Genomic DNA, 57,671 nt, shown 5'->3' with positions numbered 1-57,671 from the left:
TAGAGACGTTCATCGGCCAGCTTCAGTACGCTCTCGGGCATCGGGGTGTCCGCATTCCGGCAAGCCACGCCGATGGACATCGTCAGCCTTCCCACCTGCGGCACCTCGGTCTGCGCGATGTGCTCGCGTATCCGTTCGGCAATGACCCTGGCGGTATCCAGCGGCGTATCCGGAAGGATCAGCGCAAACTCTTCACCACCGGCGCGGCAGGCGAGGTCGCCGGTCCGGGAGTTCTGCTTGAGTATGTCAGCGACTGATTTCAGGGCCACATCACCGGCGTCATGCCCGAAGGTGTCGTTGACCTTTTTGAAGTGATCGATATCCAGCGCCAGCACCGAATAGGCTTGCCCGGTTTTTGCCAGCAGATCCAGTACGCCGCCCATGGCCCTTCGATTGGCCAGGCCGGTCAGGGGATCGCTTTGTGCTTCGTGGCTGAGCTGGCCAAGCTTTTGCTGAAGCAACTGCACACCGGTCAGCATGGCCTGGCGAATGGCCGATGCGTCGCGGTACCAGGCATGGACTTGCCGCAGTTGCTCGGTCGTTTGCGGGGCGGCCAACTGGTCGGCGGCTGCCGATAACTGGCGCAACGGGCGGGCGATCAGTGTGGTCCCGAGCAAAATCAGCCCCAGACCCAACAGCCCGGCAGGGATCATGTCCAGGACCATGTCGCGCATGAGTTGCCCAAGCGGCGCCAGGCTGAGGTCCCGGGGTTGTTGGGCGACAACCGCCCAGTTGGCGTCCGGCACCTGGGCAAAACCGGCGAGCATGGGCACACCCTTGTAGTTCGGGCCTTCCAGGGAGCCACGTTCGCCGCGCAAGGCCGCATCGACCGTCAGGCTCCAGCCCAGGACCTCACCGATGCGCTTCTGGTCCGGGTGATACAGCAGCCGCCGATTACCGTCAGCGATGAACGCAAAGGTCCCTTCGTGATGGAAGTGACGGCTGATGATCGTATGAAAGGTGCTTTGCTTGAGCAGGTAGACTGAGCCGCCGACGACGCCGAGGAACTCCCCTGACGGGTTGAAAACCGGTTGTGAAATGAACACCACCAGGTTGCCCGCCGCGGAAACGTAAGCGGCGCTGACCGATGGACGACGTTCCTTGAGCGCCTGCTGGATGCCCTCCGACGTCAACGTGGCGCCGACAATCTGCGAGGTATCCGGATAGGCCTGCAGGACTTTGCCTGTCGCATCCACAATGGCAATGGAGTTGAAGTCGGCATCCTGGGCTTGCAGGCGGATGGCTTCTTTGCGCAGCACTTCGGGGTCGTTCCAGTGCTGGCCGAGGGTCGTGGCACTGTAGTTCAAGCGACTGTGCGCCGAGTTCAGGAACTCACCGATGCTGGAAGCGACTTTTGCGGCATAGGCTGCGTTGGCCTCAAGCGTCGTATGGATCAGGGACTGACGCTGCACCCGGTAAGCGACGTAGAGGCTGTTGCACAGCGTCGCGAGGACCGACAGCAGGACGAAGAAAAGAATCAGCCCGCGCAGGTCGATGGGCAGGGGCCTGGACAGCTTCGCGCGGCTACCTTGTTCGTTGATGGCGCTGTTGGGGTCATCCGCTGGCGTCGCCATTTTCGATCCATGAATGGTGTGTTGTGAGGGGGGCAAAGACTGCCTTGCAGGATAGGCAGAGAGCGCCGAGTTGTCACATGCACACCACAGAAAACAGAACCGGGCAAGGCTTTGGCCGCTGCAACTTCTGTGGGAGCGAGCTTGCTCGCGATAGCGCAATGTCAGTCAACGATGATGTTGACTGTGCAATCGTCATCGCGAGCAAGCTCGCTCCCACAGGTTCTGCGCCTCGGCTGACAGGCAATAGCTGCCGGCAATCAGTACTGCGCGCGCAGGCTCAGGGTCACGGTGCGCGGGTCGCCGTAGAAGTTGGTGCCCCAGGAGGCATCGACGCGGTCGTAGTACTTGCGGTCGAACAGGTTGTTGGCGGTCAGTGTTGACGACAGGTTTTCGTTGAACTTGTAGCCGACCTGCGCCGTGGTGATGGCATAGCCGCCTTGCTGGAACTTCACGTCACGCTGGTAGTAAGTGTCGCTGACCGCCCGCACGCCACCGCCGACGCTGAAATCCTTGAGCGGACCGTCGGTGAACTCGTACTTGGTCCACAGGTTGAAGTTGTGTTTGGGCGTGATGGTGCTGAAGGTCTTGCCTTTGTTGGTCGCGTCGCCATCCAGGAACTTGGTGGAGGTGTAGGCGTAACCGGTGACGATGCTCCAGTTTTCGGTCAGGTTGCCGCTCAGCTCGGTTTCCCAACCTTCGCTGCGTGCCTTGCCTTCGGTCATGTAGGCACCGGAGCTGTTGTCGTATTCGGCGCGGTTTTCATCGTAGATGCGAAAGGCCGCGAGGCTGGCGTTCAGGCGACCGTCGTAGAACTCGCGCTTGAGGCCGATCTCGTACTGCTTGCCTTCGCGCGGGCCGACCGGCTGGCCGTCCGTGCCGATTTCGCTCTGCGGTTTGAACACGCCGGTGTAGCTGAAGTAGGTCGACAGTTCCGGGGTAATCTTGCCGATGATGGCACCGTACGGCACGACCTTGCGATTGATGCTGGTGTGGGCTTCGCCGAAGTTGTTGAAGAAGGCGTTGGCGTTCTTCGCGTCGGCTTCGTACCAGGTCACACGGCTGCCGCCGATGACGTCGAGCCAGTCGGTGACGTTGAACTTCGCACGGGTATAGACACCGTACTGGTCGGACTTGGACCAGTTGCCGTTGACGTGCGCATAGTCGTTGCGGGGAATGTCGATGCTGCCCGGATCCCACACGTTGATCGGGAAGTACTCGCCGCCGCCGTAGGTGAAGTCCTTGTCCAGGTGCTGGTACTCGGCGCCCAGGGTGAACTCGTGGCGGCGATCGGCGAACTCGAAGGGCGTGGTGACGAAACTGTCGACGCCGATGGTCTTGATGTGGGTGTAGTAGTCGTAGGCCACGGCCCAGCTGTCACCGGTGGCAGGGTCGACCGCGCCGTCGGCCCAGGTGAAGTTACGCTCCGGGGTTTCGGCATCGCGATAGGTCAGGGTGGTCTTGAACTGACCGCCGTTGTCCAGTGCGTGATCAACTTCGGCAAAGGATTCCCAGACCTTCTCGTTCAGGGTGTTCCACTTGGCGTCGACGAAGGTCGAGCGCGGAACGTCCAGCAACGTGCCGTCGGCATAGGCCGGCAAGCCGAACGCCGGGGTGGAGTTGTTCTTCTGGTAAGCGCCGCCGACAGACAATGTGGTGGACGGGTCGAGGTCGAATTCCAGGCGACCGTAGACCATCGGGCGTTCGTTCTGCGCGTAGTCGACGAAGGACTGGTTGTTCTCGTAGGCGGTGATGAAACGACCGCGCACGGTGCCCTGGTCGTTCAGCGGGCCGGTGACATCGACCATGGAACGGTAGTGATCGTAGGAGCCAGCGGCCAGTTCGCCACCGAGGGCGAATTTGCCCAGGGCGCGCTTGCGCACCACGTTGATCGTACCGCCGGGTTCGCCTGCGCCCTGGTACAGGCCCGACGGACCACGCAGCACTTCGACGCGGTCGTACATCGCCAGGTCGAAACTGGTGGCCATGTCGCCCTGGCCGGTGGGTTGCGAGACGCCGTCGACCTGCACCTGGTCGACGAGGAAGCCGCGCATGTAGACGTCGTTGAGGCTGGAGCCGGAGTTGTAGGTCTTGATGGTCACGCCGGTGACCTGGCGCATGGCGTCCTGCAGGCTGTTCATGTTCTGGTCGTCCATGCGCTGGCGCGTGACGACGGACACCGACTGCGGGATGTCCTTGACCTTGATGTTGCCTTTGCCGATGGTCACTTCATCGCTGGTGTAGGAATGCGTGCCTTCGGTGGTCGGGCCCAACGCCACGCCGGTGATGGACGTCGCACCCAGCTGCAATGCACTGGAGTCACCGACCGCTGGCACCAGCGACACGGTGTTGCCATTCAACTGAAAATTGATGCCGCTCCCCAGCAGCAAGGTTTTCAGTGCCTGTTCCGGTTCCATGTTGCCAGACACCGCCGTGGACTTGATGCCGTTGACCATGTCCTGGCTGTAGAGAATCTGCAGGTTGGTCTGCTGGCCCAGTTCGCGCAATGCACTGGCCAGCGATTGGGCCGGCACATTGACGTTCACCGGGGCCGCCTCGACCTGGGAAGTGCCCAGCAGCAACAGGGTCAACAGCGCACCCGGCACGACCGTTCGGAATTTCTTTTGCCGATCGATGGCTAATGCCAAGGGTGCGCGGGACAGAGTAAGGCTTTGCATTGCTCGAATCGCTCCAGAAGGGTGTGTGCAGTTTTTTAGTTAATGATAATTATTATTAGACGGGCCACTTTGCCTAAACCGGAAAACAAACTTCAAAAAAACAACAACCTGCGTGCAACCACCGTTGTCAGGCGGTCGCGCGCTCGGTGATGACCCGGCCCGACTCCATGCGCACCAGTTGATCGGCCATGTCGAAATAGCGGTCGTCGTGAGAGATGACGATGATGGTCTTGCCCAGGCGCTTGAGGTCCGGCAGCAGCTCGGTGTAGAAGATGCGGCGGAAGGTCGGGTCCTGGTCGGCGGCCCATTCGTCGAACACCAGCACCGGGCGTTCTTCCAGCCAGGCATTGACCAGCGCCAGGCGCTTGCGCTGGCCGGTGGACAGGTCGGTGGTGGTGAAACTGCCGTCCCTGACACTGACCTTGTGGGCAATTTCCAGGCGTTGCAGGTAGGCATTGGCATCTTCGGGGATGTGCTGGTCACCCTGCACCACGTCATCGAACAGGTAGTAGTCGGCAAAGATCGTGGTGAACAACTGGCGGTAGTCGTCTCGATTGTGTGCGTCGATGCCTTGGCCGTTGAGCAGGATTTCGCCGTGTTGCGGGGCGTAGAGGCCCAGCAGCAACTTGATCAGCGTGGTCTTGCCGCAGCCGTTTTCGCCGACGATGAAAATGATGTCGCCTTGCGCGATGCTCAGGTTCACCGGGCCCAGGCGAAACGCGTCGCTGCCCGGTGCGGCGGGGAAGGCGTAGCTGACATTGTTCAGTTGCAGGCTGTTGACCACAGCCGGCGGGGTGCCTTGGTCGTTGAGCAGCAGGTGCGGTTCCGGCGAGGAAAACCGGCTCGACAGTTCGGCGATGCGGCGGAAGGCGATGCGCGCCCGGCTCACGATCGGCAAGGTGCTGACCAGGTGCTCGATCGGGCCTTTCATGTACAGCAGCACCAGCACGAATCCGCTCATCACCGCTTTGTCGGCGCTGGGCCAGAAGGATTGCAGGGCCAATGCCAGGCCGATGACCACGAAGAACAGCATCGAGCCGAGGGTCTTGGCGATCACGAAGGTGTTGATCGAACGTACCTGGGTGTCGCAGATGAAATCGGCGGTGCCCTGGATGCCCTTGACGAACATGCGCTGGCGGCGCGGACGGTGGATGCGCAATTCCTTGGCGCCGCCGGCAATGGCGTTGTAGTGCTTCTGCAATTCGTCTTCGGCGTCGCGGGCGGCCATGAAACCTTGGATACCCTTGCCCTGCGCATAGAACTGGATGCCGGTGCCGATGACAATCGCCAGCACCATCATCAGGAACATCGGCCACGACAGCATCGCCAGGTAACCCATGCAGCCGAGGGTCACGGTCAGGGAAATGGCGAGCGGCGCGAAGGCGAAGGCGAAGTCGCTGATGGTGTCGACGTCGTGGGTCAGCACCGGGATCAGCCGGTGGCTGCGGTAGCGCTCGATCTGCTCGATGGGCGCCGACAGCACTTTTTCCCCCAGCTCTTTGCGCAGTTTGGCAATGATGTGCTGGCCGACGTAGTTGGTGCCGATGTCCGAACAGATCGAACTGCCCAGGGCCAGCAGGCACAGGCCGCCGAACAGCGCGACCACGCCTTGGGTCAGGCCGTCCGGCGAATGCAGCGCGTTGTTGATGGTGGCCAGCAGCACCGTCACGCTCAGGCCGCCGACCATGCCCAGGAGGATCGACAGACTGACGACGAGCCGGAACGGTTTCAGGAGGCTGAACAATTCATGAATTGCACCGCGCGTTGGCTGAGTCATGAGCAGAGGGTTCCTTGGGTCTTGAGGCAGATACCCAGTAGAACGTCTGATGGAGGGCTTAATTTAAAGGCGGGGCGACTGGTGGCTGGGGAGTTACATAAACCCCTGTGGGAGCGAGCTTGCTCGCGAAAGCGGCGGGTCAGAAAATTTTATGTTGGCTGACACGACGCCTTCGCGAGCAAGCTCGCTCCCACAGGGGGTGTGGAAGGGCTCAGAGGTTGGGCGTCAGGTCGCGTACCACGCGGAATCCAATCCAGTCGCCACGGGTCTGCGGGTCGATGTCGTTGCGGTTGCCCGAACGGGAAAACACCGGTGCTTCGCCCCAGTCGTTGCCACGGATGCGCAGGGTGTCGCAGTCGGGCTCGGTCCAGGCGCTGCCGTCGGTGGGCGCGCCGACGTAGTCCGGGTGGTAGCAGTCGGCGATCCACTCGTAGACGTTGCCGTGCATGTCATATAGGCCAAAGGCATTCGCTGGGTAGCTGCCGACCGGCGAGCTGTAGCTATAGCCGTCGGTCGGGCCGTAGGTGTTGGCGTGGGTGGCGATGCTGTACTCGGTGCCGGGGTCGAACGGGAAGGGGAACGCGCCCGTCGATCCGCCACGGGCCGCGTACTCGCGCTGGGCTTCGCTGACGATGTGGTAGTGCTGGCCGGTTTTCATCGACAGCCAGGCGACGTAGGCACTGACCTCGGCGAAGTTCATGCACACCGCCGGCTGGCGCGGGCCCTGGGGGTAGCTCGGCTTGCCGTTGCTGCACGCGCGGCCGGGGCGGGGGTCGCCATCGGGCAGGGTAATGCCGGTTTCCTTCATGTATTGGTTCCATTCGCCGGCGGTGATCTGGTAGCGGCTCATGGCGAAGGGTTTGTCGAACGTCACCTCATGCATCGGGCCTTCATCTGGCTCGCGGCCGACTTCGTTGTCCGGGGTGCCCATGGTGAAGGTGCCGGCGGGCAACACGACCATTTCCGGGCAGTCACGACAATCCTTGAACACTTTGCCCGGTAATGGCGCCGTATAGGCCTGGGCCAAGCCTGGCACGGTACTGCCGAGCAATCCCAGCAGGATCAGGGCGCCGAGGTTTTTGAGGGGGCTTTTCATACGAGTTCTCGCTGCTTGAAAGCGGTGGGTCAGAGCCGGCTGGCCATCAGTTCCATCAACCTGTCGATGTGCGCTTCGGTATTGAGCAACCCCGGCGACACTCGAATGATCGGCCCGACATCACGGTCCACGGCATCGCACACCACGCGCTGATCCATCAGGTAATTGGCGACTTCTTCGCAGTCGCGGTTCTTGATGCGGAAGAAGGTGAAACCGGCGGAATATTCCGGTGACAGTGGCGTCACCAGCTCCACCGACGGATGCTGCTGCAAGCGTTTTTTCAGGTAGCTGTTGATGTCGTGGATGCGTGCCGCGACCTCGGCCTTGCCCAGGTCCAGGTGCAACTTGAAGGCTTCGGTCAATGCCCAGCGGTGTTCGAACGAGTGATAGCCGCCGTAGGTCATCACCGTGGAAAATTGCGTGGCTTCGGAGAAGGTCGGGATGGTCGGCGTCACGTCCTTGAGCTCGTCGGAACGGGCGCAGATGATCCCGGTGCCCCGTGGGCCGAACATCCATTTGTGGGTGCCGGCGATGAAGAAATCGCAGTGCATGTCCGGGAAGTCGACGTTCTCCACGCCGAAGCCGTGGACGCCATCGATGACGTAGAGGATGCGGTCCTTGTCCTTGCGGCCACGGTTTTTCTCTTCCACCAGTTTGCCGATCTCGCCGATGGGCAGCTTCACGCCGCTGCCGGAGTGCACCCAGGTCATGCCCAGTACGCGGGTCTCGGGGCGGATGTTGCGTTCAATCGCGGCCAGCACTTCGGCGGTCGAGACCTTGTACGGGTCCTCGAACAATTTGATCTTGCGAACCTGGGTGCCGTCCTTCTGGGTGCGGTATTCGAACACGCTGTTGGCGGCGTAGTGCTCGTGATCGCTGGTGAGGATTTCCTGGTCCGGGCGCACGTGGATGCCGGCGTAGATCATCGCCAGGCCTTCGGTGGTGCTGCCGGTCAGGGCGATCTGCGACGGTTTGGCTTTCAGATAGCGCCCGGCCCAGACGCGCACCTCTTCTTCGCGGCGTTCGGTTTCGCCGCGATGCCAGTCCATGGCCAGGCCGGGGTTGCGATCGAGGTTGGCGCGGTGCATCTCGATGGCTTCACGCACCGGACGCGGGTGCGAGGTCACCAGGAAATTGGCGAAGTGCAGGTAGTTCGGGTCCTGTGTGAACAGCTGACGCAACTGGTCCCATTTGTCCTTGGGCAAGGGCGCCGGGGCAGCGGCCAGTGCCGGCAGGTTCACGGCCGAGGCCAGGGGAATGCCGGCCGCCAGAATGCCGGCCTGCTTGAGGAATGAACGACGGTTGGTCATGGGTTCGGTTCGCTATGGCAAAAAGGAAAAATCAGTTCTGGACCACGGGCCGGGAGGACTTTTGCACCTGGTCCCAGACCCGCAGGAAATTGCCGCCCCAGAGCTTGGCGATGTCGGCCTCGCTGTAGCCGCGGCTGATCAGTTCGGCGGTCACGTTGCGGGCTTCACTGACGTCTTTCCAGCCGTCGAGACCGCCGCCATCGTTGAAGTCGGAACTGATGCCGACGTGGTCGATGCCGATTTTTTTCACGGCGTAATCGATCGCGTCGCCGTAATCCTTGAGGCTGGCCTTGGGTTCCTCGTCGAGGATCGAATAGAGCTGGCTGGCGTATTCGCCGAAACGCTGCTCGGGCCAGACGGTGATCACCGGGTCACCCGGCATCAGCGCCATCTCCAGGCCTTGCAGCGGTTGCAGGTCGAAGCGCGCGCGCAGGTCGTTGAGCTTGTCCTGGGTGGCCTGGCTCAGCGGGCGGATGTAGGTCGGGAAACCGACAATCTGCACCACGCCGCCGCTGTTCTTGATCAACTGCATTTCCGCATCGCTGAGGTTGCGCGGGATGTCCACCAGGGCCCGCGGCGCCGAGTGCGAGGCGACCATCGGCGTGCGGCTCAGGTGCGCGACCTGCTCCAGGGCCTTGGTCGACATCTGCGACACATCGATGATCACGCCCAGGTCATTGAGACGCTGCACCGCTTGCTTGCCGATGTCCGACAGCCCGCCGAGGGCGTCCCGCGAATCATTGAAGAACGGCAGGGGCCGCGACGAGTCGGCCCAGGCGTTGTTGCCCACGTAGCTGAAGCCGAACATGCGCATGCCGCGCGCCGCCCACTTGTCCAGGGCGTTGAGGTCATTGCCCAGCGGGTAGGCGTTGAGCATGCTGATGAAAATCGCGAACTTGCCTTCGCCGTGCAGGCGACGGAAGTCGTCGGGGGTGTAGGCGATGGCGACTTGATGGGGGAAGTCGCGCACCATCGCGCTGATGATCTTGTAGCGGGTTTCCTGCTCGTGTCGGGCCTCGTCGACGAAACCGGCGGTCGGGCGATGGGGCGCGTTGGGGCCGTTCCAGATTTCCGGCCAGCCGAAAATCGTCAGCGCCGCCCCGGACAGGCGCCCGCGTCCGGTCTTGACCAGGTCGAACTGGCCTTCGCCGTCCTTGTCGACTTCGTTGCCGGCGGTGCCGAAGTCCATCGGTACGGTGATGTGGCTGTCGAACGAGAGGATACGCTCCTGCAGCTGATCGGCCTGTTTCATCACCTTCACCGGGTAGCCGGGATTGTCCCTGAGCCAGTAGTCCCAAGCCCCGAAGCCTGCCCCCGCGCTGATCGCCAGGGCCAGCGGCAAGCCGATGAAAAGAGCCTTTTTCGAACGTGGTTTTGTCATTGCCGTCTCAGTCAGGTTCGCCGTCGGGGATCAGGCGCGGGGGCCTTTGCTATCTGGGGGGAACGAGTGGCTGGCCATGGAATTTAGGTTGATCCAAAAAGATCGCAGCCTTCGGCAGCTCCTACAGGTGGGGCCCATGTAGGAGCTGCCGAAGGCTGCGATCTTTTGGGGGCGCCATAAATTTCCGGATGCAACAATCGTTCTAGCTTGGATAAAGCCTGCTCCATGGCTGACACAGGTAGGGCAATGACGATTTCTCGACGATGGTTCCTCGCGGGTCTGGCGCTGACCGGTGCCGCCGTGCCTGCGGCGTACTACGGGCATCGCGAACTGACCAAACCGGACCCGACGATCACCCCGGACGAAGCCTCGTTCGACGTGGCGGACGTGGCCGGCCAGCGGTTGGCGGACGCCTTGCGCGGGGTCTGGCAGATTCGGTTCGAAGGGCGTGACGCCGGTATCGAAGGCTTGCCCTTGGAGGGGCTGGAGGTCTTTCTCGACATCGGTCACAAAGGTCGTGGCGTCGTCGGTTTCTTCGACACCGCCGAGCGTTTGCGCTCCGCCGAGGAGCCCCGTTACCGGGTGCTCGGCGATCTGTCCGAGGCCAACCCGAAGCAGCTCGGTTGGCGACTGCTGGGCGCCAGCGGCTGTTGCGAGTACGAGTTCGACATGACCCTGGATGAGGTCTGGGCCGGTTTCGGTAACGCCGGCAGCGGCAGTCTCAGTGGGCGCGTGCTGGACCTCAAGCGCCCGCTGATGCTGACGGCCCAGGACAATCGTTTCATTGCCGTCAAACAGGTGTTCCCTGAAGCGCGCGAACGCACCGGCCTCAATCCGGCCCTGCTGGCCTGGCTGGTATCGCCGGAGCACCGTCTGTTTCACCAGCTCTGGCATGCCTCCCGGGACAAGTGGCACAAGCTGTCCGAAGACCAGCGCGGCGCCCTGCGCGGGCTCGGTTGGCAACCCGGTCCGCGAGACAGGGAGCGCGATGGCCGAGGTGCGCGCAAGGATCGCAACGGTTCGGGCGTGGACTTTTTCTTCATGCACCGGCACATGCTCGGCACGGCGCGTTCGATGCAGGACTTGCCGTCCTGGACGCACTTCCCGTTGCCGCAACCGGAGCTGGCGCGGGACCGGCCCGGCTTCGCCCGGTACTTCGACAACCACGACGGCACCGCACTGCCGCCAACCTGGGTGGCCGAGGACGATGACGAGTACACGCAATGGGTCAGTGACATCAAGACCGGCGATACGTATCACAGCAATTTCCAGGTCTGGGAATCGCGCTACCGTGATCCGCGTTACCTGTCGACGCTGACCCTCGGCCAGTTCGGCTCGGAGGTTGAACTGGGCCTGCACGACTGGCTGCACATGCGCTGGGCTTCGGTGCCGCGTGATCCATCGAACGGTCAGCCGGTGCCCTTTGCCCGTGATCCGGCAGATTTTTCCGCGCGCTGGTTCGCTGCGGAAAACGACTTCTTGGGCGACCCGTTTTCCTCCCATGTGAACCCGGTGTTCTGGCATTTCCACGGCTGGATCGACGATCGTCTGGAGGACTGGTTCCGCGCCCATGAACGCTTCCACCCAGGGCAGGTCAGTCGGCTGCAGGTCAATGGAGTGCCCTGGTTTGCGCCGGGGCGCTGGGTCGAAATCGATGACCCGTGGCTCGGCCCGGTCACCCATGGCTGCAGCACCACACCGGGGTTGCAGGCGGGCAAGTCAGTGGAAATGGACCCGGAAACCATGAAGCTGGCGTTGCGCATCACCTTTGGCGAGGACGAGAAGAAGCTGAAGGATTTGTTCCGCAAGGTGCCGCAGCGGCCGTGGTATGCGCGAAATCTGAAGGCTAAGCAGAACCAGGCTTGATACCGCGTTATCGTTCTTCGCGAGCAGGCTCGCTCCCACACTAGATCTTGGTCGTACACAAATTCTGTGCTCACTGAAGATCCATTGTGGGAGCGAGCCTGCTCGCGAAGGCGTACTCACTGACGACAAAAACTACAGAACCTGCCACCCCCCACCCAATGCCTTGTACAACGCAATGCTCGCCTGCATCCGCGACAAGCGCAGTTGCACATTCAAATCCTGCGCCGCATACAGCGTGCGTTGGGTTTCCAGGACCGTCAGCAAATCCTCGGCCCCGGCCTGGTAACGGCTTTGCGCGATGTTGAACGCGGTCTGTGCCTGGCTCAGTTCTTCACTCTGCCACCCGCGCTGTTCATCGAGCCCGCGAATGCTGTTGAGGGCTTTTTCGACGTCGGCGAAGCCGTTGATGATCGCGCCGCGATAGGTCTCCAGCAGTTCTTGCTGGCGCGCCGTGGCCTTGTCGCGCTGGGCACCGAGGCGGCCGTTGTTGAACACCGGCGCAAGCAGCCCGGCGGTGAGGTTGTAGAAGGGGCTGCGCAGAATATCGTCGGCCCGGTCGGCACCGGAGCCGATTTCGGTGGTGAGGGTCACGGTGGGCAGCATCGCGGCCCGGGCGACGGTGACGTCGGCCTGGGCGGCAGCCAGTTGCGCCTCGGCCCGGGCAATGTCCGGACGGCGGCTGAGCAACTGGCTGGGCACCCCGGCGTCGATAGCGGGCCAGGTTAGTTGATCGAAGCGTTCCTGACCCAGCGACAGTGCCTGCACCGGACGGCCGAGCAGGGCGGCGAGGCTGATTCGCGCCTCCTCGGCCTGTTGCCGCACTAGCGGCAGCTGGCGTTGCTGCGCCGCCACCAGGCTTTTTTGCTGCGCGAGTTCAAGGGCCGTGGCCGAGCCCGAATCGAAGCGGGTCTGCACCAGTTTCAGCACGTTTTGCGCATTGGCCAGGTTCAACTCGGCGATGCGGCTCTGTTCCTGCAGCGACAAGGCTTGCGCGTAACTGTTGGCCACGCCGCTGAGCAAGGTCAACTCCACGGTGGCCTGATCGAACTCGCTGGCGTTCAGACTGAATTGCGCACTGTCGCGGCTGGCTCGCTGGCCGCCCCAGAAATCGATTTCGTAGCTGGCCACCAGGTTCGCATTGAAGTAGTCGACGGCGTTGTTATCGCTGTCGGCATCGAGCTGACTGTAGCCGTTGCCCCGCATCAGCTTCTGGCGATTGGCATTGGCCGCGGCCTTGACCTCCGGCAGTTGCGAGCCGCCGGCGATGACCGTGTCGGCCTGGGCCTGGTGCACTCTGGCAATGGCGGCGGCCAAATCGTAACTGCCGAGCCGCGCCTGTTCGATCAGGCGACCCAGTTGCGGGCTGCCGAAGCGGTTCCACCATCGCTGGTTGTCATGGACAGCGCCTGCGGTATGTGGCGATTGCCAGGTGGCCGGCGGCTGGATGCCGCTGTCGGGGCGCTGGGCCGGGGTGCCGCAGGCACTGAGCAACAGGCACAGGGTTAACACACTGAGTGGCGGCTTCATCAATCGATCATTCACTGGTAAGGGCTGTGACCGGGTCGAGTCGGGCAGCTTTGCGGGCCGGCATAAAGCCGAAAACAACACCGGTGACCAGGGCGCAGCCGAAGGCACCCAGCACCGCTATCAGGGAGAATGCGACAGCCACTTCGCTGAAAATCAGCACGCCACCGACGATCAGCGCCAGGGCGATGCCGGTGAGGCCGCCCACCACCGACAGCATCACCGCCTCGGTGAGGAACTGGCGCAGAATGTCGCGCTGGCGTGCGCCGGTGGCCATGCGGATGCCGATTTCGCGGGTACGTTCGCGCACAGTCATGAGCATGATGTTCATCACGCCGATCCCGCCCACCAGCAGCGAAATGGCGGCAATCGAACCGAGCATCAGCGACAGGGTGTTTTGCGTGCGAGCCTCGGCCTGGATCATCGCGGCATTGTTGGTCAGTTCGAAGTCGTGCTTGCCGTCGTGCAGGCGCAGCATCAATTGCTCGATGGCCTTTTCGGTTTCCTTGACCTTGCGCGCGTCGTCGGCGGCGATGGCGATGTACTCGGGATTGTGCGTGCCGAACAGGCGCACACTGGCGGCGGAGTAGGGGATGGCAATGCGGTCGTCGCTGTCGGAGTCGCCGGAGCTGGCGCCTTTTTCGGCGAGTACGCCGACCACCTGGAAGGGTACGTTTTCGATCAGGATGTACTGGCCGATGGGGTTGGCCACGTCCTTGAGCAACTTGGTCCGCACCTTGTGCCCGATCACCGCGACCGCCGCGGCGTTCTGTTCATCGGCGTGGGTGAAGTAGCTGCCTTCGACCACCGGCCAGTTGAAGATCGCCGGGAAGTTGGTGTCGTTGCCACCGACATAGCTCATGTGATCAAGGTTGCCGAAACGCACTCCGGCCTCCTGGCCGTTGACCGGCATGATCCGCATCACCTGGGGCAAGCTGGCGATCGCCGCGACCTCGTCGAGGGTGATGATGCCCATCGGCGTGCGCGGATTGGGCGCCGAGCCGCTGAGGTAAATGATGTTGGAACCGAACGCGCCCATCTGCGCCATCACCTGGCGCTTGCTGCCTTCACCCACGGCCAGCATGACCACCACCGAGGCGACGCCGATGATGATCCCGAGCAGGGTCAGCGCGGTGCGGAACTTGTTGATCCACATTACCCGCCACGCCGCGTGCACGGCATCGACCAATTCGCCTTTCCAGGCGCCGGTGGCTTCAGCGCCTTCACTCAAGCGCTTGCGCAGGTCGACGGCTTGTAGCGCACCCGGGTTGGCCGAGTTTTGCGCGGTCGGGTTTTCAGCGGCGCTGTCACTGATGATCAGGCCGTCGCGGATCTCGATGATGCGTTTGGCCCGGGCCGCCACTTCGCGGTCGTGGGTGATGAGGATCACCACGTGGCCCTGGCTCGCCAGCTCGTCGAGCAGGCTCATGACCTCGGCGCCGCTGTGGCTGTCGAGGGCGCCGGTGGGTTCGTCGGCAAGGATGATGTGACCGCCGTTCATCAGCGCACGGGCGATCGACACCCGTTGCTGCTGGCCGCCGGAGAGCTGATGGGGGCGGTTGCCGGTGCGCGAAGCCAGGCCGAGGCGGTCGAGCAGGGCGGCGGCGCGGGCGTGGCGTTCGGCGGCCGGGGTGCCTGCGTAGATCGCCGGCATCTCGACGTTTTCCTGGGCCGAGCCGGATGGAATCAGGTGGTAGCCCTGGAACACAAACCCGAAGGCTTCGCGCCGCAGCCAGGCCAGTTCGTCGCTGTCGAGGGCGGCGACGTTTTCCCCGGCGAAACGGTACTCGCCTGAGGTCGGACGGTCTAGGCAGCCGAGGATGTTCATCAGCGTCGACTTGCCGGAACCGGAGGCGCCGACAATCGCCACGAACTCGCCGGCATGGATCGACAGATCGATGCCGCGCAATACGTGAACTTCAGGCGCGTCGCCACCGCCGTAGGCTTTGCGGATGTCCGAAAGTTCGATCAGGGGCGTCTGCATTCAGCCGCCACTCCCGTCGACCGGGCCGATCAACAGGTGATCGCCTTCTTGCAGGCCGTCGAGGATCTGCACCCGCAGGCGGTCACTGATGCCGGTGCGCACGTTGCGCTGTTCGATGCTGCCGTTTTTGGCGACCACTTGCGCGGTCTGCAGGTCTGGCTGCGCGCCGGCTTGCAGGGCGGCGATGGGTGCGGTGAGGACGTTCTGCGCCTGGTTGGCGACGAAGAACACCTGGGTGGTCATTTCCGCCATCAGCGCGTTGTCGGCGTTGTCGACGTCCAGCAGCACGGTGTACAGCACCACGCGGGCACTCCCGCTTTTGCTGGTGCTGGCGGGGCTGCCACCGCCCTGGCTGGTCTGGTCCAGGGGCTTGGGCGGCACGGGGAGGATTTGCCGCACGGTGCTGGTCCAGCGCCGGGTGCCGCCGCTCAGGGTGGTGAACCAGGCGTGCATGCCGGGTTTGACGTGGCCGATGTCGGCCTCCGAGACCTCGGCCCACACGGTCATCGGCGACAGCTTGGCGATGCGCAGGATCAGCGGTGTCTGCTGCTGGGCGTTGAGGGTCTGGCCCTCGCGGGCATCCAGCGCGACCACTGTGCCGGCCATCGGTGCATAAATCCGCGTGTAGCCGAGCTCCGCCTGATCGCTGCGCAGGCTGGCTTCGGCCTGGCGGATCTGCGCCTGGAACATGTCGATGCGCGCCTGGGTCACGCGCAGTTCGGCCTGGGCGGTCTGCACGTCTTCTTCGCGGGTGGCGCCGCCAGCGGCGAGGTTCTGCTGGCGCTGGTATTTCTGCCGGGCCAGTTCGTGTTGCGCCCGCTGCTCCTGCAGCTGCGCCTTGAGGTTTTCGATGGAGAAGCGTCCGGCATCGAGTTTGGCCTGTTGCGTGGACGGGTCGATTTCCACCAGCAACTGGCCTTCCTTGACCCGGTCGCCGACTTCCACGTGGATCTTGTGGATTTGCCCGGAGGCCTGGGCGCCGACGTCGACATAGCGTCGCGGTTGCAGGGTGCCCAGGGCGGTGACGCTGCTTTCAATGTCGGCACGGCTGACCTGGACGGTGGTGAACTGGTCGCGGCCCGGTGGGATGAACTGCCAGGCGGCGACGGCCACCACGGGGATCAGACAAAGTGCTGCAAGCAGGGCGCGTCGGGTCTGTCGGGGGCGTTTCATGCAGGGTTCCGGCCTTGGGAAATCGGCCCGTCCGGGCAGAGACGGGGAGCTGTCCTTAGGACGATGAAAGCCCCCGGGAATTTAGCCCCAGACACACGACGTAACACCTACGGGGGGGACTATTTATCGGGCGAGGTGAAGCAATACTTTAAATCTATATGAGAATTACTATAAATTACACCTCTCAAACTGCCACTATCGTGCCACTGCGTGTTCCAGCGGTCGCCGAGACGGCTCAAGGACAGCAACCGCACCCCCGTGCGGACGGGAGTCATGTTGGAAAACTACTATCGCGAGCTGGTGTGTTTCCTGAACGCCAGGCTGGGCAACCGTCAGGTGGCTGAAGATGTGGTGCATGACGCTTACCTGCGGGTCCTGGAGCGTTCCAGCGATACACCGATCGAGCAGCCCCGGGCATTCCTTTATCGCACCGCCCTCAACCTGGTCGTCGATGACCATCGGCGCAACGCCTTGCGTCGCACCGAGCCGCTGGACGTACTCGACAGCGAAGAAAGCTGCTTCACGCCTTCACCGCACAAGGTCCTCGATCACGGCGAGCGCCTGGATATGCTCCAGCGTGCCCTGGCGGAACTGCCACGGCTGTGCCGCGAGAGTTTTCTGTTGCGCAAGATCGATGGCCTGTCCCATCTGGAAATCGCCGGGCAACTGGGCATTTCCCGTGCGCTGGTGGAAAAGCACATCGTCAACGCCATGAAGCATTGCCGTGCGCGGATGCGTCAGTGGGAAGGCCACTGATCCCCCCGGGATTCATCCAGCCCCGCTAAATTTTGTTCCATTGTCCTCGTTCCTACTCAACAGACGACCTGTTGTGCGGCCCAAGGCCTGTCAGGTCACTTAGGTTCAATGCCCCGCTGTTGCGGGGAACATCCAGAGGACACTGGAAATGACACAGGCAATTGCATCGCCCCTCGTTCACGACCTGATCGGCGTCGGTTTCGGCCCGTCGAACCTGGCACTGGCCATCGCGCTGCAAGAGCGCGGGGCGAGCCAGGGCAACCTGGATGTGCTGTTTCTCGACAAGCAGGCCGACTACCGCTGGCACGGCAACACCCTGGTGACCCAGAGCGAGTTGCAGATTTCCTTCCTCAAGGACCTGGTGACCCTGCGCAACCCGACCAGTCCTTATTCGTTCGTCAATTACCTCAAGGCCCACGGGCGCCTGGTGGACTTCATCAACCTGGGCACCTTCTATCCATGCCGCATGGAGTACAACGACTACCTGCGCTGGGTTGCCGGGCAGTTCACGGCGCAAAGCCGTTACGGCGAAGAAGTGCTGACCATCGAGCCGGTGCTGCACAACCACCAGGTCGAGGCATTGCGGGTGATTTCCCGCGATGCGAGCGGCCATCAACAGATACGCACCACCCGTTCGGTGGTGGTCAGCGCCGGTGGCACGCCGCGTATTCCCGAAGTGTTCAAGGCGCTCAAGGATGACGGCCGGGTGTTCCACCATTCCCAGTACCTGGCGCAGATGGCCAAGCAGCCGTGCGTGAACAACCAGCCGATGAGCATTGCGATCATCGGTGGCGGGCAGAGCGCCGCCGAGGCCTTCATCGATTTGAACGACAGCTTCCCGTCGGTGCAGGTGGACATGATCCTGCGCGGCTCGGCACTCAAGCCGGCCGACGACAGCCCCTTCGTCAACGAAGTGTTCTCGCCGGAGTTCACCGACCTGGTGTTCCAGCAGCCCGACAGCGAGCGCGAGCGCCTGGTCAACGAGTACCACAACACCAACTACTCGGTGGTGGACATCGATCTGATCCAGCGCATCTACGGCATCTTCTATCGGCAGAAGGTCTCGGGGATCGCCCGTCATGCGTTCCATACCCTGACCACGATCGAAAAGGCCACCGCCAACGAACGCGGCGTCGAACTGTTGCTGCGCAACAACGCCACCGGTGAAGTCTCGGTGCGTCACTACGACGCCGTGGTCCTGGCCACCGGTTACGAGCGGCAGATGCACCGCAAGCTGCTGGCGCCGCTGGAAGAGTACCTCGGTGACTTTGAAGTCGACCGCAACTACAAACTGATCACCGACGAGCGCTGCAAGGCCGGCCTCTATATGCAGGGCTTCTGCCAGGCCAGCCACGGGCTGAGCGACACCTTGCTGTCGATCCTGCCGATCCGTGCCGATGAGATTGCCGGCTCTTTGTATGAGCATGGCAAGCATCGCGGGCATGGGCGGTCGGTGGTGGATCTGTTGTTGGCGACCGCGAGCTAAGTTTTTCGGCGCCTGACAGGCCGCCTTCGCGAGCAGGCTCGCTCCCACAATGGACCTGTGTTCACAGGACTACTGTGGGAGCGAGCCTGCTCGCGAAGGGGCCATTGAAATCACCCAAAACCCTCAATCCTGAACCCTTCCTGAAGAACCCCGCGTTTCCCCCTGCAAGACTTTGTAACGGGTTTACTCTCCAAACATCGGGGCGTAAGCTTCGCGCGTTTTCATCCATTACGGAGACCCACAGTGGGTACTTGTTCGAGTGACAGTTGTCGGCCGGTCTCGGTAACCGGCATTTTCTCGGCAAGATAACGCGCAGTCTCCTGTGCCGTTGTCTCGCCGACAAGCGAGCAGCGGCATCCTGATCATGGCCAGTCCCGGTCGTGTCTCGACGACCCTCTCATCGACACTGAACAGTGCGTGGTTTCGATTTTTTTGTCGTGGCCGCCGCTCTATCGACACGCCTGTCATTCGTGACCGGCGCGCCAGGCCTTGCCTTGCCGGTTGTTCCGGCGGCAAAGGCGTGGACCTGCCTGCTCGACGGTTTCCCGGCTGACCAAAGGGGCACCAGCCATGAAACTTACCCTCAAGGAATTCTTCGCAGGCTTCCTGCGTAACCGCCACATCGCCCGGCACTTCCGTCGCCTGGCGTTGCTGGAAACCTTCACCGACACCACGGTCAGCCGTGAAGTCCCGCCCACCCTGGCGCAAACCCTGGTGGCCGCTGCCGGCAGCGACACCGGCCAGTTGCTCAACACACTCGGCTCCCACACCGATGGCTTGAGCGAACCTGAAGCCGATGCCCTGCGCGAGCAGTTCGGCCTCAATGAAGTCGAGCACGAACAACCGCTGCCCTGGTGGACGCACCTGTGGCACTGCTACAAGAATCCGTTCAACCTGCTGCTGACGCTGCTGGCGGTCATCTCCTGGCTGACCGAGGACATGAAAGCCGCCATCGTGATTTTCTCCATGGTGGTGCTCTCGACCTTGCTGCGTTTCTGGCAGGAAACCAAATCCAACCAGGCCGCCGATGCCCTCAAGGCCATGGTCAGCAACACGGCCACGGTGATGCGCCGGGACCTTGAGGAGCACCGCGCGCAGCGCATCGAATTGCCGATCAAACAACTGGTTCCGGGCGACCTGATCGTGTTGTCTGCCGGGGACATGATTCCCGCCGATTGCCGGGTGCTCAGCGCCAAGGACCTGTTCGTCAGTCAGGCGGCCATGACCGGCGAATCGATGCCGGTGGAAAAATTTTCCCGGCAGCAGGACCGCGACACGCTCAACCCGCTGGACCTGGACAACATCCTTTTCATGGGCACCAACGTGGTGTCCGGCACGGCCATGGCGGTGATCCTCACCACCGGCAACAGCACCTATTTCGGTGCCCTGGCTCAGCGGGTCGGTGCGACGGATCGCGCGCCGACTTCGTTCCAGACCGGCGTCAACAAAGTCAGCTGGCTGTTGATCCGCTTCATGTTCGTGATGGCGCCGCTGGTGTTGTTTATCAACGGTTTCACCAAGGGCGACTGGACCGAAGCGCTGCTGTTCGCGCTGTCGATTGCCGTGGGTCTGACCCCGGAAATGCTGCCGATGATCGTCACCTCGACCCTGGCCAAGGGCGCGGTGTTCCTGTCGCGCAAGAAAGTCATCGTCAAACGCCTCGACGCGATCCAGAACTTCGGCGCCATGGACGTGCTGTGCACCGACAAGACCGGCACCCTGACCCAGGACAAGATCTTCCTGGCGCGCAACGTCGACGTCTGGGGCAACGATTCCGATGACGTGCTGGAAATGGCCTACCTCAACAGCTACTACCAGACCGGCTTGAAAAACCTGCTGGATGTGGCGGTGCTCGAACACGTCGAAATCCATCGTGAATTGAAAGTCGGCACGGCGTTTCGCAAGGTCGACGAGATTCCGTTCGACTTCACTCGCCGGCGCATGTCGGTGGTGGTCGCCGAGCGCGATCAGCCGCACCTGCTGATCTGCAAGGGGGCGGTAGAAGAGGTGCTGGCGGTGTGCTCGCGGGTGCGTCACGGCGAAGTCGATGATGTCTTGACCGAAGAACTGCTGGCGCGAATCCGTCAGGTCACGGCCACGTTCAACGCCGAGGGCCTGCGGGTGGTGGCGGTCGCAGCGCGGCCGATGATCGAAGGTCGCGACACCTACAGCCTGGCCGATGAACAGGCCCTGACGCTGATCGGTTACGTAGCCTTTCTCGATCCGCCGAAAGAAAGCACCGCGCCGGCCCTCAAGGCGCTGGCGGCCCACGGCGTGGCGGTGAAAGTGCTGACCGGCGACAACGAGCTGGTGACGGCGAAGATCTGCCGCGAAGTCGGCCTGGAGCAGCAGGGTCTGCTGATGGGCAACGACATCGAACGCATGAGCGACACCGAACTGGCGAAAGCCGTGGAAACCACCAACGTCTTCGCCAAACTGACGCCGTCGCACAAGGAGCGCATCGTCCGACTGCTCAAGGGCAACGGCCATGTGGTCGGTTTCATGGGCGACGGCATCAACGACGCCCCGGCCCTGCGCACGGCCGACATCGGTATTTCCGTGGACAGCGCCGTGGACATCGCCAAGGAGGCGGCCGACATCATCCTGCTGGAAAAGAGCCTGATGGTGCTGGAGGAGGGCGTGCTGGAAGGGCGCCGCACCTTCGCCAACATGCTCAAGTACATCAAGATGACCGCCAGTTCGAACTTCGGCAACGTGTTCTCGGTGCTGGTGGCCAGTGCGTTCATCCCCTTCCTGCCGATGCTGCCGATGCACCTGCTGGTGCAGAACCTGCTCTATGACATTTCGCAGATTGCCATTCCGTTCGATAACGTCGACGACGAGATGCTCAAGCAACCGCAGCGCTGGCAGCCGGCGGATGTCGGGCGCTTCATGCTGTTTTTCGGGCCGATCAGTTCGATCTTCGACATCACCACGTTCGCCTTGATGTGGTACGTGTTCGATGCCAACACCCCGGATCACCAGACCCTGTTCCAGTCCGGCTGGTTCGTGGTCGGGCTGCTGACCCAGACACTGATCGTGCACATGATCCGCACGCCGAAGATCCCGTTCCTGCAAAGCCGCGCGGCCATGCCGTTGCTGGTGATGACCGGGTTGATCATGGCCGTGGGGATTTTCCTGCCGATGGGACCGCTGGCGCATTACTTCAAGCTGCAGGCATTGCCATCGCTGTACTTCGCGTTCCTGCCGGTGATCCTGCTGGCGTACATGGCGCTGACCCAGGCGGTGAAGGGGTTCTACATCCGGCGGTTTGGCTGGCAGTAATGCTGCCAGATGTAGGAGCGAGCCTGCTCGCGATGGTCGTTAACGATAACGCGTGTTTACTGGCTAAACGCGGCGCTCTTGAGACCATCGCGAGCAAGCTCGCTCCTACAGGGGATCGTGTTTTTTTCAAGGGATTCATCATGCAAGCACTTAACAACCTCAACCTGACCTCTCTGCTCGACACTCTGGTCAGCCTCAGCGCGGCCTTCATCCTCGGTGGCCTGATCGGTTTCGAGCGCCAGTACCGGCAGCGCACCGCCGGCCTGCGTACCAACGTGCTGGTGGCGGTGGGCGCGGCGATTTTCGTCGACATGGCCAACCGGCTCGGCGGTGCCGACGGCGCCGTGCGGGTCGTTGCCTACGTGGTTTCCGGCATCGGCTTTCTCGGTGCCGGGGTGATCATGCGCGAGGAGGGCAATGTGCGCGGCCTCAATACGGCTGCCACCCTCTGGACCTCGGCGGCGGTCGGTGCCTGTGCCGGTGCCGACCTGCTGGCCGAGGCCTTGCTCGGCACGCTGTTCGTGCTCGCGGCCAACACCTTGCTGCGACCGATCGTCAACAACATCAACCGTCAACCGCTGGACGTGATTTCGGCGGAAGTCACCAACATCGTCTATGTCATCGCCCGGCGTACGCAGCAGAAAACCGTGCTGGCCTTGCTCGAAGCCGAGCTGGAGCGCAGCAACTATCCGGCCAGCGATGTCGATGTGCATGCCTTCGGCACGGATGAAATTGAAATCGAGGCCACCCTGGCGACCACCTCGGTCGACGGGGATGAGCTGGATGCGCTGGTGGCACGGATTTCGACCTCGACCCTGGTGGTGCAGGCGTTCTGGAGTCCGAGTACTACGGAATGAAGGCCAAGGTTTCCTTGGCAAGCGTCAGACTAACCGGCACTTATTTAGGAATATTCCTACATAAACCTAGGAGGGTCTTCCGTAGGCTTTGCGACCTCTTGAAACCGACATCCATTTGGAGGTCACCTTGCCGGATAAATCCTTGCGCATCCTGATCGCCGATGTGCAGCACTTCAACTGCCTGCGGATCGAGCGGCTGTTCAACCAGCTCGGCTACTTTCGGGTGGCGCCGGTGCACAACCTCGACGAGCTCCTTCCACTGGTGGAGTACGCTGGCGAGCCTCTGGATCTGGTGCTCGTCAATGGGGCGATGGCCAGCGAAGGGCTGGACCTGTTCAGTTTCCTGGCCGACAACCCGCAGGTTCATCACGGGTTTATCTTCAATGAACAGCAGGTGCCGGTGCCGCCCGTCGCGGGCAAGGTCCAGGTCAGCCAGGCCGTTCTGCCTGACCTTGCGTCAATCACGCAGTTGATGAGCGCCATTGATTGTGGGTTACCGTTCGTCGGAACTGTCATTTCTGTCAGGTAGTTCTTTCCAGCCTTCCATGCAAAAGTCTATGCGCAGCGTTGTGCCCAGCTGCTGCGGTGCCTGGAGGGCATTTTTTGCCCGATCGTGTTGTTTTGCACGGGAGTTGTCATGAAGTCAGCACTGATTGTGGAAGATCATCCGGTGGTTCGCTCCATGATCAAACTCGTACTCAAGGGCGAAGGATTCAAGCAAATTTACGAGGCCTCCCGTGGTGACGAGGTCCTGTCGTTGATCCGGGAACATCAACCGGATGTCGTGCTGCTTGATCTGGGCCTTCCCGGTGTGGCGGGGCTTGAGGTGATGGATCGCATCAAGGCCGAACCCCCCCGATGCCGCGTGGTGGTGTTCACCTCGCTGGAAGCGCAGTTTTATCAGGATCGCTGCATGCGTGCGGGGGCTGTGGCCTATGTTTCCAAGAGCAAGGACCTGGATGACCTGAAGGCGGCGGTAAATTCGGTGATGGCCGGCTACACCTATTTCGCTCAGATCCCTTCGAGTTCCGTGTCGATGGGGGAGTTGCAACGCAGTGAAAAGCAGCTGATCGACAAGCTCTCCAATCGTGAACTGACCATCCTGCAGTACCTGGCCCGGGGTTCGAAAAACCTGGAAATCGCCGAGATCATGCACCTGAGCTACAAGACCGTCAGTACCTACAAGACCCGACTGACCCTCAAGCTCAACATGAGTTCGTCGGTGCACTTGAGGGATTTCGCCCTGCGCAATCATTTGATCTGAATGAACGTACTCCGACGGCTGGCTGGTTGGGTGCTGACGGGCCTTCTTCTCTGGGCATCGACTGTCTGTGCGCAACAGTCGTTGACCTTGTTGGGACGCTCGAGTGCCGAAGGCCTGAGCGCCGGGTTGTCGGACACCGAGTTGCGCTGGCTGCAGCAAAAGGGCCGATTGGTGCTGGCCGTCTCGGCGCCGGACTATCCCCCCTTCGAGTTCAATACGGCGGGCAAGGTGTTCGAAGGCCTGACAGCCGATTACGCCGGGTTGCTCGAACAATTGTTGAACGTCGTCGTAGAGGTGCACTGTTATCCGTCGCGAGCCGACGCGGTGCAGGCCATCAAGGAAGGGCGGGCAGACCTGCTGGGAACGGCCAATCGATTTGAAGCCGAAGATCCACAGCTACAGATGTCCAGCGCCTACGCGGTCGATCAGCCGGTGCTTGTCACGCGTACCGATTTCCCTCCGGTGCTCGACCCGACCCTGGCCGGCAAGCGGTTGGTGATGCTGTATCACTACCTGCCCGAGTACAGCGTGCAACAGTTCTATTCCAGGGCGCAGGTCCAGTTGTTTCCCTCGACACTGGCGGCGATGGGGGCCGTGGCTTTCGGCCAGGCCGATGTCTACCTGGGCGATGCGATCAATGCCCATTATCTGATCAGCAAGAACTACCTGAACAACGTGCAACTGACCGACTTTTCGCCCATGGAGTCCGGTCGTTTTGCCTTTGCGATGGCCCGCGACGCCGATTCGCTGTTGCGCATCGTCAACAAGGCGCTGGCGGCCATCACCACCAATAAACAAATGAACATCCTGCGTCGTTGGGGGGCAAACGGGGTGTCTATCCCCGGCAGCCAGTCATTGCAATTGAGCGTGGCCGAACAGCTCTGGCTCGAGCGCCACCCGCGCGTGAGGGTCGCGATCAACGAAAATATCCCGCCGATTTCATTTATCGACAGCGAAGGCAAGTTTCGCGGCATCGGTGTCGATGTGCTGGCGAAAATCAGTGTGCGCACCGGGCTGCAATTTGACATCCGCGGCATGAAGTCGGTGGCCGAGATGATGGCCGGCATCAGGAATGGACAGATCGATGTGCTGGCCGGTATCGGCCTCAGTTCCCAGCGTGAAGATGAACTGCTGTTCACCCGGGCGTTTCTGAGCAGCCCTTCGGTACTGGTGATTCGCGTAGCCGCGGACAGCCCGAGGACGCTGGATGACATGGCGGGAAGGACGCTGGCGCTGACCCAAGGGAACATTGCCGGTGAGTACCTTCGCAAGCATTACCCGCTGATCCAGATGGTGGATGCGCCACTGTCGACGGACGCCATGGAAATGGTCGCCCAGGGCAAGGCCCACGGCGGCATCAACTCGTTGATCAGCGCCCGTTACCTGATTTCCCGGCAGTATCGCGATCGCCTGCAAGTGACCAGCACCGTGGGTACCGACCCTGCCCGAAGCACCCTTGCAACCAGTCGCGAGGCCACTGAGCTGCATTCGATCCTGGACAAGGCGCTGCTCAGCATCCCGCCCGAAGAAATCGACGAGCTGACCCAGCCCTGGCGCTATGACTCGATGGTCGAGCAGAGTTACTGGCTGCGACATCGGCAGGCGATCGTGCAGGCGTTTGCGCTGGCGGGTGTCTTGCTGTTGCTCGCGTTGGCCGGGATCGTCTGGCAGCGGCGGCAGATTCGCCAGCGTCAGCAATTGCTCGGGCAATTGCAGGAAGCCAAGGACGCGGCGGACGACGCCAACCGGGCCAAGACCACGTTCCTGGCCACCATGAGCCATGAGATCCGCACGCCGATGAACGCCTTGATCGGCATGCTCGAACTGGCGCTGAAGCGGGCCGATGAAGGGGTGACCGACCGCGCCGCCATCGAGGTGGCGTCCAACGCCGGGCAGCAGTTGCTGGATTTGATCGGCGACATTCTGGACGTCGCCCGGATCGAATCGGGGCATTTGTCGCTGGCACCGGAGCGGGTCAACCTGCATGCGCTGGTGGCGTCGGTCTGCCGGGTTTTCGAAGGGCTGGCGATTCAGAAGAATCTGCAATGGCGGGTCGATCTCGCCGAACACAGTGACCGCGATGTGATGCTCGATCCCGTGCGTTTCAAACAGGTGCTGTCCAATCTGCTGAGCAACGCCATCAAGTTCACCCATGAAGGCCAGGTGAGCCTGACACTGCGAGTGCGGCCGCAAGCTCCGGCGCATCTCGCCGTCAGCGTACGGATCGAAGACAGCGGCATCGGCATCAGCGCTTTCGACCAGCAACGCCTGTTCAGCCCGTTCGTGCAGGCCGATAACAATCAGCAGACTGCCCGGCAAGGGTCCGGCCTGGGCCTGGTGATCAGTCGTACCCTGTGCGAAATGATGGGCGGGCAGTTGCATCTCGACAGTGAGCCTGGGCGCGGCACGCGGGTGGACATCAGCCTGGTGCTGCCCGCCCTGCCAGCGTTGACCGCGGGGGAGGTGCCACGGGATTCGGCGCAGCTCACGACCCGGGCATTGTCAATCCTGGTGGTTGACGATTACCCGGCCAATCGCCTGCTGCTCTCGCGGCAGCTGAGCTATCTGGGCCACAGTGTGGTGCTGGCGGAGGACGGGGCGCAGGGGCTTGAACAGTGGCGCGGACAGAGTTTCGAACAGAGTTTCGAACTGGTCATTACCGATTGCAATATGCCGGTGCTCAGCGGTTACGAATTGGCCGGCGCGATACGTGAGCAAGAGCGGCTGCAGGGGCTGTCGCCGACGCTGATCCTGGGCTTTACCGCCAATGCGCAGGCTGAGGAGAAAGCCCGGTGTCAGGCGGCGGGCATGGACGATTGCCTGTTCAAGCCCATTCGCCTGGTGGATCTGCAGGCGTGGCTGGCCCAGCGGTTTTCCAGCGCACCCCCGGCGGCAAATGGTGTTCCAGGCTTGGCCGAGTTCGACTTGAGCGGGCTGGAGCGCTATGCGGATTCGGATCCTGAGCTGATCGATCAACTGCTGCACGATCTGGCGTTGACCAACCGCGAGGACCGCGTGCATTTGCTGGCCTTGCACACCAGCGGCAATCGCCCGGGTTTGCAGACACTCGCACACCGGATCAAGGGCGGGGCGCTGATGGTGCGAGCGCTTGGTCTGGTCGAGTGTTGCGAACGACTGGAGCACGCCTGCAATGACGGCCGCGCGACACTGATCGACGCCGCCGTCGACCAGTTGCAGCAAGCCATGGCCCGCCTGGACCAGCGTCTCGAGCAGGATTGAGGCTCAATCCCAGTTCGGTGCGATGCCTTTGGGGCTGGTCAAACGGTGGCCGTGATCCAGTGTTGCGATCAAGGCCATGTCGGCCTCGCTCAGGGTCAACCCGCGAGCCTTCAAGTTGCTTTCGAGGTTGGCCCGGCGAGTGGACGACGGGATCACCGAGTAACCCGATTGCATGGCCCACGCCAGGGTGACCTGAGCCGGCGTCGCTTGCAGGCGTTCGGCGATCTGCTGGATGAGCGGGTCCTTGAGGACTTCACCGTATGCCAGGGTCATGTAGGACGTGATGCCGATGCCCTGGCTCTGCGCGAACGCGACGACCTTGCGGTTTTGCAGGTACGGGTGCAGTTCGATCTGGTTCGTGGCGATGTGCTCGGCGCCGATGGCCGCAATCGCTTGCTGCATCAGGTCGAGGGTGAAGTTGGACACGCCGATCTGCCGGGTCAGGCCCATGCGTTTGGCTTCAAGCAGGGCGCCCATGAACTCTGCGACAGGCACTTGATCGTCCGGCGACGGCCAGTGGATCAGGGTCAGGTCCAGGTACTCGGTCTGCAGTTTGCCCAGGCTTTCCTTCAGGCTGTCGATCAGTCGATCGCCGGCCAGGTTGGCGACCCAGATCTTGCTGGTGATGAACAGCTCTTCCCGGGCGATGCCGCTGGCGGCGACAGCCTCGCCGACCTCGGCTTCGTTCTCGTAGATTTGCGCGGTATCGATCACCCGGTAACCGAGCGCCAGGGCGGTGCTCACCGAATCGATGACCACCTGGCCTTGCAGGCGAAACGTACCCAGGCCGAAGGCGGGAATGGACATTGATGACTCCAGAGGTTGCAGTGGGAATGGGCGGCAGTATCCGCGCCTGCATCCGTGAGAAAAACCGCTGGATTGGCAAAGCAATGTTTACCGTAAATCAAGAATCATCGGCAGGTTGCGGCATTGATGGTGTTTGTCCCGGCCTCATCGCGAGCAGGCTCGCTCCCACATTGGATCTGTATGCACTACAAATCCCCTGTGGGAGCGAGCTTGCTCGCGATAGCCATCACTCGGTCCAAACCCTTGCCCCGACCCTACGCAATATCACTGCGACTGAATTCCTCCCCGAGAAAATCAATCAACGTGCGCACCGACGGCAGCAAGCCGCGACGCGAAGGGAAGATCGCATGGATCACACCGCTCTTCGGTGCCCAGCCGGGCACCAGTTCCACCAGTTGCCCGGCAGCGATTTCATCGCGCACCACCACGCTGGGCAGGTGCACGATGCCGATCCCGGCGACCGCCGCATGGCGCAAGGCCAACAGGTCATCGGTGACCATGCGCGGGGCATGCCGGATCATCGCCGTGCTGCCATCGGCGCCGAACAGTTCCCACTGATATTCGCGCTGCGCCGCGCCCCAGTGAAGGCTCGGCAGGCCGCTGAGGTCGGCCGGGGAGGCCGGTGTCGACAGGCGCGATAGAAAGGCCGGGCTGCCGACCACGCTCTGGGTGCTGTTGCCCAGCACCTTCATCACCATGTCGGTGTTTTCCAGCGGAGGAAAGCGTACCCGCAGGGCAATGTCGAAGCCTTCGTGAATCAGGTCGACCCGGCGATTGGTGCTCTCGATGAACACTTCCACCAACGGGTACTTGAGCATGTAGCGGGTCAGCATCGGCCCGACCCAGGTGTTGAGCAGCGCCGTCGGACAACTGAGACGCACCATGCCCTGAGGCTCGGAGCGGTTGCGCTCGATCAGTTCGGCGGCGCTTTCCGCCTCCACCCGCATGGCCAGGCAGCGCTGGTAATAGGCCTGGCCGATTTCCGTCAATGAACAATGCCGGCTGGTGCGGTGCAGCAGGCGCACGCCTAGGCGTTCTTCAAGCTCGGCAATGCGTCGGCTGAGCTTCGACTTGGGCATGTCCAGTGCCCGGCCGGCCGCGGCGAAACCGTGATGCTCCACCACCTGGGTGAAGTAGTAGAGGGTGTTGAGGTCTTCCACCATCGTTCTCCAAATAGAACGCTAAAGCTGATTTTTGCAGTCTAGCGCAGCAAAGGTCACGGTTTTAAGCTTTGTCCATGGCTTCACCCCCCTCATCAGGAGACACCATGAAAAACATCATCGGTATCTACACCAGTCCACGGACCCATTGGGTTGGCGACGGTTTTCCGGTTCGCACGCTGTTTTCCTACGACAACCTGGGCAAACACATCAGCCCGTTCCTGTTGCTCGATCACGCCGGCCCCGCTGAATTCACCCCGACCACCGAGCGACGTGGCGTTGGTCAGCATCCTCATCGTGGTTTTGAAACCGTGACTATCGTTTACAAGGGCGAACTGGAGCACCGGGACTCCACCGGCAGCGGCGGCAAGATCGGCCCCGGCGATGTGCAATGGATGACCGCGGCCTCGGGGATCCTGCACGAAGAGTTTCACTCCGACGGTTTCGCCAAAAGCGGCGGCACCCTGGAGATGGTGCAACTGTGGGTCAACCTGCCGGCCAGGGACAAAATGGCCGACCCCGGCTACCAGACGATTCTCGATGCTGACATCCCGAACATCGCCTTGCAGGACAACGCCGGCAGCCTGCGCCTGATCGCCGGTGAGTTCGACGGCCACAAGGGCCCGGCACGTACCTTTACCCCGGTCGACCTGTGGGACATCCGTTTGAATGCCGGCAAGTCACTGACCCTGGACCTGCATGAAGGGCGCAACACCGCACTGGTGGTCTTGCGTGGCACGGTTCAGGTCAATGGCCTGGAACCGGTGCGCCAGGGGCAGTTGGCCCTGTTCGATCGCAAGGGCGATCAGATGACCCTCGAAGCCAGCGAAGACGCGGTGGTGTTGCTGCTCAGCGGCGAGCCGATCGACGAGCCGATCGTCGGTCACGGGCCATTCGTGATGAACACCGAGCAAGAAATCCACCAGGCCTTCGCCGACTTCCAGTCCGGCCGCTTCGGCCGGATGCACGCTTAATTCGCAGCGCTTCAACACCCGACTCTACACAGGATGAGTAGGCCGGTTTTCAGGCCAGGGATGGCTGTTGCCCAAAAGAAAGAGGAAACGCACATGAGTACTGTCTACGCGGCCAACTTCAACGGCCAGAAACCGACCATCGATCCCAACGACAGCGCGATGCTGTTGATCGATCACCAGAGCGGACTGTTCCAGATCGTCAAGGACATGGACGTGCCACAACTGCGCGCCAACGCCATTGCCCTGGCCAAGGCCGCAACCTTGCTGAAGATGCCAGTGATCACCACCGCTTCCGTTCCGCAAGGACCGAACGGGCCGTTGATCCCGGAAATTCACGAGGCCGCACCCCATGCGCAGTACGTGGCGCGCAAAGGCGAAATCAACGCCTGGGACAACCCGGAGTTTCACGCGGCGGTCAAAGCCACCGGCAAGAAAACCCTGGTGATCGCCGGCACCCTGACCAGCGTGTGCCTGGCGTTCCCGTCCATCGCTGCCGTGCATGAAGGCTACAAGGTGTTTGCGGTGGTCGACGCCTCAGGCAACCACTCGAAACTGGCCACTGACCTGACCGTTGCCCGCCTGGCCCAGGCCGGGGTGGTGCCGATCGACATCATGGCGACGCTCTCCGAGCTGCAAGGCTCGTGGAACCGCCCCGATGCCGAACAGTGGGCCGCTGTCTACGCCCAGGCCATGCCGCATTATCAATTGCTGATCGAGAGCTACCTCAAGGCCCAGCAAGTAGCGAACGAACACGAGGCGCTGGATTCCCAGCGCTAACCGGCTGCCCCACGCCGATCTCCAATCGGCATCGATAACCTGCGAGGATTACTGCAATGACCACTTCCTACAAGCGTCTGGACAAGGACAACGCCGCCGTTCTGCTGGTGGACCATCAGACCGGCCTGCTGTCACTGGTACGCGACATCGATCCTGATCGCTTCAAGAACAATGTGCTGGCCCTGGCCGACCTGGCCAAGTACTTCAAGCTGCCGACCATCCTCACCACCAGTTTCGAAACCGGCCCCAACGGCCCGCTGGTGCCCGAGCTCAAGGCGCAGTTCCCTGACGCGCCGTACATCGCTCGCCCTGGCCAGATCAACGCCTGGGACAACGAAGACTTCGTCAAGGCGATCAAGGCCACCGGCAAGAAACAACTGATCATCGCCGGCGTAGTGACCGAAGTCTGCGTGGCGTTCCCGGCACTGTCGGCGCTGGCCGAAGGCTTCGATGTGTTCGTGGTCACCGACGCGTCCGGCACCTTCAACGAACTGACCCGCGAATCGGCATGGAGCCGCATGACCGCCCAGGGCGCGCAATTGATGACCTGGTTCGGCCTGGCCTGTGAACTGCACCGCGACTGGCGCAACGATATCGAAGGGTTGGGCACGCTGTTCTCCAACCATATTCCGGACTACCGCAACCTGATGACCAGCTACAGCACGCTGACCAACAGCAAATAACTTCGGCACACGCATCCCCTCTGTGGGAGCGAGCCTGCTCGCGATGACGGAAGACCAGACACTGTTGCAGTGACTGTCAGTCCGCCTTCGCGAGCAGGCTCGCTCCCACATTTGTTTTTGTGGCGTTTGCAGAATCCCGCCAAATCAATTGCTCCTACACTAGTGCCAATCCATGCGATCTTCGCGTCATTGGCCCTGGATGGAGTTGCTTGATGTTGTCATTGCTCACTGAACACCCATTGATCTGCGCCATGGCGCTGATCCTGATCGATCTCGGGTTGTGGTATTTGCTCAGCGCCGCTGGCAGTGCCTGGCGGCTGCTGGTGCGGGTGGTGATTTTTTCGTTGTTCAGCCTCCTGTTGTTCAACGAAGGCCTGAACCCGATGGAGCCGCCGCCCTGGGCCGATAACGTGCCGCTGCACCTGGCCGCCACCGGCTTGCAGATCGGCTGGTGGTTGTTCGGTGCGCGGACCCTGACCGTGCTGATCGGCGCGGTGATGATGCAACGGGTCGGGCATACCGGGCGCTTGCTCCAGGATTTGCTCGGCGCGGTGATTTTCCTGATCGCGGTGATTGCGGCCCTGGCCTATGTGCTGGAACTGCCGGTCAAGGGCGTGCTGGCCACCTCCGGCGCGTTGGCGATCATCGTCGGCCTGGCGTTGCAAAGTACCCTCAGCGACGTGTTCTCCGGGATCGTCCTCAACACCACCAAGCCCTATCAACTGGATGACTACATCTCCATCGACGGCATGGAGGGCAAAGTGACCGACATCGACTGGCGCGCCACGCGCCTGCAGACTTCCCAAGGCTGCATGGCGGTGATTCCCAACTCCCTGGCGGCCAAGGCCAAGATCATCAATTTCAGCAGGCCGAACGACATGTTCGGTATCTCCGTATCCCTGGAAGTGAGCCCCCACGCGAGGCCGAACACGGTGATCGAAGCCTTGGAGCGGGCCATGCAAGGTTGCCGCTTTCTGCTGGAAACACCCTCGCCGAGCGTCGGCCTCAAAAGTGCCAGCAACACCGGTGTGGTCTACGAAATCAGCGGGTTTGTCGCGTCGATGGACGAGAAGCGTTCAGTGCGCAACCAGCTGTACGACCTGGCCTACCGGCACTTGCAGGCGTCCGGGGTGAATTTGTTGTCGAGCGTGGAACCCAGCCCGCCGATCAACTCGACACGCAAACGGGCGTTGCTGGACAGCTCGCCGATTTTCTCCACCTTGCGTCAGGAAGAGAAAGACACGTTCAGCCAGAACATGACCCTGCAAACCTTCCGCGCCGGTGAGGTGATCCTGGAAGCGGATGAGGTCAGCGATCACTTGTTCATTATCGAGTCCGGCGTGATCTCGGTGACCTTGATGCGTCACGGAACGCCCTACGAATCCGGACGCATGGGGCCGGGGGAGGTGATCGGCGAGGCGGGTATTCTCACCGACAGCGCGCTGCCGGCGCAGTTTACCGCCAAGACATTCTGTGGCCTGTACCGCATCGAAAAGTCCTACCTCAAGCCGTGCCTGGATGCCCGTCACGACATCAACGATGCGATGAAGGCCTTGCTCGATTACCGGCTGCAAAAAGCGAAAACCCTGACTCAGGACTTGCCGGTGACAGTGGCGAAAAAGGGCTTTTTGCAGTGGTTGCGCAATCGGGTTTGAGCTCGGTGGTGAATGGCCGCTGCGCGGATCGCGAGCAAGCTCGCTCCCACATTTGAGTGCATTTCCCTGTGGGAGCGAGCTTGCTCGCGATGACGGCAGTGAATTCACCAAAAGTGAAGAGTGAAACCCATCACACCCGCACCAATGGCCTCCTCGACTTCTGGAATATTGGCTATTTGTGTAGACCAGCCGAGGGACTAACGTAGCGACACACCTACTTGCCCTGGAGCACGTCATGCAATCCCGTATCGATTTCTACACTGCCAGCCCCGACGCCCTCAAGGCGATGATTGCCCTGGAAACCGCAGTGTCGAAGCTGCCGCTGGAAAAAAATCTGATTGAACTGGTCAAACTGCGCGCTTCGCAGATCAACGGCTGTGCCTTCTGCATCGACATGCACACCGCCGATGCGATCAAGGGTGGCGAAACCCCGCGTCGTCTGTTCGCCGTGACGGCCTGGCGCGAGGCGCCATTTTTCACCGAGCGTGAACGCGCTGCGCTGCTGTGGACCGAATCCCTGACCCAGCTCAGCCTGACCCATGCCCCGGATGAAGACTACGAAGTGGTCAGCGCACAGTTCACGCCCAAGGAAATGGTCGACCTGACCGTCGCCATCAGCACCATCAACAGCTGGAACCGCCTGGCGGTCGGCTTCCGTAAAACGCCTCAGGCCTGATGTTCAACAAACCGCCGATGCCTCAATGGGCATCGGCACTCGGCGCGGCCGGTGGTTGCACCTTGCGCATCAGGGGCACCATGGCCGTGGCGATGACGAAGCACACCCCGATCATCAGAAACGCGTCGCCATAGGTTTGTGTCTGGGCTTCGCGGTAGGTCAGCAACCAGAGTTGATGCAGGCTGGCGGTGACCCCGGCGTCACCGCTTTGGCCGAGGGCGGCGAAGTTGTTGCCGACCTGGGACAGCCATTGGTTGAGGGCCTCGTTGGTGCTGTTGAGGTTCTCCGCCAGCCGGGTGAAATGCAGGTTGGTGCGGTCGTTGAGAATGGTCGCACACGCTGCGATGCCGATAGCCCCACCCAGGTTACGCATCAGGTTGAACAGCCCCGAGGCGTGTTTGAGCCGCGCGGGCGCCAAGCCGCCGAGGGTCAGCGTCACCGCGGGCGGTACCGCCAGTTGCTGGGCAATCCCGCGAAAGGCTTGCGGCAACATCAACTCCCTGGCTCCCCAGTCATGGGTGATCGGGCTGAAATCCCACATCGATAACGCGAACAGCCCGAGGCCGGTCATCATGATCCAGCGCAGGTCGACGCGGTTGGCCAGAAAGGCATACAGTGGAATCGCCATGATCTGGAACACCCCGGTGGAGAAAACCGCCAGACCAATGTCCAGCGCACCGTAGCCACGCACCCGGCCGAGGAACAGCGGCGTCAGGTAAATGGTGGCGAACAGGCCGATGCCGGTGACGAACGAGAAGAAGCAGCCAAGGGCAAAATTGCGATCCTTCAGGGCGCGCAGATCGACTATCGGATTGGCCACATGCAGGGTCCGGCCGATGAACGCCAGCCCGGCCAGGCCGCTGATCCACGCGGTGGTCAGGATCGTGCGATCGCTGAACCAGTTCCAGCGCGGGCCTTCTTCGAGGGTGTATTCCAGGCAGCCGAGGAACAGTGCCAGAAACACCATGCTCAAGTAATCCGCGCCTTTGAGCAGCGACAGTTCCGGCTGGTCGATTTTCACCAGCATCGGCACGGCCACGGCGACAAAGATGCCGGGAACCAGGTTGATGTAGAACAGCCAGTGCCAGGACGAGATGTCGGTGATCCAGCCACCGATCACCGGCCCCAGTGTCGGTGCCAGGGACGCTACTGCGCCTATGGTCGCGGCGGCGATCACCCGTTGCTTGCCGGTGAAGAACACGAAGGCCGTGGTGAACACCATCGGGATCATCGAACCGCCAAGAAAGCCTTGCAGGGCGCGGAAGGCGATCATGCTCTGGATGTTCCAGGCCACGCCGCACAGCAGGCTGGTCAGGGTAAAGCCGACCGCCGATGCGCAAAACAGCCAGCGTGTGGAAAACACCCGGGACAACCAGCCCGACAGCGGAATCACGATGATCTCGGCGATCAGGTAACTGGTTTGCACCCACGCGGTTTCGTCGGTGCCGGCGGAGAGTCCGCCGCCGATGTCACGCAACGAGGCCGAGACAATCTGGATATCCAGCAGCGCAATGAACATGCCGATGCACATGCTGGCAAAGGCGAAGACCTTGGTGGCCGTCGCCATGTCCGCGGCATTGAACGGTTGCGCCGGGGCGGCGAGAGCGCGGCTCATGGCGCGCTGGCCACGGCTGGCGCATCAGGCGCCTTGCGCGTGTCCACTTCAGCGGTCACCGACAACCCTGGACGCAGGTGGCCGAGCACACTGTCGGCCGGGTCGAGGTGAATCCGCACCGGTACCCGCTGCACGATCTTGGTGAAGTTGCCGGTGGCGTTTTCCGGTGGCAACACACTGAATTGCGAACCGCTGGCGGGGGCGAGGCTGTCCAGGTGACCGTGGAACTCCTGCCCCGACAGCACGTCGGCACGGATCACCACCCGTTGCCCCGGCACCATGTGCGCCAGTTGGTCTTCCTTGAAGTTGGCGTCGACCCACAGGCCGCTGGCCGGCACTACCGAGAGCAATTGCGAGCCGGCCTGGGCATAGGCGCCGACCCGTGCCCGACGGTTGCCGATCACGCCGTCGACCGGTGCCTTCAGTTCGGTGTAGCCGACATTCAATTGCGCCAGATCGCGCTCGGCCCTGGCCTGGATCAAGGCGGCCCGGGCCTGTTGTTTCTGGGTGTCGATCACATTCAACTGGCGCTGAGCGGCCAGCAATTCCGCCTGGGCGCGGTTGCTTTGGGCCTGGGCCGTCTTGAACGTGGCATTGGCCCGCTGGGCGCTTTCCACCGAGACGGCGTTGGTGGACACCAGTTTTTTGTAGCGGGCATCGTCATCCCGCGAACGGGTGGCTTCGGCACCGGCGGCGTCGATGCCGGCACGGGCCTGGCCGATGACGGCCTGTTGCAGTTGTTCGGTGGCGTCGAGGTTGGCCAGCAAGGCTTCCTGGGCGGCCACTGCGCCTTCGGCCTTGGCCAGGTTGGCGCGGTAGTCGCGCGAATCGAGACGGATCAGCACATCGCCGGCCTTGACCTTCTGGTTATCGGTCACCAGCACTTCGTCGATATAACCCGCCACCTTTGGCCCGATCACCGTTACGTCACCGCCGATGTAGGCATCGTCGGTTTCTTCGATGAAACGCCCGGCCGTCCACCAATGCGCGCCGTACATCCCGGCCAATACCAACGCTGCGATGCCCATTGTTGGCAGAAGCAGGCGCTTGAGCAGGGGACGTTTTGCCGGTTGCGCCGGGGCGTCCAGATCGGGTTCAACGGTGGACATGCTCGTCATGGAGGGATACCTGTCAGGCGGCGTTTAATTATGATGCCTGTAATATGACGTATGTAATATTTTGTGGCAAATGGTTTTTGCTGCCGGTCGTCAGGTGGGTTGTTCCGAGAGAATGAGATTCTGTGTGCGCTAGAGAACCACTGTGGGAGCGAGCTTGCTCGCGATAGCGGTAGTCCAGTCAACAATGATGGTGCCTGACACGCCGCCATCGCGAGCAAGCTCGCTCCCACAGGGGATCGCGATTGGTTTACCGGAATGAAAAAGGCCGGTGATCTGCGCGATCACCGGCCTTTTTTGCGGCTATTGCTTAGACGCGTTCAAAAATCGCCGCAATCCCCTGGCCGCCACCGATGCACATGGTCACCAGCGCGTAACGGCCGCCGGTGCGGTGCAGTTCGTGGATGGCCTTGGTGGCGATGATTGCGCCGGTCGCGCCCACCGGGTGGCCCAGGGCGATGCCCGAACCGTTCGGGTTGACCTTGGCCGGGTCGAGGTCCAGTTCCTGGCTGACGGCGCAGGCCTGGGCGGCGAAGGCGATGTTGGCTTCGATCACGTCGAGGTCGGCGACGGTCAGGCCGGCGCGCTTGAGTGCCAGGCGGGTGGCCGGGATCGGGCCCAGCCCCATGAATTCCGGTTCGACGCCGGCGTGGGCGTAGCTGACCAGGCGGGCCAGTGGCTTCAGGTTGTTGGCCTGGACCGCGTTGCCGCTGGCCATGACCAGCGCGGCGGCGCCGTCGTTCAGGCCCGAGGCGTTGCCGGCGGTGACCGAACCGTCCTTCTTGAACGCCGGCTTCATGGCTGCCAGTTGTTCCAGGGACGTGGCGCGCGGGTGTTCGTCGACGCTGAACAGTTTGACGCCTTTGCGATCCTGGATTTCCACGGTCGCGATCTGCTCGCTGAAGTAGCCGTTGGCAATCGCGTGGGCCGCGCGATTCTGGTCTTCCAGGGCCAGGGCGTCCTGCATTTCGCGGGTGATGCCGTTGCGCGCGGCGACGTTTTCGGCGGTGATGCCCATGTGGATGCCATGGAAGGGGTCATGCAGGATGCCGAGCATGTAGTCGATGACCTGGGCGTTGCCCATGCGCGAACCCCAACGGGCCGAAGGCATCAGGTAGGGGCCGCGGCTCATGGATTCGGCACCGGCGCCGACGACGATGTCGGCATCGCCGAGCATCAGGGTCTGGGCGGCGTTGATGATCGCTTGCAGGCCCGAACCACACAGGCGGTTGACGTTGTAGGCCGGGGTTTCCTTCGGGATGCCGGCGTTGATCGCCGCGACGCGGGAGATGTAGGCGTCGCGGGTATCGGTCGGGATCACGTTGCCCATCACCAGATGGCCGACGAGCGCCGGGTCCACGGCGGCTCGTTCCAGGGCGGCTTTCACGGCCGTGGTCGCGAGGTCGGCCAGGGGCACGTCCTTGAGCGAACCACCGAATGTACCGATGGCGGTACGGGCGGCGCTGACGACGTAGATTTCCGGAGTGTTCATGGCTGGTTTCCTTTCGGTGGATTCTTGTCTGTACTGCGATTGAGCAGGGCGTTCAAGGCGGTTTTCGCCTCGTCGGTGTTCAGGCGCTGGATGAACAGCGTGTTTTCTTCGCGCAGGGTGGCTTCCAGTTCCGGCAACGTCGCCTGTTTCATCAATTTCCGGGACTGGCGCAAGGCCTCCTGGGGCAAGGCCAAAAAGCGTTGGGCGATTTTTCTGGCCGCTGCCAGACATTGCTCGCCATCGTCGAAGGCTTCGTTGGCGATGCCCCAGTTCACCGCTTCGTTGCCGTCCAGGCCGTTGCCCAGCAGGAGCAGGCTCGCGGCGCGGGCGTGGCCGAGCCGGCGGGGCAGCAACAGGCTGGCACCGAATTCGGGGCACAGGCCGATGTTGACGAACGGCATGCGCAGCTTGGCGTTGCGGGTGACCAGCACCTGATCGCAATGCAGCAACAAGGTGGTGCCGATGCCGATGGCCGCCCCGCAGACTGCCGCGATCAGCGGCTTTTGCAGGCGCGTGACGACTTTCATCAGGCGAAACGCCGGGGCGTCCAGATGCGTCGGCGGATTCTGGAGGAAATCCACCAGGTCATTGCCACTGGTGAAGCAGGCCGGGCCGCCGGTGAGGATGATCACGCCGGTCTGCGGGTCTTCGTCGGCGGCCAGCAACAACTCGGCCAGTTGCGTGTACATGGCGTTGTTCAGCGCGTTGAGCTTGTCCGGTCGGTCGATGGTCAGCGTCAACACGCCGTCGCGTTGCTCGTGTTTGATCAAATCTGTCATCGCAGGCTCCGCAGGGTCGGTTCAGGCTGCCACTTTAAGCGCCGGACAAATCCCGATCTATGGCAAAACGGGTCAACTGCGCTGCCGCTTTTTGCCATGCCGGTGTGCCAAAAACGACACACACCCATTCGGGGTATGGTTCCGCCCGGCCAATCGACCAATAGTGGAGGCATCCGCTCATCCAGAGCCGAACTCGCTATAAGGTGCATTTGCTATGGGCAAGACACTGCTTAAGGTGATTTCCAGTCTGTTTGTTGTACCGCTGACCTTTCATGCCTACGCCGCACAAGTGGACGAGAACAATACGCTGCGGCTGTATAACTGGGCGGATTACATCGGTGAAAAAACCATCGCCGACTTCGAAAAGGCCACCGGTATCAAGGTGGTCTACGACACCTTCGACTCTTATGAAACGGTACAGGCCAAGTTGCTCACCGGCCATTCCGGTTATGACCTGATCGTGTTGAACGCCTCGCTCGCGCCACCCCTGATCAAGGCCAAGGTGTTCCAGCCACTGGACAAAAAACAGCTGCCGGGCTGGAGCAACCTCGACCCGCAAATCCTCGAGGATCTGCAAGGCTATGACCCCGGCACCCAGTACTCGGCGCCCTACACCTGGGGCAGCAACGGCGTGACCTACAACGTCGACAAGATCAAGGAACGCATGCCGGACGCGCCGATCGGTTCGCTGGCGATGATCTTCGATCCGAAGATCGTCTCGCGCTTCGCCGACTGTGGCGTGACCCTGCTCGATGCGCCGACCGAAGTCATCCCCATGGCCTTGACGTATCTGGGACGCGACCCGAGAAGCGCCGCGCCGGAGGATTTGAAGGCCGCCCAGGACTTGCTGTTGTCGGTGCGGCCCTACATCCGCAAATTCGACTCGGTCAATTACCTGACCAGCCTGCCCAACGGCGATGTGTGCATGGCCATGACCTGGTCCGGCGATTACGCCACGGCCATGGCCCGCGCGGCAGAAGCCAAGAAGCAGATCAACCTGGCGTACTTCATCCCCAAGGAAGGCTCGCTGATCTGGTTCGACAACCTGTACATCCCGGCCGATGCGACGCACGTCGCCAATGCGCACAAATTCCTGGAATACCTGATGCAGCCGCAGGTGATGGCGGATGTGAGTGACTACATCAATTACGCCAACAGTAACGCAGCGGCCACGCCCCTGTTGAACGCCGAAGTGCGCGACAACCCGGCGATCTACCCCGATGCACAGACCCGCAAGCGCCTGTTCCCGCAGAAGACCCAGGACGCCAAGGACATGCGGGCGATTACCCGGGTCTGGAGCACCGTGAAAAGCGGCATCTGATTTGTTCGATCGTTAGTCATTTCGGTTAGAGGTTTATTTATGGCGACGCCAACACGCAGCGTTTTTTCCCCAGCGGACGAGTCCCGGCTGGTCAAGGCCGACAAGGCCCATCACATGCACGGCTACCACATGTTCGACGAACACGCCGAGCAAGGCTCGTTGAACATCGTTGCCGGCGATGGCGCCTACATCTACGACACCCAGGGCAACCGCTTTCTCGATGCGGTGGGCGGCATGTGGTGCACCAACATCGGCCTGGGCCGCGAGGAAATGGCCGAGGCCATCGCCGACCAGGTGCGCCAGCTGGCCTATTCGAACCCGTTTTCCGACATGTCGAACAACGTGGCGATTCAGCTGTGCGAAAAACTCGCCAGCTTGGCCCCCGGTGACCTCGACCATGTGTTCCTGACCACCGGCGGCTCCACCGCCGTGGACACTGCTTACCGGCTGATCCAGTACTACCAGAACTGCCGCGGCAAGCCGGAAAAGAAGCACGTCATCGCCCGGTTCAACGCCTATCACGGCTCCACCACCCTGACCATGTCGATCGGCAACAAGGCCGCCGACCGGGTGCCGGAGTTCGATTACGCCAACCCACTGATCCACCACGTCTCCAACCCGAACCCGTACCGCGCGCCGGACGGCATGGACGAGGCGCAGTTCCTCGAGTTCCTGGTCAAGGAATTCGAAGACAAGATCCTGGCCATCGGCGCGGACAAGGTCGCCGGTTTCTTTGCCGAACCGATCATGGGCTCGGGCGGGGTGATCATTCCGCCCCAGGGCTACCTCAAGCGCATGTGGGACGTCTGCCAGCGCTACGACATCCTGTTCGTCGCCGACGAAGTGGTGACCTCGTTCGGGCGCCTCGGCAAGTTCTTCGCTTCCTGGGACGTGTTCGACGTGCAGCCCGACATCATCACCACCGCCAAGGGCCTGACCTCGGCTTACTTGCCGCTGGGCGCGTGCATCTTTTCCGAGCGCATCTGGAAGGTCATCGCCGAGCCGGGCAAGGGCCGCTGCTTCACCCACGGCTTCACCTACAGCGGCCACCCGGTGTGCTGCACGGCGGCGCTGAAGAACATCGAAATCATCGAGCGGGAAAACCTGCTGGCCCATGTCGACACGGTGGGGGCCTATCTGGAAGAACGCCTGGCAACCCTGCGCGACTTGCCGCTGGTGGGGGATGTGCGCTGCCAGAAACTCATGGCCTGCGTGGAGTTCGTCGCCGATAAACGCACCAAGGCGCTGTTCCCCGACGAGATCAACATCGGCGAGAAGATCCACGTGCGGGCGCAGGCCCGGGGTTTGCTGGTGCGGCCGATCATGCACCTCAACGTGATGTCGCCACCGTTGATCCTGACGTTTGCCCAGGTCGATGAAATCGTCGAGACCTTGCGCGATTGCATTCTGGAAGTGGCGGCCGAGCTTGAGCAGAGCGGCCAGTACTTCGGCCAATGAACTCGCTGAACAGGCTTTTACCAAGGGCCTGCTCACCCGCTAGACTGCGGGGCATGAGCAAACCAGACGACGATACGCTGATCGCGATGCCCTTCGGGGCGTTGCACAAATGGCATGGGGGAATGCGCGAGGCATTCGCCCATGTCGATGAGCCTGACGCCCTGCAATACCTGGCGTCAGCGTTGGCGCAGCTGGTGTCCGTCGAGTCGATGATGATCAGCCTGGAGCGCAAGGACCGCGCACCACAGCTGCTGCATCAGCGCGGGATTGCCCAGGAGTATCAGGTCTCGATTCTTGAGCGCTATTTTTCCGGGGGCTATTTGCTCGACCCGTTCTGCCTGGCGGTGGAGCAGGGGTTGGCGCAAGGCTTCTATCACCTGGAGGAAATCGCCCCGGACAACTTCTTCGACAGTGACTACTACAAATCCTATTACCTGAAGGCGGGCTGTTCGGAAGACAGCTACTACATCGTCGATACCGGCAATGACACGAAGATTTCCGTCAGCCTCTATCAGGGGTTCGGCGGTGAATGCCTGAGCGACGAACAGTTGAACCTGCTGCGAGCCGTCGAACCGCTGGTGCGTGAGTTCATCAGCGAATTCAGCCAGCGTGGACTGCTGCGCAGTGCCGGGATCGAGCGTGATGACGAGCAAGGCATGCGCGACGATCTCAAGCATCGGGTGCAGGCGGCGTTCGAAAACTTCGGTTGTGAATTGCTCACCGAGCGCGAGCGGGAAGTGGCGCACATGGTGCTGCGCGGGCATTCGGTGAAGTCCACGGCCAGCCAGATGAACATCTCACCGGAAACCGTACGCATGCACCGCAAGAACCTGTACCTGAAGCTGGAGGTGGGTTCGCAGTCGGAGTTGTTTGCGCTGTTTATCGAGTGGTTGCGCAGCCACTGACTTTTCAGATTTCCCAATAACCTGTAGGAGCGAGCTTGCTCGCGATGGCGATCTGTCAGGACCCTTGATGTTGACTGACACTCCGTCATCGCGAGCAGGCTCGCTCCCACAGTTGTAAATGGTTGACCTCAGATTTTTCGACCAACCCAGAACCCTGTGGGAGCGAGCCTGCTCGCGATAGCGATCTGTCAGGATCATTGATGTTGACTGACCCGACGTCATCGCGAGCAGGCTCGCTCCTACAGGTGTTGCGTCAGTCTTCGCGTTTTACGACCAAGGTGAGAATGTCATAACTCGCCACCAGCTCACCCAACTGGTTGGTGACCTCCACATCCCACGCCACCACCCCTTGCGGAATCCCCTGCGGGCTCTTCTTGCCCTGGTCGATCTTGCGTTTGCAGGTCAGGCGCGCCTGGATGGTGTCGCCGATGCCCACCGGGTTGATGAAGCGCAGGGTGTCCAGGCCGTAGTTGGCCAGCACCGGGCCGACGCCGGGGGATACGAACAACCCGGCCGCCGCCGACAGTACGAAGTAACCGTGGGCGATGCGCTTGCCGAATTGCGACTCCTTGGCCGCGATGTCATCGAAGTGCATGTAGAAGTGGTCGCCCGACAGGCAGCCGAAGTTCACCAGGTCCGCTTCGGTGACGGTGCGGCGGTGAGTCAGCAGCGACTCGCCGATCTGCAGGTCCTGGAAATGGCGACGGAACGGATGCACGTCGGTTTCGATGACCTTGGCGCCGCGCACGTATTCGCCGGTGACCGCCGCCAGCATGGTTGGCGAACCTTGCACCGCCGCACGTTGCAGGTAGTGTTTCACCGCGCGCAGGCCGCCGAGTTCTTCACCGCCGCCGGCTCGGCCCGGGCCACCGTGCTTGAGTTGTGGCAGCGGCGAGCCGTGACCGGTGGATTCGCCGGCGCAGTGGCGATCCAGCACCAGCAGGCGCCCGTGCCAGGCCGCCGCCACCGGAATCGCCTTGGCAGCGATCTGCGGATCCTTGGTCACCAGGCTGGCCACCAGGCTGCCTTTGCCGCGCGCGGCCAGGGCCAGGGCTTCGTCGAGATCGTCGTAGGCCATCAGGGTGCTGACCGGGCCGAACGCTTCGATGTCATGGGCACCGCCCTCGGCATGCGGGTCACGGGCCTGAAGCAGGGTCGGGGCGAAGAAAGCGCCCTTGTCGACATTTTCACCACGCGGTTCGAAACCGTCGCGGGCGCCGAACAGCATGTCGCTGCTCTGCAACAGGGCTTCCAGGCGCTCGGCCACGTCCTTCTGCTGGTCGTGGGAAGCCAGTGCGCCCATGCGCACGCCTTCCACCGACGGGTCGCCGACCACCACTTTGGCCAGGCGATCACGCAGTCGGGTAGCGACTGCGTCGATGTGTTTGGCCGGCACGATGGCGCGGCGGATGGCGGTGCATTTCTGCCCGGCCTTGGTGGTCATTTCCCGGGCGACTTCCTTGATGAACAGCTCGAATTCTTCGTCGTCCGGGGTCACGTCCGGGGCGAGGATCGCGCAGTTCAGCGAGTCGGCTTCGGCGGTGAACGGCACCGAGTTGCGGATCAGGTTCGGGTTGACCCGCAGCTTGGCTGCGGTGTCGGCAGAACCGGTGAAGGTCACCACGTCCTGGCCCTGCAGGCGGTCGAGCAGATCGCCGGTGCCGCCGATGATCAGTTGCAGGCTGCCCGCCGGGAGCAGGCCGGATTCATCCATCAGGCGCACCACGGCTTCGGTCAGGTAGCTGGTGGCGCTGGCCGGTTTGACGATGCACGGCATGCCGGCGAGGAAGCTCGGCGCGAACTTCTCCAGCATGCCCCAGATCGGGAAATTGAAGGCATTGATGTGCACGGCCACGCCACCGCGCGGCACGAGGATGTGGGTACCGGCGAAGGTGCCCATTTTGCTCAGTTGCAGCGCCGGGCCTTCGTGGACGACGTTGCCCGACGGCAGCTCCCGCGAACCGAGGCTGGCATAGGTGAACAGCGTGCTGTTGCCGCCCTCGATGTCGATCCAGCTGTCGGCACGGGTCGCGCCGCTGTGGTGGGAGATCGCGTAGAGCTGTTCCTTGCGCTCGCTCAGGTACAGGGCCAGGGCCTTGAGACGCTGGGCGCGCTGCTGGAAGTCCAGCGCCATCAAGCCGCTGATGCCCTGGCGACGGCCGTGCTCGATGGCTTCGGCGAAGTCCGGGCGTTCTTCATGGGTACGGGCGATTTCATGGCCGTCGATGGCGCTGCGCAGGATTTGTGCGCCGTGTTGGCCGATCCAGCGACCGGCGATGAAGCTTTGCAGAGTTGCAGGTGAAGAGGACATCACGATTGCTCCAGGTGATGAAGGGTTGTGGCGCGGCCGCGACCGCGCCCTTTCGGAATTACCAAAGCGCCAGGGTGTAACCGACGATCAAGCGGTTCTCATCGAGGTCGGTCGTCAAGCCATTGCCGGAACGGAAGGTCACGTTGCGCCAGCGCAGGCTGACGTTTTTCAACACACCGCTCTGGATGACGTAGCTGATATCGGTGTCGCGCTCCCATTCGCGACCGTTGTCGACGCTGCCCGCCTTGACGTGGCTGCCATCGGTGTAACGGGTCATGAAGGTCAGGCCGGGAATGCCTTGCGCCGCGAAGTCATAGTCGTAACGCAGCTGCCAGGAATCCTCCTCGGCGCGGGTAAAGGTGTTGAACGTCACCAGGTTGACCACGTAGGGGTCACCGCCGTTGAGGAACGGAAAGGCGCTGTCGCCGGACAGTTGCTGGTAGGCGGCACTGACCTTGTGGGCGCCGTGGGACACCATGAACATGCTGTTGAAGTTGCGGTTGTCGATACGCCCGGCGCGCTCGGCACCGTCGCCCCGGCTGTCGAAGTAGCGCACATCGCTGCGCAGGTTGAAGCCGTTGCCCAGCGCTTGCGTATGCAGCAGTCCGGCGAATTGCTGGCGATAGATCTGGTCGAGCTTGCCGTAGTAGTAGCTCAGGTTCAGTTGCGGACTGAACGCATAGCTGCCACCACCGAAGTCGAAGTGATCGCTGGTGGCGGCGCCGTAGCCGATGTCATCGTTGCTGGAGGAGTCGCGCAGGTTGGCCTTGGTCAGGCGTCCGGCATTCACCGTCAGGCCGTCGATTTCCTGGCTGGTCAGCAAGCCACCTTCAAAGGTCGAACCCAGCAGGCGCGTGTCGTTGTAAGTGGCCACGGGCAACATGGGCTGCAAGGTGCCGAGTTTCAACACGCTTTTGGATACTTTCAATTTGCCGGTCAGGCCCAGTTCGCTGTACTCGTCGTCGGGCTCATGGCTCTGCGGGCCAAACGGCAACAGCCCGGTGCCACGGCGATCCGGGCTGGAGTCGAGCTTCAGCCCCAGTTCCCCCAATGCGTCGAGACCGAAACCGAAGGTGCCGTCGGTGAATCCGGATTCGACGCGCGCAGTGAAACCCTGGGCCCATTCCTCGGCCTTCGATTGCGGCGCGTTGTGCTGACGGAAGTCGCGGTTGATGTAGTGGTTGCGCATATCGATGCGGGCCTTGCTGTCGCCGATGAAGTCGGCCATGGCGCTCGGCGCGAACATGGGCAGGCTTAATGCGGCGGCCAGCGAAAACAGCGATTCACGAGATGCGTTACGTGCGGGCTTCATTATTTTTATTCCCTGCCAAAATTCAGTGTTTGCTGGCGCCGGTGGCACCGATGCCGGTCATCGAACGGATGAACTGCTCCAGATAACGACCGCGCTCAAGGGCTGCACGGGGCGAGGTGTCGGTGACGGAAAACAGCCATGCACTGAAGAACGCCAGGCTCATGGAAAACAGCGCCGGGTTGGAATACGGGAACAGCGCCTTGTCGTGATGCATCACGTTGACCCACACCGCCGGGCTCAGCACCAGCAGGACAATCGCCGAGACCAGGCCGGACAGGCTGCCGAGGACGGCGCCGCGGGTGGTCAGGCCTTTCCAGTACATCGAGAGGAACAACACCGGGAAATTCACTGACGCGGCGATGGCCAGCACCAGGCCCGAGAGGAAGGCAATGTTCTGCGACTCGAACAGCAGGCCGAGGATGATCGCCAGCACACCGATGCACAGGGTGGCGATTCGCGACACGCGCATTTCCTGCTGTTCCGTGGCCTGGCCCTTGCGCATCACGCAGGCATACAGGTCATGGGACACCGCCGAGGCACCGGACAGTGCCAGCCCGGCAACCACCGCCAGAATGGTGGCGAAGGCGACCGCCGAGATGAAGCCGAGGAACAGGTTGCCGCCTACCGCCTGGGCCAGGTGCACAGCGATCATGTTGCCGCCGCCGATGATCGCACCGCTGGCGTCACGGAACGCCGGATCGGTGCCGACCATGACGATGGCGCCGAAGCCGACGATGATCAGCAGCAAGTAGAAGTAGCCGATGAAGCCGGTGGCGTAGAACACGCTTTTACGCGCTTCCTTGGCATCGCTGACGGTGAAGAAGCGCATCAGGATATGCGGCAGGCCGGCGGTGCCGAACATCATGCCAAGCCCTAAGGAAATCGCATCGACCGGGTTGGACAGCAGGCCGCCGGGGGCCATGATCGCGTTGCCCTTGGCATGCACGGCGGTGGCGCCGGCAAACATGGCCTCGGTGCTGAAGCCGAAGTGCTTGAGCACCATGAACGCCATGAAGGTGGTGCCGAACAACAGCATCACCGCCTTGATGATCTGCACCCAGGTGGTGGCGAGCATGCCGCCGAAGGTGACGTAGAACACCATCAGCACGCCGACCAGCATCACCGCATAGAGGTAGTCGATACCGAACAGCAATTCGATCAGCTTGCCGGCACCGACCATCTGCGCCACCAGGTACATCAGCGCCACGGTCAGGGTACCGAAGGCCGAGGTCAGGCGCACCGGGGTCTGTTCCAGGCGATAGGACACCACGTCGGCAAAGGTGTATTTGCCCAGGTTGCGCAGGCGTTCGGCAATCAGGAACAGGATGATCGGCCAGCCGGCCAGCACGCCCAATGCGTAGAGCAGTCCGTCGTAGCCATTGAGGAACATCATCGCGGAAATGCCGAGGAACGAGGCTGCCGAGATCATGTCGCCGGCAATGGCCAGGCCGTTCTGGAAACCGGTCATGCCGCCACCGGCGGTGTAGAAATCGGCGGCGGAGCGGGTGCGAAGTGCCGCCCAGCGCGTCACACCGAGGGTGAACAGGACGAACACCAGGAACATGCCGATGGCGTTCCAGTTCAGCGGCCGGGAGACGCCGTCGGCGGCCACCGCGATATCAGTGACCACCGCCAGCGGTAGCAGGAACAAGGCGAGAAGACGGCTCATCGGGCGCACTCCTGCTTGAGTTTTTCATTCAACGGATCGATCACGTTGTTGGCGCGATAGACATAGAAACCGGTCAGCGCGAAGGCCAGCCCGACGATCACGACACCCACCAGCATGCCCACGGTGGTCACGCCGCCGCTCAGGGATTGGCCGAGGGTAGAAGGGGAGAAAGCCACCAGCAGCACGAAGCCGTAATAGATCACCAGCATGGCCAGGCTCAGTGACCAGTACAGCTTCTGTTTGCGACGAACCAGCTGGATGAAATCCGGGTGCTGGTGGATGAGTTCTATGTCTTGCGGGCTCATGGTGACTCTCCTTTGTTGTTTTTGTTGTGGGGGTGAAGCAAGTACGGCGCGAACTCTGTAGGAGCGAGCCTGCTCGCGATGAACCTGAGATCGCCGCGGGGTATCAGGCAACCCGCGTCATCGTTTACGACCATCGCGAGCAAGCTCGCTCCTACAGGGGGACGGTGCGGGCCGATCAAAGCTGATCGAAATCCAGCACCACCTTGTCGCTGATCGGGAACGCCTGGCACGACAGCACATAGCCGGCGGCCACTTCGTAGTCTTCCAGGGCGTGGTTGCTGTCCATTTCCACTTCGCCTTCGATCACCTTGCACTTGCAGGTCGAGCACACGCCGGCCTTGCACGAGTAGGGCAGTTCCGCACCTTGCTCGTTACCGGCGTCGAGAATGCTCTGGCTGTTGCGCGACAAGTCGAAGGCCAGGGCACGGCCGTCGCTGATCACGGTGATCTGGCTGACCGCCGCATCGACCTGGCGGGCGGCTTCACGGGCCGCGCGTTTTTGCTCGCTGCCGGCGGCGGCGAACAGTTCGAAATGGATGCGCTCAGGTGGCATGCCCTTGGCCTTGAGGCTGTCGCGCACGGTCTCGGTCATTTCCTGCGGGCCGCAGATAAACGCCGCATCGAGCGCCTTGACGTCGAGCCAGCGGGTGAACAGCTGCTCGCACTTCTCGGCGTTGATCCGGCCGTTGTACAGATCGACGTCCTGCTGCTCGCGGCTGAACACGAAGATCAGGTTCAGGCGTTGCAGGTAGCAGTTCTTCAGGTCTTCCAACTGCTCGCGGAACAGCGCGCCGGAGCTGGAGCGGTTGCCGTACAGCAGGGTGACGCGGCTGTGGGGTTCGGTTTCCAGGGTGGTCTTGATGATCGACAGGATCGGCGTGATCCCGCTGCCTGCGGCCACGGCCAGGTAGTTGCCGTGGCGAGCCGGGTCGAGTTCGACGCAGAAATGTCCGGCAGGCGGCATCACTTCCAGGGTGTGCCCGGCCTTGAGCTGTTCGTTGGCAAACGCCGAAAAGCGTCCACCGGCCACACGCTTGACCGCGATACGCAATTCACCGTCGTTGACCCCGGTGCAGATCGAATAGGAGCGGCGTACTTCTTCGCCGTCCAGTTGGGTGCGCATCACCAGGTGCTGGCCTTGGGTGAAATGAAAGCTGTCTTGCAGGTGCTGCGGAATCTCGAAGGCGATGGACACCGCGTCACGGGTCTCGACGCGCACGTCCTTGATGGTCAGGCTGTGAAATTTGCTCATTGTTGTTCTCCAGCTGGGACGGCCGATTCGCCGCTCAGATGCACTTGAAATAGTCGAACGGTTCCCGGCAATCGACGCAGCGGTACAGCGCCTTGCAGGCGGTGGAGCCGAATTCGCTGAGCACCTCGGTGTGGGCGCTGCCGCATTGCGGGCACACAACCTGCGGGCTTTCACCGAGCAGGCTGCGCTTGCTAGTGCTGCCCTCCGGCGGCGCGATGCCGTAGGCGCGCAGGCGTTCACGGCCGCTGGCGCTGATCCAGTCGGTGGTCCAGGCCGGTGTCAACTTGCGCTCCAATTGCGGCGCCTTGAACCCGGCGAGTTCCAGGGCTTCGCGGATATCGCTCTCGATCACTTCGGTGGCCGGGCATCCGGAGTAGGTCGGCGTGACCACCACGTGAAGGTGGCCGGCCTGCCAGTCCAGGTCGCGGACGATGCCCAGTTCAACCACGCTGACCACCGGCACTTCCGGGTCCATGACCTCTGCCAGAATCGCCCAGGCGGCGGCCAGGTCGGTCGGCCCCGCCGGCCGGGCGCCGAGGTCGCTGGCGATCAGCTCACCAGGTTGCATCGGGGTACGCTCGTGGCAGGCACTGCATTTCGGCCAGCAGGATGCCCAGGTGTTCGCTGTGCAGGCCCTTGCGTGCATTCAGGTAGAAATAGCTCGGCGCGGCAGGCACGGGCAGGGTGGCGCTGGTGAAAATCTGCTCGACCTTGGCTTGCCACTGGGCGGCCACACTGGCGATGTCCGGGGTGATGTCGGCGTCGTACAGGCGCTGCTCGCTGTCATCGGCGGCGATCAGTTCGACGGTGAAGCGCCAGACTTCAGGGATGGCCGCGAGCATGCGCTTGTGGCTTTCCTCGGTGCCGTCGCCCAGACGCTCGATCCACTCGCCGGAGCGGCGCAGGTGGTAGGTCACTTCCTTTACCGCCTTGGCGGCGATCCCGGCGATGCGTTCGTCGCTGGACTGGCTCAGGCCCTGCAACACCGGCAAGTGCCAGGCGTCGTAGAGGAACTGCTTGAGCATGGTCACCGCGAAGTCGCCGTTGGGTTGTTCCACCAGCAGCAGGTTGCGGTAAGCGCGCTCGTCGCGACGGAACGCCAGGTGATCGGCGTCGCGGCCGTCGTCCAGCAGTTCGGCGGCGTATTCCAGCCAGTTGCGCGCCTGGCCCACCAGGTCGAGGCCGACGTTCATCAGCGCCAGCTCTTCTTCCAGTGCCGGAGCCTTGCCGCACCACTGGCACAGGCGTTGGCCCTGGATCAGGGCGCTGTCGCCGAGGCGCAGCAGGTATTCGATCAGATCAGTCTTGTTGTCCATGGTCGACCTCACATGTGCCCGACTTCGGCCGGCAGCTCGTAGAAGCTGGCGTGGCGGTAGACCTTGTCGTCCGACGGATCGAACAGCGGGTCTTTTTCATCCGGCGATGAAGCGGTGATCAATGCCGAGGGCACCACCCACAGGCTCACGCCTTCACTGCGACGGGTGTAGAGCTCGCGCGCGTTTTCGATGGCCATGGTGGTGTCGGCGGCATGTACGCTGCCGACGTGCTTGTGGTTCAGGCCGTGCTTGCTGCGCACGAAGACTTCGAAGAGGGTCCACTCGGACATTTCAGTTACTCCACATTGAGGCTCTGTAGGAGCGAGCTTGCTCGCGATGTACCCGCGAGCACCGCGGGGTGTCAGGCAACCAACGTTAACGTTGACGACCATCGCGAGCGAGCTCGCTCCTACAGGGGGTACGGTTGTCTTAGGCGGCGTTCTTGTTTTGTTTTTTGCGGGCATGGGCGACGGCGGCCTCGCGAACCCAGGCGCCGTCTTCGATCGCCTTGCGGCGGGCGGCGACGCGTTCCTGGTTGCACGGGCCGTTGCCCTTGAGCACTTCGTAGAATTCGTTCCACTGGATTTCGCCGAAATCGTAGTGGCCGCGCTCGGCGTTCCACTTCAAGTCCGGGTCAGGGCAGGTGCAGCCCAGCAGTTCCAGCTGCGGGATGGTCTGGTCGATGAAGCGCTGGCGCAGTTCGTCGTTACTCTGGCGCTTGATTTTCCAGGCCATGGACTGGGCGCTGTTCGGCGAGTGTTCGTCGCTTGGGCCAAACATCATCAGCGACGGCCACCACAGGCGGTTGATCGCGTCCTGAACCATGTCTTTTTGCGCCTGGTTACCGTGGCGCATCATGGTCAGGAGGATTTCGTAGCCCTGGCGCTGGTGGAAGCTCTCTTCCTTGCAGATGCGGATCATCGCCCGGGAATACGGGCCGTAGGAGGTGCGCTGCAGCACCACCTGGTTGACGATCGCCGCGCCATCCACCAGCCAGCCCACCGCGCCCATGTCGGCCCAGTTCAGCGTCGGGTAATTGAAGATGCTCGAGTACTTGGCCTTGCCGCTGTGCAGCCTGGCGATTTCCTCATCGCGGTCGGCGCCGAGGGTTTCCATGGCGCTGTACAGGTACAGGCCGTGGCCGGCTTCGTCCTGGATCTTGGCCATCAGTTGCAGTTTGCGTTTGAGCGACGGTGCGCGGGTGACCCAGTTGCCTTCGGGCAGCATGCCGACGATTTCGGAGTGGGCGTGCTGGGAGATCTGCCGGATCAGGGTCTGGCGGTAGGCATCTGGCATCCAGTTCTTGGCTTCGATCTTGATTTCTGAATCGATTTTTTCCTGGAAGGCGCGCTCCTGGTCGGACATTTCCGAGAGGTCCTTGATGCGCTTTACGCCTGTTTCTACGAGCTGTGCGTACATTTTTGAGTTCCCGCCTTGAATCTGTTCTGGGGCATGGGGACTTTATAAGCGATACAGAATTTAATATCAAACACAAAATGACGTGTCGTATTTGTTTTTTGTATCGCTTTGGGGGTTGGGGGGCTTTGGGTGGGTGTGCATATCCGTTTCTTCGGTTGCGGCGGCTGGCGGTTTCGCCCTTACGGCGACTCACTTTTTTTACAAGCGCCTAAAAAAAGTAAGCAAAAAATCACTCGCCCCGAACGTACGGCCCCTCGCTGAGGCTCGGGGTTCCTTCGCTCCGGTATTCATCCGGGGGCATTGCCCTCCGGTCGGCTTCGCTTCGACCTACATGCAATGAGTTCGACTGCGTCGAACGTCGCTGCGCGCCCATCCCCGGATAAACACCTCCGCTCAGCCTGCCGAGGGGGCGGGTGGATCAAGATCAAGAGCGGCAGGCGAGCTAACGCTCGGCCTGTTGAGTGGTGAAGAGCGAAGGTGTACGCCGCTCTGTCTTTGCTTTTCTGTGGGAGCGAGCTTGCTCGCGATGGCGGTCTGCCAGTTGACTAGGTACCTCACAGACGAACGACCCCAGCGAACAGGCCGGCCGGTAGGCCGCCTCGGACGCTGTTGCGGTGTACGCCCCCTCGTGAGGCCGAGTGGAGGTTCTGCGCAGTGGGCAACCCGGCATGGATGCCGGGTTAGCCGCCCCCGGCCATGGATGGCCGATGGCGGCGGGCCCACGGAGCAGGACCGGAGCGAGGGAATGCCGAGCCACAGCGAGGCACCGAATGTCAGGGGCAAGAGCGTTTGGTTACTTTGCGCTTTTCAAAGTGACCCGCTGTAAGAGCGGAACCATAGGAGGCCGTTACCGAAGAAATGGATATGTACGCAATCAACAAAAGACAGGCCGGCAGTCAAGCCACCTTCGCGAGCAGGCTCGCTCCCACAGGAATAGGGCTCGACTCCAGAGTCGGTAAAGCCCGGCCAAAAAAAACCCCGCAATAAGCGGGGCCATAAAGGGTGCAGCAGTCATGCTTTCGGACGTTTATCCAACACGTGGCAAGCCTTGCCCTCGGATCGCTTGATCGAATGAAACGGCTGCAAAACAACCCGCGAACTGATCCCGATATACGTCTTGATGTGTTTGCTCAATTCCCCGCAAACAGCCTTCTGCTGTTCATCGGTCAGGTGCTGGTGCTCAGCCTTCAACTCGACATGCACATCAACGCTGTCCAGGTTGCCATTGCGATACAGATGGATCTCATAGCACTCGGCGAGTTGTTTGACTTTGAGTACCTGTTCCTCGATCTGTGTCGGAAACACGTTGACCCCGCGGATGATCAGCATGTCGTCGCTGCGTCCGGTGATCTTGTCGATGCGGCGCATCGGTCGCGCCGTACCCGGCAGCAGGCGCGTCAGGTCGCGGGTGCGGTAGCGGATCATCGGCAGGGCTTCTTTGCTCAGGGAGGTGAACACCAGTTCGCCCATCTGGCCGTCCGGCAGTACTTCGCCAGTGATCGGGTCGATGATTTCCGGGTAGAAGTGGTCTTCCCAGAGGGTCGGGCCGTCTTTGGTTTCGGCACATTCCATGGCGACGCCCGGCCCCATGATTTCCGACAGGCCGTAGATGTCCAGGGCGGTGATGCCCAGGCGCGCTTCGATGGCGCTGCGCAGTTCGGCGGTCCAGGGTTCGGCGCCGAAGATGCCCAGGCGCAGGGCGAGTTTGTGCGGGTCAATGCCCTGGCGCTCGATTTCGTCGGCGATGTTGAGCATGTACGAGGGCGTGACCATGATGATGTCCGGCTGGAAATCCTTGATCAGTTGCACTTGTTTTTCGGTCTGGCCGCCGGACATCGGGATCACCGTGCAGCCCAGGCGTTCGGCGCCGTAGTGCGCGCCGAGGCCGCCGGTGAACAGGCCGTAGCCATAGGAGATGTGCACCTTGTCGCCACGGCGGCCACCGGCGGCGCGGATCGAGCGGGCCACCACGTTGGCCCAGGTGTCGATGTCGTTCTGGGTGTAGCCGACCACGGTCGGTTTGCCGGTGGTGCCGCTGGACGCGTGCAGGCGCACGATGTCGTTCATCGGCACGGCAAACATGCCGTAGGGGTAGTTGTCACGCAGGTCGGACTTGGTGGTGAAAGGGAATTTCGCCAGGTCGTCGAGGGATTTGATGTCGTCCGGGTGTACGCCCAGCGCATCGAAGCGTTGACGGTACAGTGGCACGTTGTTGTAGGCGTGGTTCAGGCTCCAGCGCAGGCGCTCCAGCTGATGCTGGCGCAGCTCGTCGATGCTGGCGGTTTCCAGCGGGTCCAGCACAGGGTTCAGCACGGCTTGGGCAATTGGCATGTTCATGTGTTCACTCGAATTGTTTTTGTGTTCCAGCCCTTTTGCACAAGGGCTTTGAGTGCATGCCCCAAGGATACCTCTCGGCTCCTCGGGAATCGCGATTCTTTAGTGGGATAGACGCTCGATGATCAGCGCAATCCCCTGGCCGACGCCGATGCACATGGTGCACAGGGCGTAGCGGCCGTTACGTTCCTCAAGCTCGTGCAGGGCGGTGGTCACCAGTCGCGCGCCGCTCATGCCCAACGGGTGGCCGAGGGCGATGGCGCCGCCGTTGGGGTTGACCCGCGGATCGGTGTCGCTCAGGCCAAGCTCGCGCAGCACCGCCAGGCCCTGTGCGGCGAAGGCTTCGTTGAGCTCGATCACGTCCATGTCGGCCAGGCTCAGGTTGGCCACTTCCAGCACCTTGCGCGTGGCCGGCACCGGGCCGATGCCCATGATTCGTGGCTCAACGCCGGCAGTGGCCATGGCCACGACCCGGCCACGGGCGGTCAGGCCGTGGCGCTTGGCGACTTCCGGGCTGGCCAGTAGCAGCGCGCAGGCGCCGTCGTTGACCCCGGAGGCGTTGCCGGCGGTGATGCTGCCGCCTTCGCGGAACGGCGTGCCCAGTTTGGCAAGCTGTTCGAGCGTGGTGTCGCCGCGTGGATGTTCGTCGTGCTCGACCACTTTGGCCGGGCCTTTGCGCTGCGGGATTTCCACGGCGACGATTTCTTTCGCCAGGCGCCCGTTGGCCTGGGCGGCCGCTGCACGCTGCTGGCTGCGCAGGGCGAAGGCGTCCTGGTCGGCCCGGGAGATGTTGAACTGTTCGGCGACGTTCTCCGCAGTCTCCGGCATGGAGTCGATGCCGTAGGCCTTTTTCATCAGCGGATTGACGAAGCGCCAGCCGATGGTGGTGTCGAAGATCTCGGCCGCACGGGAAAACGCCTGCTCGGCCTTGCCCATCACCAGCGGCGCGCGGGACATCGACTCGACACCGCCAACCAGCATCAACCCGTTTTCGCCGCTGCGAATCGCCCGAGCAGCCGTGCCCACCGCGTCCAGCCCGGAGCCGCACAGGCGATTGAGGGTGGTGCCGGGCACGCTGACCGGCAATCCGGCCAGCAGGGCCGACATGCGCGCGACGTTGCGGTTGTCCTCGCCTGCCTGGTTGGCGCAGCCGTAGATCACATCGTCGACGGTGCTCCAGTCGACTTGCGGGTGGCGGCGCAGCAGTTCGCGCAGCGGCACCGCGCCGAGGTCGTCGGCGCGCACGCTGCTCAGGACACCGGCGTAGCGGCCTATCGGGGTGCGGACGGCGTCGATGATCAGGGCGTCATTCATTCGGGGTCTCCTGCGTCAGCACCGGGCCGCGCACTTTGTAGGATTTGCCATGGAACAGGGCGATCAACTGGCCCTGCTGGTTTTCAATGCGTACGTCGTAGTTGCCGGTGCGCCCGGAACGGCTCTGCTCGATGCAGTCGGCGTTCAGCGTGTCGCCCAGGCGGGCCGGAGCGATGTAGTCGATACTGCAACCGATGGCCACGGTGGCTTCGTTGTAGCTGTTGCAGGCAAAGGCAAACGCCGAGTCGGCCAACGCAAACAGATAGCCGCCGTGGCAGGTGCCGTGGCCCTGGGCCATGTCGGCGCGCACGGTCATGCCGACGCGAGCGCAACCGGGGCCGACCGAGAGCAGGCGCATGCCCATGGCCTGGCTGGCGGCGTCGCGCTGGAACAGCGACTGCGCGCACTCACTGGCCAGGGTCATGGCTTCATGGTTAGTCATGGAAGGTTCTCCCTTCGGCGACGCGACGGCGCAGCAGCAGCGACGGCCGGTAGCGTTCTTCGCCATAACTGGCTTGCAGGTTTTCCAGCACGTTCAGAATGTGCGTCAGGCCAATGGCATCGGCCCAGGCCAGCGGCCCCTGTGGATAATTGACCCCGGCGCGCATGGCCAGATCGATGTCGGCGGCCGAAGCCACGCCCTGCAGCAGGGCATCGGCGGCTTCGTTGGCGAGCATCGCCACGGTGCGCAGGACGGCGAGGGCCGGGCTGTCGCTGAGCAGGCTGACCTTGAGGCCGGCCCGTTGCAGCAGGGCCACGCCTTGTTCGAGGGCCTGCGGATCGATGCCTGCCGCATGGCTGATAGCGATGCGTTTGGCATTCGCGTAATCGAACGCAAGGTCCAGCAGTATCAGGTTGCGCAGCCCGTCTTCGCGAGCCCGCTGACAGGCCATGCGCCCATCGCTCAAGGCCAGAACGGCATCACCGACTCGCAGCAAGCCCTGACCATCACGCTGGACGATCTCGACGCCTTGTTCATGCAAGCGTGCGAGCAAGCCTTGAGCGATACCGAGGTCGCCTTCCACGGCACAGACCTCGACTTTCGCATCGCTGCTGATTTCAGTCGCTTGCGGACGTTCCGCGCCTTGGGCGTAGCGGTAGAAACCCTGGCCGCTCTTGCGTCCCAGGTGTCCACCGTCCACCAGTTCTTTCTGGATCAACGACGGCAGGAAACGCGTGTCCTGGTAATAGGCATCGAACACCGAGCAGGTCACGGCGTAGTTGACGTCGTGGCCGATCAGATCGGTCAGCTCGAACGCGCCCATGGCAAAGCCGCCGGCTTCGCGCATCAACGCATCCAGGGTCGGGCAGTCGGCCGCGCCTTCCTGCAGCATCCGCAGGCTTTCGGCATAGAACGGCCGGGCCACGCGGTTGACGATGAAACCCGGTGTGGAGCGGGTGTGCACCGGTTTTTTGCCCCAGGCCTCGGCGGTGTCGTACAGGCACTCAGCCAAGATGGGATTGCTGGCTAGGCCGGAAACGATCTCCACCAGCGCCATGACCGGCGCCGGGTTGAAGAAGTGCAGGCCGAGCAAGCGTTCTGGATGTTCAAGCTGCGCGGCGATGCTGGTGATCGACAGCGACGAGGTGTTGCTGGCGAGAATGCAGTGCTCGCCGCAGATGCCTTCGAGCTGACGGAGCAGTGCCCGCTTGACCTCGAGGTTCTCGACGATGGCCTCGATGATCAGGTCGCAATCGGCCAGGGCTTCGATGGCTTCCACCGCTTGCAGGCGTGAAATCGTCGCGCTGCGCGATTCGGTGGACAGCTTGCCGC

44 protein-coding genes (2 of these 44 only partly in view) are annotated in these 57,671 nt (G+C 62.3%); 16 read left to right on the top strand and 28 right to left on the bottom strand.

Going from position 1 to position 57,671, the window contains the following annotated elements:
• The 6 genes from CD175_RS05550 to pvdM form a co-directional block, all read right to left on the bottom strand.
• Positions 1-1,574, bottom strand: partial view of a diguanylate cyclase gene (locus tag CD175_RS05550; RefSeq protein ID WP_104447996.1) — the 5' portion only. The gene continues 40 nt to the left of window position 1, outside the view; 1,574 of the gene's 1,614 nt are visible here — the first part of the coding sequence; the start codon lies at positions 1,572-1,574; its stop codon lies off the left edge, out of view.
• A 257-nt stretch (positions 1,575-1,831) separates the two neighbouring features.
• Complete coding sequence (locus CD175_RS05545) at positions 1,832-4,249, bottom strand: TonB-dependent siderophore receptor (RefSeq protein ID WP_104447995.1); 2,418 nt, start codon at positions 4,247-4,249, stop codon at positions 1,832-1,834.
• A 127-nt stretch (positions 4,250-4,376) separates the two neighbouring features.
• Positions 4,377-6,026 carry a cyclic peptide export ABC transporter gene (locus CD175_RS05540; protein WP_104447994.1) on the bottom strand — a complete coding sequence of 550 codons (1,650 nt, stop codon included), beginning with the start codon at positions 6,024-6,026 and terminating at the stop codon, positions 4,377-4,379.
• Positions 6,027-6,237: 211 nt separating this feature from the next.
• The gene (gene pvdO, locus CD175_RS05535; protein WP_104447993.1) at positions 6,238-7,122 is read right to left on the bottom strand and encodes a dihydropyoverdine dehydrogenase; all 885 of its coding nucleotides are present in this window, start codon (positions 7,120-7,122) and stop codon (positions 6,238-6,240) included.
• A 29-nt stretch (positions 7,123-7,151) separates the two neighbouring features.
• Positions 7,152-8,432: a pyoverdine-tailoring periplasmic protein PvdN gene (gene pvdN, locus CD175_RS05530; protein WP_104447992.1), complete on the bottom strand. Its 1,281-nt coding sequence runs from the start codon at positions 8,430-8,432 to the stop codon at positions 7,152-7,154.
• 31 nt (positions 8,433-8,463) lie between these two features.
• Entirely contained in the window at positions 8,464-9,813 is a 1,350-nt protein-coding gene (gene pvdM / locus CD175_RS05525) for a pyoverdine-tailoring dipeptidase-like protein PvdM (protein WP_104447991.1), read from the bottom strand.
• A 246-nt stretch (positions 9,814-10,059) separates the two neighbouring features.
• Here pvdM and pvdP point away from each other — a divergent pair, with 246 nt between their 5' ends.
• Positions 10,060-11,679, top strand: coding sequence for a pyoverdine maturation tyrosinase PvdP (gene pvdP / locus CD175_RS05520; RefSeq protein WP_104447990.1), 1,620 nt, complete (start codon positions 10,060-10,062; stop codon positions 11,677-11,679).
• A 132-nt stretch (positions 11,680-11,811) separates the two neighbouring features.
• Here the strand turns inward: pvdP and CD175_RS05515 are convergent, their stop codons facing one another.
• Genes CD175_RS05515 through CD175_RS05505 form a run of 3 tightly spaced genes read right to left on the bottom strand, consistent with a single transcriptional unit; the run spans position 11,812 to position 16,360 of the window.
• On the bottom strand, positions 11,812-13,206 hold the full coding sequence (locus CD175_RS05515; protein ID WP_104447989.1) for an efflux transporter outer membrane subunit: 1,395 nt from the start codon (positions 13,204-13,206) through the stop codon (positions 11,812-11,814).
• Between the two features lie 7 nt (positions 13,207-13,213).
• Complete coding sequence (locus CD175_RS05510; protein ID WP_104447988.1) at positions 13,214-15,187, bottom strand: MacB family efflux pump subunit; 1,974 nt, start codon at positions 15,185-15,187, stop codon at positions 13,214-13,216.
• Positions 15,188-16,360, bottom strand: a complete 1,173-nt coding sequence (locus CD175_RS05505) for an efflux RND transporter periplasmic adaptor subunit (protein WP_104447987.1) — start codon at positions 16,358-16,360, stop codon at positions 15,188-15,190. It lies immediately after the preceding gene.
• Positions 16,361-16,633: 273 nt separating this feature from the next.
• Here CD175_RS05505 and CD175_RS05500 point away from each other — a divergent pair, with 273 nt between their 5' ends.
• From CD175_RS05500 to CD175_RS05470, 7 genes are all read left to right on the top strand, one after another.
• Positions 16,634-17,116 carry a sigma-70 family RNA polymerase sigma factor gene (locus tag CD175_RS05500; protein WP_104447986.1) on the top strand — a complete coding sequence of 161 codons (483 nt, stop codon included), beginning with the start codon at positions 16,634-16,636 and terminating at the stop codon, positions 17,114-17,116.
• 148 nt (positions 17,117-17,264) lie between these two features.
• Positions 17,265-18,602, top strand: a complete 1,338-nt coding sequence (locus CD175_RS05495; protein WP_104447985.1) for a lysine N(6)-hydroxylase/L-ornithine N(5)-oxygenase family protein — start codon at positions 17,265-17,267, stop codon at positions 18,600-18,602.
• 570 nt (positions 18,603-19,172) lie between these two features.
• Positions 19,173-21,887, top strand: coding sequence for a magnesium-translocating P-type ATPase (mgtA, locus tag CD175_RS05490; RefSeq protein WP_104447984.1), 2,715 nt, complete (start codon positions 19,173-19,175; stop codon positions 21,885-21,887).
• Positions 21,888-22,027: 140 nt separating this feature from the next.
• Positions 22,028-22,744: an MgtC/SapB family protein gene (locus CD175_RS05485; protein WP_104447983.1), complete on the top strand. Its 717-nt coding sequence runs from the start codon at positions 22,028-22,030 to the stop codon at positions 22,742-22,744.
• A 127-nt stretch (positions 22,745-22,871) separates the two neighbouring features.
• Complete coding sequence (locus tag CD175_RS05480; protein WP_104448081.1) at positions 22,872-23,273, top strand: ANTAR domain-containing protein; 402 nt, start codon at positions 22,872-22,874, stop codon at positions 23,271-23,273.
• A 108-nt stretch (positions 23,274-23,381) separates the two neighbouring features.
• Positions 23,382-24,008 carry a response regulator transcription factor gene (locus CD175_RS05475; RefSeq protein ID WP_104447982.1) on the top strand — a complete coding sequence of 209 codons (627 nt, stop codon included), beginning with the start codon at positions 23,382-23,384 and terminating at the stop codon, positions 24,006-24,008.
• Positions 24,009-27,248 carry a transporter substrate-binding domain-containing protein gene (locus tag CD175_RS05470; RefSeq protein ID WP_104447981.1) on the top strand — a complete coding sequence of 1,080 codons (3,240 nt, stop codon included), beginning with the start codon at positions 24,009-24,011 and terminating at the stop codon, positions 27,246-27,248.
• A 3-nt stretch (positions 27,249-27,251) separates the two neighbouring features.
• Here CD175_RS05470 and dkgB read toward each other — a convergent pair whose 3' ends face one another.
• The gene (dkgB, locus tag CD175_RS05465; protein WP_104447980.1) at positions 27,252-28,055 is read right to left on the bottom strand and encodes a 2,5-didehydrogluconate reductase DkgB; all 804 of its coding nucleotides are present in this window, start codon (positions 28,053-28,055) and stop codon (positions 27,252-27,254) included.
• 254 nt (positions 28,056-28,309) lie between these two features.
• Positions 28,310-29,218, bottom strand: coding sequence for a LysR family transcriptional regulator (locus CD175_RS05460; protein ID WP_104447979.1), 909 nt, complete (start codon positions 29,216-29,218; stop codon positions 28,310-28,312).
• 104 nt (positions 29,219-29,322) lie between these two features.
• Here CD175_RS05460 and CD175_RS05455 point away from each other — a divergent pair, with 104 nt between their 5' ends.
• From CD175_RS05455 to CD175_RS05435, 5 genes are all read left to right on the top strand, one after another.
• Positions 29,323-30,189: a pirin family protein gene (locus tag CD175_RS05455; protein ID WP_104447978.1), complete on the top strand. Its 867-nt coding sequence runs from the start codon at positions 29,323-29,325 to the stop codon at positions 30,187-30,189.
• A gap of 93 nt (positions 30,190-30,282) precedes the next feature.
• Positions 30,283-30,966 carry an isochorismatase family protein gene (locus tag CD175_RS05450; protein WP_007977982.1) on the top strand — a complete coding sequence of 228 codons (684 nt, stop codon included), beginning with the start codon at positions 30,283-30,285 and terminating at the stop codon, positions 30,964-30,966.
• 56 nt (positions 30,967-31,022) lie between these two features.
• On the top strand, positions 31,023-31,649 hold the full coding sequence (gene ycaC / locus CD175_RS05445; protein ID WP_007977984.1) for an isochorismate family cysteine hydrolase YcaC: 627 nt from the start codon (positions 31,023-31,025) through the stop codon (positions 31,647-31,649).
• A gap of 212 nt (positions 31,650-31,861) precedes the next feature.
• Positions 31,862-33,304, top strand: coding sequence for a mechanosensitive ion channel domain-containing protein (locus tag CD175_RS05440; protein WP_104447977.1), 1,443 nt, complete (start codon positions 31,862-31,864; stop codon positions 33,302-33,304).
• 235 nt (positions 33,305-33,539) lie between these two features.
• Positions 33,540-33,980, top strand: coding sequence for a carboxymuconolactone decarboxylase family protein (locus tag CD175_RS05435; RefSeq protein WP_104447976.1), 441 nt, complete (start codon positions 33,540-33,542; stop codon positions 33,978-33,980).
• 22 nt (positions 33,981-34,002) lie between these two features.
• Here the strand turns inward: CD175_RS05435 and CD175_RS05430 are convergent, their stop codons facing one another.
• The 4 genes from CD175_RS05430 to CD175_RS05415 form a co-directional block, all read right to left on the bottom strand.
• Entirely contained in the window at positions 34,003-35,595 is a 1,593-nt protein-coding gene (locus CD175_RS05430) for a DHA2 family efflux MFS transporter permease subunit (RefSeq protein WP_104447975.1), read from the bottom strand.
• The gene (locus CD175_RS05425) at positions 35,592-36,713 is read right to left on the bottom strand and encodes an HlyD family secretion protein (protein WP_104447974.1); all 1,122 of its coding nucleotides are present in this window, start codon (positions 36,711-36,713) and stop codon (positions 35,592-35,594) included. The genes CD175_RS05430 and CD175_RS05425 overlap by 4 nt, the downstream gene beginning before the upstream one ends.
• A gap of 307 nt (positions 36,714-37,020) precedes the next feature.
• Positions 37,021-38,202, bottom strand: coding sequence for an acetyl-CoA C-acyltransferase family protein (locus CD175_RS05420; protein WP_102699250.1), 1,182 nt, complete (start codon positions 38,200-38,202; stop codon positions 37,021-37,023).
• Positions 38,199-38,981: an enoyl-CoA hydratase-related protein gene (locus tag CD175_RS05415; RefSeq protein WP_104447973.1), complete on the bottom strand. Its 783-nt coding sequence runs from the start codon at positions 38,979-38,981 to the stop codon at positions 38,199-38,201. Before CD175_RS05415 ends, CD175_RS05420 begins: the two co-directional genes overlap by 4 nt.
• Positions 38,982-39,195: 214 nt before the next feature.
• Between CD175_RS05415 and CD175_RS05410 the strand changes: the two genes are divergently transcribed.
• Genes CD175_RS05410 through CD175_RS05400 form a run of 3 tightly spaced genes read left to right on the top strand, consistent with a single transcriptional unit; the run spans position 39,196 to position 42,665 of the window.
• Positions 39,196-40,302 carry a polyamine ABC transporter substrate-binding protein gene (locus CD175_RS05410; RefSeq protein ID WP_104447972.1) on the top strand — a complete coding sequence of 369 codons (1,107 nt, stop codon included), beginning with the start codon at positions 39,196-39,198 and terminating at the stop codon, positions 40,300-40,302.
• Positions 40,303-40,341: 39 nt separating this feature from the next.
• Positions 40,342-41,760: an aminotransferase gene (locus CD175_RS05405; protein ID WP_104447971.1), complete on the top strand. Its 1,419-nt coding sequence runs from the start codon at positions 40,342-40,344 to the stop codon at positions 41,758-41,760.
• A complete protein-coding gene (locus CD175_RS05400) occupies positions 41,757-42,665 on the top strand; it encodes a helix-turn-helix transcriptional regulator (RefSeq protein WP_104447970.1) in 909 nt (302 codons plus the stop codon). The genes CD175_RS05405 and CD175_RS05400 overlap by 4 nt, the downstream gene beginning before the upstream one ends.
• A gap of 253 nt (positions 42,666-42,918) precedes the next feature.
• On the opposite strand, the gene paaZ is transcribed toward CD175_RS05400, so the two are convergent.
• The 13 genes from paaZ to paaH all read right to left on the bottom strand — a co-directional run.
• A complete protein-coding gene (gene paaZ / locus CD175_RS05395) occupies positions 42,919-44,976 on the bottom strand; it encodes a phenylacetic acid degradation bifunctional protein PaaZ (protein ID WP_104447969.1) in 2,058 nt (685 codons plus the stop codon).
• 58 nt (positions 44,977-45,034) lie between these two features.
• Positions 45,035-46,288: an OprD family porin gene (locus CD175_RS05390; RefSeq protein ID WP_104447968.1), complete on the bottom strand. Its 1,254-nt coding sequence runs from the start codon at positions 46,286-46,288 to the stop codon at positions 45,035-45,037.
• A gap of 22 nt (positions 46,289-46,310) precedes the next feature.
• On the bottom strand, positions 46,311-47,957 hold the full coding sequence (locus CD175_RS05385) for a cation acetate symporter (protein ID WP_104447967.1): 1,647 nt from the start codon (positions 47,955-47,957) through the stop codon (positions 46,311-46,313).
• Complete coding sequence (locus CD175_RS05380; RefSeq protein WP_104447966.1) at positions 47,954-48,262, bottom strand: DUF485 domain-containing protein; 309 nt, start codon at positions 48,260-48,262, stop codon at positions 47,954-47,956. The genes CD175_RS05385 and CD175_RS05380 overlap by 4 nt, the downstream gene beginning before the upstream one ends.
• A 175-nt stretch (positions 48,263-48,437) precedes the next feature.
• Positions 48,438-49,514 (bottom strand): 1,2-phenylacetyl-CoA epoxidase subunit PaaE, encoded by a 1,077-nt coding sequence (gene paaE / locus CD175_RS05375; protein ID WP_104447965.1) that lies wholly within the window; start codon positions 49,512-49,514, stop codon positions 48,438-48,440.
• A 34-nt stretch (positions 49,515-49,548) separates the two neighbouring features.
• Positions 49,549-50,082 carry a 1,2-phenylacetyl-CoA epoxidase subunit PaaD gene (gene paaD / locus CD175_RS05370; RefSeq protein WP_104447964.1) on the bottom strand — a complete coding sequence of 178 codons (534 nt, stop codon included), beginning with the start codon at positions 50,080-50,082 and terminating at the stop codon, positions 49,549-49,551.
• On the bottom strand, positions 50,069-50,830 hold the full coding sequence (gene paaC / locus CD175_RS05365; protein ID WP_104447963.1) for a 1,2-phenylacetyl-CoA epoxidase subunit PaaC: 762 nt from the start codon (positions 50,828-50,830) through the stop codon (positions 50,069-50,071). The genes paaD and paaC overlap by 14 nt, the downstream gene beginning before the upstream one ends.
• Positions 50,831-50,838: 8 nt before the next feature.
• Positions 50,839-51,120, bottom strand: coding sequence for a 1,2-phenylacetyl-CoA epoxidase subunit PaaB (paaB, locus tag CD175_RS05360; RefSeq protein ID WP_007943393.1), 282 nt, complete (start codon positions 51,118-51,120; stop codon positions 50,839-50,841).
• A 139-nt stretch (positions 51,121-51,259) separates the two neighbouring features.
• Entirely contained in the window at positions 51,260-52,249 is a 990-nt protein-coding gene (gene paaA / locus CD175_RS05355; protein WP_104447962.1) for a 1,2-phenylacetyl-CoA epoxidase subunit PaaA, read from the bottom strand.
• 1,011 nt (positions 52,250-53,260) lie between these two features.
• Entirely contained in the window at positions 53,261-54,586 is a 1,326-nt protein-coding gene (gene paaK / locus CD175_RS05350) for a phenylacetate--CoA ligase PaaK (RefSeq protein WP_104447961.1), read from the bottom strand.
• A gap of 99 nt (positions 54,587-54,685) precedes the next feature.
• Positions 54,686-55,897: a 3-oxoadipyl-CoA thiolase gene (pcaF, locus tag CD175_RS05345; RefSeq protein WP_104447960.1), complete on the bottom strand. Its 1,212-nt coding sequence runs from the start codon at positions 55,895-55,897 to the stop codon at positions 54,686-54,688.
• The gene (gene paaI, locus CD175_RS05340; protein WP_104447959.1) at positions 55,890-56,339 is read right to left on the bottom strand and encodes a hydroxyphenylacetyl-CoA thioesterase PaaI; all 450 of its coding nucleotides are present in this window, start codon (positions 56,337-56,339) and stop codon (positions 55,890-55,892) included. Before paaI ends, pcaF begins: the two co-directional genes overlap by 8 nt.
• Positions 56,332-57,671, bottom strand: partial view of a 3-hydroxyacyl-CoA dehydrogenase PaaH gene (gene paaH, locus CD175_RS05335; protein ID WP_104447958.1) — the 3' portion only. It continues 178 nt past the right edge of the window; 1,340 of the gene's 1,518 nt are visible here — the last part of the coding sequence; its start codon lies beyond the right edge, outside the window; its stop codon occupies positions 56,332-56,334. Before paaH ends, paaI begins: the two co-directional genes overlap by 8 nt.

Origin of the sequence: Pseudomonas laurylsulfatiphila, from assembly GCF_002934665.1 — a bacterium.
GTDB classification, from domain to species: domain Bacteria; phylum Pseudomonadota; class Gammaproteobacteria; order Pseudomonadales; family Pseudomonadaceae; genus Aquipseudomonas; species Aquipseudomonas laurylsulfatiphila.
The sequence above is the reverse complement of the archived record's forward strand: the minus strand, read 5'-3'. Positions and strand labels throughout refer to the sequence as shown.

Excerpts from the sequence above, each read along its gene's own strand:
- ycaC (WP_007977984.1), top strand. The coding sequence starts at position 31,023 with ATGACCACTTCCTACAAGCGTCTGGACAAGGACAACGCCGCCGTTCTG.
- CD175_RS05420 (WP_102699250.1), bottom strand. The coding sequence starts at position 38,202 with ATGAACACTCCGGAAATCTACGTCGTCAGCGCCGCCCGTACCGCCATC.
- CD175_RS05380 (WP_104447966.1), bottom strand. The coding sequence starts at position 48,262 with ATGAGCCCGCAAGACATAGAACTCATCCACCAGCACCCGGATTTCATC.
- CD175_RS05500 (WP_104447986.1), top strand. The coding sequence starts at position 16,634 with ATGTTGGAAAACTACTATCGCGAGCTGGTGTGTTTCCTGAACGCCAGG.
- CD175_RS05540 (WP_104447994.1), bottom strand. The coding sequence starts at position 6,026 with ATGACTCAGCCAACGCGCGGTGCAATTCATGAATTGTTCAGCCTCCTG.
- paaD (WP_104447964.1), bottom strand. The coding sequence starts at position 50,082 with ATGCAACCTGGTGAGCTGATCGCCAGCGACCTCGGCGCCCGGCCGGCG.
- CD175_RS05545 (WP_104447995.1), bottom strand. The coding sequence starts at position 4,249 with ATGCAAAGCCTTACTCTGTCCCGCGCACCCTTGGCATTAGCCATCGAT.
- paaI (WP_104447959.1), bottom strand. The coding sequence starts at position 56,339 with ATGACTAACCATGAAGCCATGACCCTGGCCAGTGAGTGCGCGCAGTCG.
- pvdN (WP_104447992.1), bottom strand. The coding sequence starts at position 8,432 with ATGACCAACCGTCGTTCATTCCTCAAGCAGGCCGGCATTCTGGCGGCC.
- paaE (WP_104447965.1), bottom strand. The coding sequence starts at position 49,514 with ATGAGCAAATTTCACAGCCTGACCATCAAGGACGTGCGCGTCGAGACC.
- paaC (WP_104447963.1), bottom strand. The coding sequence starts at position 50,830 with ATGGACAACAAGACTGATCTGATCGAATACCTGCTGCGCCTCGGCGAC.
- CD175_RS05460 (WP_104447979.1), bottom strand. The coding sequence starts at position 29,218 with ATGGTGGAAGACCTCAACACCCTCTACTACTTCACCCAGGTGGTGGAG.
- pvdO (WP_104447993.1), bottom strand. The coding sequence starts at position 7,122 with ATGAAAAGCCCCCTCAAAAACCTCGGCGCCCTGATCCTGCTGGGATTG.
- CD175_RS05435 (WP_104447976.1), top strand. The coding sequence starts at position 33,540 with ATGCAATCCCGTATCGATTTCTACACTGCCAGCCCCGACGCCCTCAAG.
- CD175_RS05505 (WP_104447987.1), bottom strand. The coding sequence starts at position 16,360 with ATGAAACGCCCCCGACAGACCCGACGCGCCCTGCTTGCAGCACTTTGT.
- CD175_RS05415 (WP_104447973.1), bottom strand. The coding sequence starts at position 38,981 with ATGACAGATTTGATCAAACACGAGCAACGCGACGGCGTGTTGACGCTG.
- CD175_RS05390 (WP_104447968.1), bottom strand. The coding sequence starts at position 46,288 with ATGAAGCCCGCACGTAACGCATCTCGTGAATCGCTGTTTTCGCTGGCC.
- paaZ (WP_104447969.1), bottom strand. The coding sequence starts at position 44,976 with ATGTCCTCTTCACCTGCAACTCTGCAAAGCTTCATCGCCGGTCGCTGG.
- CD175_RS05430 (WP_104447975.1), bottom strand. The coding sequence starts at position 35,595 with ATGAGCCGCGCTCTCGCCGCCCCGGCGCAACCGTTCAATGCCGCGGAC.
- CD175_RS05400 (WP_104447970.1), top strand. The coding sequence starts at position 41,757 with ATGAACTCGCTGAACAGGCTTTTACCAAGGGCCTGCTCACCCGCTAGA.
- dkgB (WP_104447980.1), bottom strand. The coding sequence starts at position 28,055 with ATGTCCATTCCCGCCTTCGGCCTGGGTACGTTTCGCCTGCAAGGCCAG.
- CD175_RS05385 (WP_104447967.1), bottom strand. The coding sequence starts at position 47,957 with ATGAGCCGTCTTCTCGCCTTGTTCCTGCTACCGCTGGCGGTGGTCACT.
- CD175_RS05510 (WP_104447988.1), bottom strand. The coding sequence starts at position 15,187 with ATGCAGACGCCCCTGATCGAACTTTCGGACATCCGCAAAGCCTACGGC.
- CD175_RS05485 (WP_104447983.1), top strand. The coding sequence starts at position 22,028 with ATGCAAGCACTTAACAACCTCAACCTGACCTCTCTGCTCGACACTCTG.
- pcaF (WP_104447960.1), bottom strand. The coding sequence starts at position 55,897 with ATGAATGACGCCCTGATCATCGACGCCGTCCGCACCCCGATAGGCCGC.
- CD175_RS05455 (WP_104447978.1), top strand. The coding sequence starts at position 29,323 with ATGAAAAACATCATCGGTATCTACACCAGTCCACGGACCCATTGGGTT.
- CD175_RS05450 (WP_007977982.1), top strand. The coding sequence starts at position 30,283 with ATGAGTACTGTCTACGCGGCCAACTTCAACGGCCAGAAACCGACCATC.
- pvdP (WP_104447990.1), top strand. The coding sequence starts at position 10,060 with ATGACGATTTCTCGACGATGGTTCCTCGCGGGTCTGGCGCTGACCGGT.
- paaA (WP_104447962.1), bottom strand. The coding sequence starts at position 52,249 with ATGTACGCACAGCTCGTAGAAACAGGCGTAAAGCGCATCAAGGACCTC.
- CD175_RS05425 (WP_104447974.1), bottom strand. The coding sequence starts at position 36,713 with ATGACGAGCATGTCCACCGTTGAACCCGATCTGGACGCCCCGGCGCAA.
- CD175_RS05440 (WP_104447977.1), top strand. The coding sequence starts at position 31,862 with ATGTTGTCATTGCTCACTGAACACCCATTGATCTGCGCCATGGCGCTG.
- CD175_RS05475 (WP_104447982.1), top strand. The coding sequence starts at position 23,382 with ATGAAGTCAGCACTGATTGTGGAAGATCATCCGGTGGTTCGCTCCATG.
- mgtA (WP_104447984.1), top strand. The coding sequence starts at position 19,173 with ATGAAACTTACCCTCAAGGAATTCTTCGCAGGCTTCCTGCGTAACCGC.
- CD175_RS05515 (WP_104447989.1), bottom strand. The coding sequence starts at position 13,206 with ATGAAGCCGCCACTCAGTGTGTTAACCCTGTGCCTGTTGCTCAGTGCC.
- paaB (WP_007943393.1), bottom strand. The coding sequence starts at position 51,120 with ATGTCCGAGTGGACCCTCTTCGAAGTCTTCGTGCGCAGCAAGCACGGC.
- CD175_RS05405 (WP_104447971.1), top strand. The coding sequence starts at position 40,342 with ATGGCGACGCCAACACGCAGCGTTTTTTCCCCAGCGGACGAGTCCCGG.
- CD175_RS05470 (WP_104447981.1), top strand. The coding sequence starts at position 24,009 with ATGAACGTACTCCGACGGCTGGCTGGTTGGGTGCTGACGGGCCTTCTT.
- CD175_RS05495 (WP_104447985.1), top strand. The coding sequence starts at position 17,265 with ATGACACAGGCAATTGCATCGCCCCTCGTTCACGACCTGATCGGCGTC.
- paaK (WP_104447961.1), bottom strand. The coding sequence starts at position 54,586 with ATGAACATGCCAATTGCCCAAGCCGTGCTGAACCCTGTGCTGGACCCG.
- CD175_RS05410 (WP_104447972.1), top strand. The coding sequence starts at position 39,196 with ATGGGCAAGACACTGCTTAAGGTGATTTCCAGTCTGTTTGTTGTACCG.
- pvdM (WP_104447991.1), bottom strand. The coding sequence starts at position 9,813 with ATGACAAAACCACGTTCGAAAAAGGCTCTTTTCATCGGCTTGCCGCTG.